The organism is Burkholderia sp. AU18528, assembly GCF_002223215.2.
GTDB lineage: Bacteria > Pseudomonadota > Gammaproteobacteria > Burkholderiales > Burkholderiaceae > Burkholderia > Burkholderia semiarida.
This window is the reverse complement of the sequence record NZ_NKFC02000002.1, coordinates 55746-113416: the sequence shown is the minus strand read 5'-3', so window position 1 is coordinate 113416 and position 57671 is coordinate 55746. Positions and strand designations below refer to the sequence as shown.

The window sequence follows — 57671 nt, the reverse complement described above, 5'->3', positions numbered from 1 at the left end:
CGACGAACGAGAAGCCCTTGCCGTCCGGGCGCGACAGGAAGCCGCGCTGGCCGGACGGCGCGAGCACGAGCGTCGCGTCGAGGCGGCCCGCGACCAGGTCCGCATACGCCTGGTTCTGGTCCTGGTACGCGACGACCGCGACGCCGGCCGGCTCCCAGTGCGCCTTCGCGAAGGTCTCCTGGATCGACGCCTGCAGCACGCCCACGCGCTTGCCCTTCAGCGATTCCGGCGTCGGCAGCAGGCCGCTGCCGGTACGCGCGATCAACTGGGTCGGCACGCGATAGATGATCGTCGTGAAGTCGATCGCCTGGCGCCGCTGCTCGGTCGCGTTCATCGCCGAGTTGATCGCGTCGAACTTGCGGCCCTTGAGCGCCGGAATCAGCCCGTCGAACGAAGTCTCGACCCATTTGCACGACAGCTTCGCCGTCTGGCAGACGGCATTGCCGACGTCGATGTCGAAGCCCTGCAGGTCGCCGTTCGGCGCTTTGGATTCGAACGGCGGGTATTGCGCTTCGAGGCCGAAGCGCAGCGTCGGCGCATCGGCGAGCGCCGCGCCGGCGCCGCTTGCGCACGCGAGTGCGAACGCGAGTTTGAGGGTAGCCGTGTGTTTCATTGTGATCTCCTGGGTCGGGTCGATGCGACGTCTCCGCCGCCGGTTGTCCTACAGCGAACGCAGCCGCCGCGCGCCTTCGACCAGCGTCGCGTCGTCCTTCGAAAAACTGAGCCGGATCACGCCGGCGTCAGTGCCGTCGGTATAGAACGCCGACAGCGGAATCGTCGCGACCCGCGCGTCGCGGATCAGGCGCAGCACGAAATCGCTGTCGCTTTCGTCCGAGAAGTGGCGAAAGCGCGCGAGCATGAAGAACGAGCCTTCGCTCGGCAGCAGCTCGAAACGCGACTCGGCCAGCTCGCGCGCGAGCAGGTCGCGCTTGGCCTGGTAGAACGCCGACAGGCCGAGGTAGCTGTCCGGCCGCGCGAGGATTTCCGCGAACGCGATCTGCATCGGCGTGTCGGCCGAGAACACCATGAACTGGTGCACCTTGCGGATCTCGTCCATCAGCTCGGCCGGCGCGACGCAATGGCCGACCCGCCAGCCGGTCACGTGGAACGACTTGCCGAACGACGACACGATCACGCTGCGCTCGGCCAGCTCGCGGTGGCGCGCGACGCTCTGGTGCCGCGCGCCGTCGAACACGACGTGTTCGTAGACTTCGTCGGACAGCACCACGATCCCCGTGTCGCGTGTGAGCTGCGCGAGCCGCTCCAGATCGTCGGCGGAGAACACGGTCGCGGTCGGGTTGTGCGGCGTGTTGACGATGATCATCCGCGTGCGCGGCGTGATGGCCGCGGCCACCTCGTCCCAGTTCACGCGGAAATGCTCGGGCGACAGCTTGATCGCGACCGGCGTCGCGCCCTGCAGCCGCACGATCGGCGCATAGCTGTCGAACGACGGCTCGAAATAGATCACCTCGTCGCCCGGATGCACGAGCGCGCTGATCGCCGCATAGAGCCCTTCGCTCGCGCTCGCGATCACCGTGATCTCGGTCGCCGGGTCGTAGCGCGCGCCGTACAGCGCCTCGGTCTTCTCGGCGAGCCGCTCGCGCAGCGCGATCACGCCGGCCATCGGCGCGTACTGGTTGTGACCGTCGCGCATCGCGCGCGCGACGCCTTCGACGAGCGCCGGATCGGGCGCGAAATTGGGCGCGCCCTGCGACAGGTTCAACGCGTCGTGTTGAGCAGCCAGTTGGCCGATCACCGTGAAGATCGTCGTCCCGACGTCGGGCAGTTTCGAACGGGGCGCGGTGGCGCTTCGCATGACTCCTCCTCCTGATGTCCTTCGGGCGGGCGGCGCCATGCGCGGCACCGCATCTGCCGCATGATTTAGCCCGAGCCAATATCGGCGGACAATCGAAAGTTCGTCATGGCGGCCATGCATTTTTCTCATGGCTCGCCGGGAAAAGCACGCAACGGCACGGCCGGCTCGACGGGCCGACATGCAAATCCGGCATTTTCCCTATGAAAGGCTAGGCGTCGGCCGCCGCGAGATACGCGAGCAGCACGGCCCGCAGTTCGCGGCGTTGCGCGGCGAAATCGAGCGCGGGCCCGAGCGTCAGCAGCGCCTGCGACAGCCCGCCGTAACAGATCGTCTGGGCCATCCGCGCGATCCCGTCGAGCCGTTCGGCCGGCGGCGGATCGGCCGCGTGCGCGAGCGCATCGCGCCACAGCGCGACATAGGCGTCGTAATGCCGGCGATACGCGGCCAGCGGCGACACCTGCCGCTCCAGCGCGAACAGCGCACCCCAGAGCGCCGTGTCGGCGGCGATCGCATCGACCTGGAGGTCGACCAGCGCGGCGGCGAGCGCCGCCCGCGGCGCGCCGCGCAGCCGCTGCGCCGTGTCGCGCAGCCGGTCGGCCAGCGCCAGCACGCGGCGGTGGATACAGAGCGCCGCGAGGCTCTGCTTGTCGCCGAAATACTCGTAGAAGGTGCCGATGCTGACGCCCGCGACGGCCGCGATCTCGCGGATCGTCGCCTTCGCGTAGCCGCGTTCGAGCAAAAGCTGAACGAACGCCTGTTGCAGCGCGTCGGAGCTCGCCTGCGCGCGCGACTGGCGCGGCCGGCGGCGCAACGCGGGCGCGGGTTGCGCCGCCGGCGAGCCGGGCGGCGCCGGAACCTGAACATGTCGCGGCGGCATATTTGCTACTCTGAATTCAGCAGGGAACACGTTTTACCGGCAGCCCGAACCCGCGCCGAAGCGCCTTGCGCGCGGCGCGACGCCGGCTGACCGCGAAGCACGAGACCGGAGACAACCGCGATGACCGACCCGACTCACGCCGTCACGAACCAGTTCGACGAACTCGTCGACTATAACCTCTTCGCGACGGATCTCGCGCTGCGCGACGCGCTCGTCCGGGCCGGCGCCGACTGGGCCGTGCCGCAGCTCGACGCGTACGGCGCGCGGCTCGGCAGCGCCGACACCGCGCAACTCGCCGACGAAGCGAACCGGCACACACCGGAGTTGAACGCGTTCGACCGGCGCGGCCGGCGCATCGATCGCGTCGACTTCCACCCCGCCTGGCACGCGCTGCTCGGCCAGTACCGCCACGAAGGCTTCGTGTCGCTCGCGTTCCGCGAGTCGCGCCGCGGCCGCTGGGCCGCGACGGCCGCCGGCTTCTACCTGCACGGCCAGATCGAGGCCGGCACGCTGTGCCCGGCGACGATGACGCAGGCCGCGATCCCCGTGCTGCAAAAGGAACCCGCGCTGTGGGACCTGCTGCGCGACAAGCTCTACAGCGACGACTACGATCCGCGCGACGTGCCGATCGCCGCCAAGCGGGCGATCTGGTTCGGCATGGGCATGACCGAGAAGCAGGGCGGCTCCGACGTGCGCGCGAACACGACGCTCGCCACGCCGGTCGGCGCGGGCGGGCGCGGCGGCGAATACCGGCTGCGCGGCCACAAGTGGTTCTTCTCCGCGCCGATGTGCGACGCGCACCTCGTCGTCGCGCGCACCGAAGCCGGCGGCCCGTCGTGCTTCTACGTGCCGCGCTGGCGGCCGGACGGCACGAAGAACGCGGTCGAGATCCAGCGGCTGAAGAACAAGGTCGGCAACCGCAGCAACTCGAGCAGCGAGATCGAGCTGAACGACGCGTGGGGAATCATGCTTGGCGACGAAGGCCGCGGCATTCCGACCATCATCGAGATGGCGACGTACACGCGGCTGAACTGCGTGCTCGGCAGCGCGGCGATGCTGCGCCAGGGCGTCGTGCAGGCGATCGCGTACACGCGCCAGCGTCACGCATTCGGCCGCGCGCTCGCCGAGCAGCCGCTGATGCGCACCGTGCTCGCCGATCTCGCGCTCGAAAGCGAGGCGGCACTGTCGCTCGCGATGCGGCTCGCCGATGCGTTCGAACGCGACGACTCGCCGCGCGAACGTGCATGGAAACGGATCGTCACGCCCGCCGCGAAATTCTGGGTCTGCAAGCGCGCGGTCGAGCTGACCGGCGAGGTGATGGAAGTGTTCGGCGGCAACGGCTACGTCGACGACGGCCCGATCGCGCGCCTCTTCCGCGAGGCGCCCGTCAATTCGATCTGGGAAGGCTCGGGCAACGTGATGTGCGTCGACGTGCTACGCGCGGTGTCGCGCGAGCCCGACGCGGCCGCCGCGCTGTTCGACGAACTGGCCGACCTCGGTGCGGGCGAACCGCGCATTCGCGCGGCGCTCGACGCGCTGCGCGCGATGCTCGCCGCCCCGGCCGACATGCTCGAAGCGTCGGGCCGCGTGTTCGCGCAACGGCTCGCGCTCGTCGCGCAGGCGTGCCTGCTGCGCCGCGATGCGCCGGCGGCTGTCGCCGACGCGTTCGTCGCGACGCGGCTCGCGGCGCCCGACTGGGGACGCATCGCGGGCGGCTTCGATCCGCATGCGACCGACGTCGCCGCGCTGCTGCAGCGCGCGTACCCGGCCTGACGCCGGCCCGTTCACCCGAATTCGCGTTCGTTCGCCCGCCCGGAGCCTCGATGAATCTCGTCGCCGCCCTCGACCGCGCCGCCCGTGCGACGCCCGACAAACCGTTCCTCGTCAGCGAATCCGCGACGATCACGTATGCGGCCGCGCGCGAGCGTTCGCACCGCGCGGCGGCCGTGCTGAGCGCGCTCGGCGTCGCGGCCGGCGACCGCGTCGCCGCGATGTGCTTCAACACGCCGGCCTTCGTCGACCTGATGTTCGGCGCATGGCGGCTCGGCGCGGCGTTCGTGCCGATCAACCACAAGCTGCAGGCGCCGGAAGTCGACTACGTGCTCGAACACAGCCGCAGCACCGCGCTGCTGTTCGACGTGGCGCTCGCGCCGGTGGTCGAGCGCGTCGTGCATCCGGCGCGGCGGCTCGTGACCGAGGGCGAGCTCGACGGCGTGCCGAACTTCGACACGATGTGCGCGACGATGGACGGCCTCGCGGGCATCGAGCCGGCCGACGGCGACATCGCGCAGATCCTCTACACGTCCGGCACGACTGGCCGCCCGAAGGGTTGCGTGCACAGTCATCGCACGGTGACGCTCGCGGCGATGCAGGCGGCGCTCGCGACCGGCATCGGCCGTGACGAACGCACGTTGACGGCGATGCCGATCTGGCATTCGTCGCCGCTGAACAACTGGTTCGGCGGCACGCTGTATGCGGGCGGCACCGTCGTGCTGCTGCGCGAATACCATCCGCTGCGCTTCCTGCAGACCGTCGAGCGCGAGCGCGTGACGCTGTATTTCGGCGCGCCGGTGTCGTATACGCTGCCGCTCGACACGATCGACGGCTTCGCGGCGTTCGACCTGTCGAGCGTGCGCGCGTGGCTGTACGGCGGCGGTCCGATCGGCGCCGCGCAGGCCGAACGGCTTGCCCGTGCGTATCGCAGTCACGCGTTCTTTCAGGTGTACGGAATGACGGAAGCGGGGCCCGCCGGCACGACGCTGTATCCGGACGAGCAGATCGCGAAGGCCGGCTCGATAGGCCGCCACGGCGGCCCGGGCGTCGACCTGAGGGTGGTGCGGATGGACGGCGTCGATGCGCGGCCGGGCGAGACCGGCGAGATCTGGTTGAAGGCCGACAGCATGATGCTCGGCTATCTCGACGACGCGGCCGCCACGCACGCCGCATTCGCGCCGGGCGGCTGGTATCGCACCGGCGACATCGCGCGGATCGATCAGGATCGCTATCTGTTCATCGTCGACCGGCTGAAGGACATGATCGTCACCGGCGGCGAGAACGTCTATTCGAAGGAAGTGGAGGACGTGCTCGGCGCGCATCCGGACATCGTTGAAGCGGCCGTCGTCGGCGTTCCGCATCCGGACTGGGGCGAGACGGTCGTCGCGCATGTGGTGATGCGGGCGAACGCAGCGCCCGATGCGGATGCGCTGCGCACGTTCTGCGGCGAGCGGCTCGCGGCGTACAAGATTCCGCGCGAGTTCGCGTTCGTGCAGGCGCTGCCGCGCACGCCGACGGGCAAGTTGCAGAAGTTCTTGCTGCGCGGGCGCAGGGACTGAGCATCCGCGATTGAGCTAGCGCATTCGCGCGCGCGGTCAATGCAACAGGCCGAACGGAACAAGTAATAGAAGTTAACAGCTCTGAATCATATTCGTCCGATTGATCGACGTTTCTTATCTGGAATAGCGTCTATAGGCAGCCATTCCATTTACTGAGACAGGGAAGCCGGATGAAAAACGAACCCAAAGCACCGACCCATCTTTTCGCCACCGTTGGCGCACTCACGGAACGCGGTGGACGCATCACCACCGCAACCAGTGGCCTGACCCTGGCTGGATTGGAAGTCGCCTGCGTCGGCGACGTAGTGGCCTATGACGACGGCAGCGAAGCCTCGATTATCGACGGCGCGGGAAACAACCATAGCGGAGGCAAGCCGTTCGCGCTGGTCGGCAGCCGGTTGAGCAACGGTGACCGCATTACCGAAACGCTGCGCACCTCATGGGGCATTCACGTGCGGGATGGGCAAAGCGTTGCGGGCCTGTTCGATCCGACCTATGTGCCTCCACCCGCGCCGCCCACCTACAGACTGGCGGTACGTGGCGCGACAACAGCGCGCGGCGGTGCATTGCGCGAGCCGTCCAGCACATGGGAAGTAGCGCCGCACTTGGGCAAAGCTGCCACGGTGGGCGACCTGATCCACTATCCGGACGGTTCAACCGCGCGCGTCACGACCGGTCTGGGTCTGGCCGACGGGCCCGGCTTCGCGCCGCTCGCATTCGTTGGCAGCGAACTCGATAACGGCGACACGATCACCGATAGTCCCGAGCGACAAGGCGTAGCGTCGTCCGTTGTATTCAGCGTCGTCACCTGCTCATCTATGCCCCGCTGAGGTAGCGCCGATGATCCGCTACTTTCTTGCTAAAGGCGACCGCGCCGGGGAGGCGGTGATTGTCGAAGGCCTCGACACCGTGACTTGTTCCAATCCGCCGCCGAGGGTTCATATCGCCACGCTCGATATGAAGACCTACTGTTCGGCCTGCAAGCGTGAAGGGTACATCGCACCGCAAGGGCCGCGTCGGCCCGGTACCGGCCCAAACGGCAAACAGTGGGCATTGAGCGGCGATATCAATGTCTGCGGATGCAACCCACCGCCGGTCTTCTACGCTGAGCGCGGCATGCGGATGACTTTTACTGCGGGAGAGGCAGCGACGCTGACTGGGCGCCAACCGGATGCAACCAAGCGGTCATTTGCTCGGTCGGCTGTCGTACACGACGAGCAATTCACCTTGCTCGATGGCTACCGCCGCCCGCTCGCGAGCATCCGCTACCGAATCGTTACCGACACCGGGCAGATTTTCACGGGCACCACGGACGCGGCCGGGCAAACGCATCGAATCGCCACCGATGCCTCGGCAACTCTGAAAATCTATACAACGGAACATTGAGGCAATGAAGAATTTCGATATGAATGACGGCGGAGAATGGTTCCTCGTGCACTCAGGTGCAGTCACCAATACCAATCCTGGGTCGATGGTGGAAGTAACGATCAATACCGAAAAAATATGTCATAACATGACAAACAAGGAATTTCGGGAAATGGTATTGAGTAAACGCGATCGGGCCGTTTCTCTCGTCGAAAAAAGAATCAAGGATTTGCAACGTTGGTCCAACGCTGACAAGGCACGCGTATTACAGTGGTTCGGTAGAACTGACGAAGGTACCCGCGCAACCCTATTAATAGGCCTGAACGCAATCGTCCGCGTACTAAAGACACTCACAGGATACAATTTCACGCGATGGGATAGCGAGCGATTCAAACATATTGGGTGCGTTCCAAATCCGAACAAATCAGGAGTCGCGGCCTCAGTGTGTTCGCCGGATACCGCAACTCATACGATTGCAATACATCCCGACTTTTGTACAATGCGAGATTTCTCATGGGAAAAAGATTCCGTAGTTTCCACTCTGATTCATGAGGTTAGTCATTTCAACGACACAATGGGAACCAAGGATCACAGATATTTCATGGAGGAGTGTCTGACGTTTGGAGCCGAAAATCCGAATCAAGCAATCAACAATGCCGACAGCATTGCAGGGTACGTCATTTACAATGCTTAAGTTTATTGTCTGTCTAAGCCTTCTCACCTCCAATCCGGCATTCGCATGCATCGCCAGCGAGAACTTCGACATCTATTTTTCGAGAGACAGCTCGTACATATCGAATTCGGAGATCGTTCGCATTGCAAAATGGGTAGCCGATCAAAAACTCAATTATGCAAATCACCTAACCAAGGAAACGACACTGATCAGCGGCCATGCCGAGGAAAGTGAACCGGCAGCACTGGCCCTTGCGCAATCGAGATTGCAAACCGCGTATGCGCTGTTGGAGCAACTCGGTTTTTTACGCGGGACCATCAACAAGAGTACCAGCGTCTATTCGCAGCGCGACGTGGACAATGGGCGGCGTGTGGAAATTTCCTTCCTGCCCGATTGCCCTAACAAGTGCTGCGACGGCAAGTAGCGTCACAATGCCGCCGATCACGGCGACGCGGTATGGACGTACGCATGCGGCGATCCTGCTGCACCGCGGCCTGCAAGATCCCTATGCCCTGCCGGCCGTGGGCCACCAAAGAAAAAGCCACCGGACCCAACGGCCCGGTGGCTTTTTCGCATGAGGCACGGGACGACGCGTTGCAACGCCGCCCGCGCGTCACATCACATCGAGCTGCTTACTTCCCGCCGATGCTCTTCAGCGGCTTCCAGTCGCCCTTCTCGACCTTGTACATCGTGATGCCGCCGTTCTTCAGGTCGCCCTTCGCGTCGTACGCGACGTGCGTCGACGTGACGCCGGCCATGTCGGTCTTCGCAAGCACCGGCAGGTACTTCGCCGGATCGGTCGAATCGGCCTTCTTCATCGCGTTCAGCATCGCCATCGCGCCGTCGTACGCGTACGGCGAGTAGGTCTGCACGTCTTCGCCGAAACGCTTCTTGTACTTGTCGGCGTAAGCCTTGCCGCCCGGCATTTCTTCCAGCGGCAGCCCGGCCAGCGACGCGATCGTGCCTTCGGCCGCGTTGCCCGCGATCTTCAGGAACGTCGGCGTCTTCACCATTTCGCCGCTCATCAGCGGGGCCGTGATGCCGAGCGCCTTCATCTGCTTGACCATCGGCGCTGCCTGCGAATCCGCGCCGCCGTAGTAGACGAGGTCCGGCTTCGCCGCCTTCAGCTTCGTCAGAATCGCCTTGAAGTCGACAGCCTTGTCGTTCGTGAATTCACGGTCGACGATCGTCGCGCCGCCGGCTTTCGCGGCCTTCTCGAACTGGTCGGCGAGACCCTGGCCGTAGGCCGTGCGGTCGTCGACGATCGCGATCTTCTTCATGCCGAGATCCTTCGATGCGAACGCGCCGGCCACCGAGCCCTGCTGCGTGTCGGACGTCATCATGCGGAAGGTCGTCTTGTAGCCTTGCTGCGTGTATTCCGGCGCCGTCGCCATCGCGATTTCCGGAATGCCCGCGTTCGCGTAGATGCGCGAGGCGGGAATCGTCGTGCCCGAGTTGAAGTGGCCGAGCATGCCCTTGATGCCGTCGTCGACCAGCTTCTGCGCGACCGTCGTGCCCGTGCGCGGGTCAGCCTGGTCGTCCTGCGTGCTCAGCACGAACTTCACCGGCTTGCCGCCGATCTTCGGGTTCGTCGCGTTGAAGTCTTCCAGCGCGAGCACGATCCCGTTCTGCATATCCTTGCCGTAGTGCGCCTGCGCGCCCGTCATCGGCCCTGCGTAACCGATCTTCACGTCATCCGCATGGGCCGTCCCCGCCAGCGACATGACCGCGACGAACGTCGCGCCTGCCACCTTTTTCATCGTGTGTTGCATAGCATCTCCTTGGTACCAGGGTAAATGAAGCAGCTTCGGGATCGCCTTGCCGCTTCCTTTGTTTGATCCGAACGGCAAGGATGATCAGCCGATCGTCATCAAATTCGCATTGCCGCCCGCCGCGGCCGTATTCACGCTCACCGAGCGCTCCGTCAGGAGCCGTTCGAGCGCGTAGTCTTCCGCATCGCCGTTCTCGAACGCGCCCGCCGACACGCCCTGCACCGACACGATCGGGCCCGGCCGCTGCGCGACGTCCTTCACGAGCGTCTGCAGCTCGTCGCTGTCGCCCTCGAACAGCACCGCGTCGAACGGCGCGTCGGCCTGCTTGCGCACGGCCGCGTGCGCCTTCAGCGACGCCGGCAGCGCGGCCGCCAGCGCCTCGCCCGCCGCGCCGGCGAACAGCGCGCGGTTGCCCGTCGCCAGCACCGCCGCGAACTGCGCACGCGCGCCGCCCGGCGTCGCCGCGACACACAGCACCGTGCCGCGCGGGCCGAGTGTATACGTGTTTCGCTCGCCCGTCGGCCCGCTCAGCACGGCGGTCGCGCCGGCCGGAACCTGTGCGAGGTAGCCGTCGCAGCGTGCGGCCAGCGCCGGCTCGCGCTGCTCGATCAGCCAGTCGCGCAGCGTCGCGAGCGCCGCCGCCGGGTTGCCGCGCGCATCGCTTTCGGTCGCGCCGTCCGCCACCAGCGACTGCGCGAGCGAGCGCGGCAGGCCCGACGGACGCGTCGCGAGCAGGCGCTGCAGGTACAGCGCGCCGCCGGCCTTCGGGCCCGTGCCCGACAGCCCTTCGCCGCCGAACGGCTGCACGCCGACCACCGCGCCGATCACGTTGCGGTTCACGTAGATGTTGCCCACGTGCGCATTCGAGATCACGTGCGCGATCGTCTCGTCGATCCGCGTGTGGATGCCGAGCGTCAGCCCGTAGCCCGTCGCGCGGATCTGCTCGAGCAACTTGTCGAGCTGGCTGCGGCGGTAGCGCACCACGTGCAGCACGGGGCCGAACACTTCACGCTTGAGCTCGTCGATGCTGCCGATCTCGATCAGCGTCGGCGGCACGAAGGTGCCGTGCGCGCACGCGTCCGGCATCGGCAGTTGCGTGACCGCGTGGCCCTTGTCCTTCATCGCCGCGACGTGCGCGTCGATCGTCTGCTTCGCTTCGGCGTCGATCACCGGGCCGACGTCGGTCGACAGGCGGTCGGGGTTGCCGAGCGACAGCTCGTGCATCGCGCCCTTGAGCATCGTCAGCGTGCGGTCCGCGACGTCGTCCTGCAGACACAGAACGCGCAGCGCCGAACACCGTTGACCGGCCGAGTCGAACGACGACTGCATCACGTCCGCGACGACCTGCTCCGCGAGCGCCGACGAGTCGACGATCATCGCGTTCTGACCGCCCGTCTCCGCGATCAGCGGAATCGGCTTGCCGTCCGGGTCGAGGCGCGCGGCGAGCGTCTTGTTGATCAGGCGCGCGACTTCGGTCGAGCCCGTGAACATCACCGCCCGCGTGCGCGGATCGGCGACCAGCGCCGCGCCGACGGTCTCGCCGGTGCCCGGCAGCAGTTGCACCGCGCCGGCCGGCACGCCGGCCTCGCGCAGCAGCCGCACGGCCTGCGCGGCGATCAGCGGCGTCTGTTCGGCCGGCTTCGCGAGCACCGTGTTGCCGGCGGCGAGCGCCGCGGCCACCTGGCCCATGAAGATCGCGAGCGGGAAGTTCCACGGGCTGATGCAGACCACGGGGCCGAGCGGACGGTGCGTGTCGTTCGAGAATTCGCCGCGGATCTGCGCCGCGTAGTAGCGCAGGAAGTCGACCGCTTCGCGGATCTCGGCGATCGCGTTCGGCAACGACTTGCCGGCTTCGCGCACGATCAGGCCCATCAGCGTGTGCATCTGCGCTTCGAGCAGGTCGGCCGCGCGCACCAGGCAATCGGCGCGCGCATCGACCGGCGTCGCCTGCCAGATCGGCGCGGCGGCCACCGCGTGCGCGAGCGCCGCGCTCACGTGTTCGGCCGTCGCTTCGCTGACCGTGCCGACCACGTCGCGCTGGTCGGCCGGGTTGCGCACGTCGCGCGCCGGTGCGTCGGCGAGCGCGTCGTCGGCGAGCATCGGCGCCGCGCGCCACGGGTGATGCGCGCTCGCGAGCAGCGCGGACGACAGCGACGCGAGACGGTGTTCGTTCGACAGGTCGAGGCCCATCGAATTGGGACGCTCGTCGCCGTACAGGTTGCGCGGCAGCGGGATCTTCGCGTGCGGCGCGCCGAGCGGCACGACCTTCGACGCTTCATCGACCGGGTCGGCGACCAGTTCCTTCACCGACACCGTTTTATCGGCGATGCGGTTCACGAACGACGTGTTCGCGCCGTTTTCCAGCAGGCGGCGCACCAGATACGCGAGCAGTGTCTCGTGCGTGCCGACCGGCGCGTACACGCGGCACGGGCGGTTCAGCTTGTCGCGGCCCGTGACTTCCTCGTACAGCGGCTCGCCCATCCCGTGCAGGCACTGGAATTCGTACTGGCCCGGGTAGTAGTTCTGGCCGGCCAGGTGATAGATCGCGGCCAGCGTGTACGCGTTGTGCGTCGCGAACTGCGGGTAGACCGCGTCGGGCGCCGCGAGCAGCTTCTTCGCGCACGCGAGGTACGACACGTCGGTGTAAATCTTGCGCGTATAGACCGGATAGCCTTCGAGGCCGTCGACCTGCGCGCGCTTGATTTCGGTATCCCAGTACGCGCCCTTCACGAGGCGGATCATCAGGCGGTGGCGGCTGCGGCGCGCGAGATCGATCAGGTAGTCGATCACGAACGGGCAGCGCTTCTGGTAGCCCTGCACGACGAAGCCGATGCCGTTCCAGCCCGCGAGCTCCGGATCGAAGCACAGCGCCTCGAGCAGGTCGAGCGACAGTTCGAGCCGGTCGGCTTCTTCCGCGTCGATGTTCAGGCCGATGTCGTAGCGGCGCGCGAGCAGCGCGAGCGCGCGCACGCGCGGCAGCAGCTCGCTCATCGTGCGGTCCTGCTGCGAGCGCGAGTAGCGCGCGTGCAGCGCCGACAGCTTGATCGAGATGCCCGGGCCTTCGTAGATGCCGCGGCCGCCGGCCGCCTTGCCGATCGCGTGGATCGCCTGTTCGTACGACGCGTAGTAGCGCTGCGCGTCCTCTTCGGTCGTCGCCGCTTCGCCGAGCATGTCGTACGAGTAGCGGAAGCCGCGCGCTTCGTACTTGCGGCTGTTCGCGAGCGCTTCGGAAATCGTCTCGCCGGTGACGAACTGCTCGCCCATCAGGCGCATCGCCATGTCGACGCCCTTGCGGATCAGCGGCTCGCCGCCGCGGCCGATCAGGCGCGTGAGCGCCGACGACAGCCCCGCTTCGCTGTTGGTCGTCACGAGCTTGCCGGTGATCATCAGCCCCCAGGTGGCCGCGTTCACGAACAGCGACGGCGCGTGGCCGACGTGCGAGCGCCAGTCGCCCTTGCTGATCTTGTCGCGGATCAGCGCGTCGCGCGTCGCGCGATCGGGAATGCGCAGCAGCGCTTCGGCGAGGCACATCAGCGCGACGCCTTCCTGGCTCGACAGCGAGAACTCGTGGATCAGCCCTTCGACGCCGCCGCCCGAGCTTTTCTCGCGCAGCGCCTCGACCAGCTTCGTCGCGAGCGTCTGCACGTCCGCCTGCAGGTTCGCGGGCAAGCGCGCCTGGCCGAGCAGGAACGGCACGCACTCCGGTTCCGGGCGGCGGTACGCGGCCGTGATCGCCGCGCGCAGCACCGATTGCGGCTGCACGTTCTGCGCGAACTCGAGGAACGGATGCGGCGAGTTGTCGTCGTCGCCGTCCGCGGACTGACCGTCAGCGAGCTCCGTCACGCCGCTGTGGCCCGACAGCTCGGGCGGCAACTGGCCGTGCTCGATCCGCTCCAGATACGCGAAGATCGCCTGCTTGATCAGCCAGTGGGGAGTGCGCTCGAGACGCGCGGCGGCGTCCTTGAGGCGCGAGCGAAGAAGGTCGTCGACCTTGACGCCGAGAGTCGTGCTTGCCATGGTGGGTTCGTGCGCCGGTGCGAGCCCGGCAGTGTGGTGTAAGAGGATGCGCGAAATCCTACGGCACGCAATAAAAAGGTGCAACCAAATAAAGAGATGGGTTGCACCCATAAGTTAGTCAATATAATCAGCCACTTATGCGGTTGCAACCTAGGGGTTGCCCGTGGTCCGGGGATCGGTGTTTTCCCTGATCGGGCCGGTTCGGCACGCGTGTGCAACCTTCGGCATGCGCGAAAGCGGCCGAAAGCAGGTTGCACTGGATGAGGTGACGTGCCGCGGCGCCCGCGTTGGGCCGGCGTTGGGCCGGCGTTGGGCCCGCGTTGGGCACGCGCTGGAGACGTTCGGGGCGGCGCCGCGCGGCCCACGCTTGGGGTATCGGACACCGCGTCGCGCGATGGTCGCGCGGCGCGTCGCTCAGATATCCAGCGGATCGACCTCGACGCTCCACCGCAGCACACCCTTCAGCGCGCGCAGCTCCGGCTGCCAGGCGCGCAGCGCATGCTGCAGCGCCGCCCGCGACGCGCTTTCGAGCAGCAGTTGCGCGCGATGGACGTTCGCGACCTTCACGATCGTCATCGGCACCGCGTCGTACACGGTCACGCGATCGGCGCCCGGCAGCCCCGGCAACGCAGCCGCGGCCTGCAGCAGGAACGCGAGCGCCGCATCGAGCGTGCGCCCTTCGGCGCGCAGCAGCGCCTGGTAGACGAACGGCGGCAGGTGCGCGTCGCGGCGCTCGCCGAGCGTCGAATTCGCGAAGCCCACGTAGTCCTGCCGCCCGAGCGCGTGGTACAGCGCGTGACGCGGGTAGCGCGTCTGCACCATCACTTCGCCCGGCAGCCCGGCGCGCCCCGCGCGGCCGCTCACCTGCATCAGTTGCGCGAACAGCCGCTCGCTCGCGCGGAAGTCGTGCGAGAACAGCGCGGTATCGGCGTTGAGCACGCCGACGAGCGACACGCGCTGGAAGTCGTGCCCCTTCGCGATCATCTGCGTGCCGACCAGGATGTCGACCTCGCCCGCGTGCACGTCGGAAAAAAGCGCCTGCGCGCTGCCCTTGCGGCGCGTGCTGTCCGCGTCGATCCGCAGGATCCGCGCGCCCGGCACGGCTTCGGCGAGCGTCTCCTCGATGCGCTGCGTGCCGCGCCCGAGCGGCGCGATGTCGACGTTCCCGCACTCGGGGCACGACCGCGGAATGCGCGCTTCCCAGCCGCAGTGATGGCAGCGCAGCGCGTGCTCGGGCTTGTGCAGCACGACGTACGCGCTGCAGCGCGGGCAGCCGGCCACCCAGCCGCATGCATCGCACGCGAGCTGCGGCGCGTAACCGCGCCGGTTCAGGAACACGAGGCTCTGTTCGCCGCGTTCGAGCCGCGCCTTCAGCGCCGCGACGAGCGGCCCCGACAGCCCGCCCATCGACGCACGCCCGCGCCGCCGCTCCTCTTCGAGATCGATCAGCCGCACGGTCGGCAGCGTCGCGTCGGCCACCGCGCGGCGCGACAGCGTGAGCCGCGTGTAGCGCCCCTGCTCGGCCTGCCACCAGCTTTCGAGCGATGGCGTGGCCGAGCCGAGCACGACGGTGATGCCGAGGTGCTTCGCGCGCCACACGGCCAGGTCGCGCGCCGAATAGCGCAGCCCTTCCTGCTGCTTGTACGCGGGCTCGTGTTCCTCGTCGACGACGATCAGCGCGAGCGTCGGCATCGACGCGAGCACCGCGAGGCGCGTGCCGAGCACGATCCGCGCGCGGCCCGTGTGCGCGGCGAGCCAGTTGCGCGCCCGCTCGCCTTCGGCGAGCCCGCTGTGCAGCGTGACGATCGCGTCGTCGGCGAGCGCGCCCGCGAAGCGCGCGCGAAACGCGGCCTCGAATTGCGGCGTCAGGTTGATTTCGGGCACGAGCACGAGCGCCTGCGCGTCCGGCCGCGCGTCGAGCAGCGACGCGAGCGCGTGCAGGTAGACCTCGGTCTTGCCGCTGCCCGTCACGCCGTGCAGCAGGAACGGCGCGAAGCCCTGCGCCGCGCGGATCGCGTCGAGCGCCTCGGCCTGCTGGTCCGTCAACGCCGGCGGCACAGCCCGTCCACTGCTTGTCGACAGGTTATCCACAGGGTTGACCACAGGCGCATCGGCCCAGCCGATCTCCTCGACGTCGACCCAGCCGCGCGCCGCCCAGTCGTCGAGCGTCGCGGCCGCCTTCGGATGCAGCGCGCGCGCGTCGGGCAGCGTCAGCGAGCCGGCGTCGACGAGCGCCTGCGCGAGCCGGCGCAGCGCGGCGCCGCGCGCGGGCAACGCGTCGGGCAGCGCCGCGCGGCCGGCTTCGGTCGGCCGGTAGCGCACTTCCGGCGCGAGCAGCCGCCCCCAGCGCCCGGCGTCGCGCAGCGCCTGCGGCAGCGCCGGCAACGCGACCTCGCCACGCCCGCGCTGATAGTAATCGGCGGCGAACGACACGAGCGCGAGCCAGTCCGCCGACAGCGGCGGCAGGTCGGCACAGATCGCATCGACCGCGCGCAGCCGCGATGGCGGCACATCGGTGTGAGTGGTGACTTCGCAGACGAGCCCGACGGCCTGCCGCTTGCCGAACGGCACCTGCACCAGCGTGCCGGGCACGGGCGCGGGCTGCACGTCGCAGCGGTAGTCGAACAGGGTGGCGAGCGGATGGTCGAGCGCCACGCGCAGGTAGGTGCCGCTCATCGACACGCTCCCGCAGCGGCGACACGCAGGGGACGGACGACGTGCACCCGCGCCCGCATCGCGACGGCGAACTTAAAGTAAAACTTCAGATTCGGCGCTAAGTTTTGGATTCGCATTAGGAATCGCCGTATACCCTGCCCAGCCTGTGGATAACTTTGTTGAGAACTCGCCGCTCAACAGCCGCAACGCGCGCAGGGCCGTGCTTTTCGCTGTTTTCCGCCGCTTCCGGCCGTGTCCCGCGAAGCCTTATTCCATAAGGCTGCTATTCAAATTACCCAACCATAGCGAGACAAATTGACCGATACGGGGCTCTACCGCGCTGCAACGTGGAAAATGTGTATAAGTCAAGTCTTGACAAGCATCGAATCGGCAACGGGAGCGGGGTTGCGTCCTGTTTAGTTTCAAAAACGAAACACCGTCATCCCGCAACGCAGCATGGCGGCGCTTGCGTTCAGCCCGCCGCTCGGCTACGGATCGCGCGGCTGTGGGTATGCACTTCGTCGACGAGTTCGGCGACGTGATCGGGCGACGTGAATTGCGAGATGCCGTGCCCCAGGTTGAACACGTGGCCCGGATGGTTGCCGTAGCTGTCGAGCACCGCGCGCGCCTGTTCGCGCACCGCGGCCGGCGGCGCGAACAGGATCGTCGGGTCGAGGTTGCCCTGCAGCGCCACGCGCCCCGCGACGCGCTCGCGCGCGGCGCCGAGGTTGACCGTCCAGTCGAGCCCGACCGCGTCCACGCCGGTCGCCGCGATCTCCTCGAGCCACAACCCGCCGCCCTTCGTGAACGTGATCACCGGCACGCGCTCGCCATCGTGCTCGCGCTTGAGCTGCGACACCACGCGGCGGATATAGTCGAGCGAGAAGCGCTGGTACGCGCCGTCGGCCAGCGCGCCGCCCCACGTATCGAAGATCATCACGGCCTGCGCGCCCGCTTCGATCTGCGCGTTCAGGTACGCGGCCACCGCCTGCGCGTTCACGTCGAGGATTCGGTGCATCAGGTCCGGGCGCGAATACGCCATCGACTTCACCGTGCGGAAATCGTCCGAGCCGCCGCCTTCGACCATGTAGCACGCGAGCGTCCACGGGCTGCCCGAGAAGCCGATCAGCGGCACGCGCTGGCGGCCCTGGCCGTCGGTGAGCGCGCGGCGGATCTCGCGCACGGCGCCCGTCACGTAGCCGAGCGTCTCGTCGATGTCCGGCACCGCGAGCTTCGCGACGTCGGCCTCGGTGCGCACCGGATGCGCGAACTTCGGTCCTTCGCCGGCCTGGAAGTCGAGGCCGAGGCCCATCGCGTCGGGAATCGTCAGGATGTCCGAGAACAGGATCGCGGCGTCGAGCGGGAAGCGCTCGAGCGGCTGCAGCGTCACCTCGGTCGCGTAGTCGGGGTTTTTGGCCAGCCCGAGAAAGCTGCCGGCACGCGCGCGCGTCGCGTTGTATTCAGGCAGGTAGCGGCCGGCCTGGCGCATCAGCCAGATCGGCGTGTAGTCGGTCGGCTCGCGCAGAAGCGCACGCAGGAAGGTGTCGTTGAGCAGGTTATGGGCCACGGTAGGAGCGACGATGCGAAGGCAAAGCGGCATTTTACCGGACAGCCGCGGTCGGACCGCGCAGGCCGATGCAATGGCGGCCATATGACGCGCGCGATGGCTCCGTTATGATCGGACGCTCATATCGAACCGAACGAAGGAGGAGACCGATGAAGACATTCGCCACGCTGGCCGCGGCCGCGTTGCTGTGCTGCACCGCCGCACACGCGCAAACTGCCGCCGGCGCCGCCACGAGCGCGCCGGGCGCCGGCTCGCGGCTCGACGAGGTGCTGGCGCGCGGCACGCTGCGCGTGTGCACGACGGGCGACTACAAGCCGTATTCGTACTACCGCGCGGACGGCCGCTTCGAGGGCATCGACATCGACATGGCCGAATCGCTCGCGAAATCGCTCGGCGTGAAGGCGGATTACGTGAAGACGAGCTGGCCGAACCTCACCCAAGACTTCGTCGCGAAGTGCGACATCGCGGTGGGCGGCGTGTCGACCACGCTCGAGCGCCAGAAGCGCGTGTTCTTCACGCAGCCGTACGTGGTCGACGGCAAGACGCCGATCGTGCGCTGCGCGGATGCCGACAAGTACCAGAGCGTCGCGCAGATCGACCGGCCCGAGACGCGCGTGATCGTGAATCCGGGCGGCACCAACGAGCGCTTCGCGAAGCAGTTCTTCACGCACGCGAACCTGACCGTCTATCCGGACAACGTGACGATCTTCAAGCAGATCCTCGCGGGCAAGGCCGACGTGATGGTGACGGATGCGTCGGAGACGCTGCTGCAGCAAAAGCTGAATCCGGGCCTCTGCTCGGTGCATCCGGACAAGCCGTTCCAGTTCGGCGAGAAGGCGTACATGGTGCCGCGCGGCGACGTCGTGTTCCAGCAATACGTCGACCAGTGGCTGCATCTCGCGCTGTCCACCGGTGAATATCAGGCGCTGTCGGACAAGTGGCTGAAGTAAGCGCGCGTGCAAGCGGCGGCCGATGACGGGCACCGCCCGCTGCGGCCGCCAAGTGCGAAAATCCCGCCTGCGTCGGCCGCCGGCATGCGTTGCCGTTACACCTTCGCGTCGCGCCGCGGCGCCCATGAACGGCGCGCGACCCGCCAAATTGGCCGAATGGCCGACTTCCACGCGTCTCGATCACGTTTCAAAATCTTTCTGACGAATGAATCGTCATGCGCGGTATCGATCGTGCCGTGCACTTTCTCGCGTGAAAATCGGCAATTCATCGCGCCCGATACGCGTGAAAAACGCATCGCGCGCATACCTCGAAAACGCGGCGGAAAATATGGGTAAAAATGACCTTTTTCAGGAGCCCGAAAACAGCAAAAACTCCCGGAAAGCCTTATCTGGCGGGCGTTACAACCTGAAACACTTTGTTACCGCGAGGGGTCGTTAATTCGCCCACAATGGGCCTCAACGGTTTCAACACGGATGCGGTCTCGTGTGCCAAGTGTGAGCGGACGCGAAGCGCTGCGAGCCAGTCGGTCACGTACCGAAGCCCTTCCGAGGGGCATCCCTGTTGGAGTCGTTTCCGGCCCCCGCCGGATCCGGTTTCATCTTTGGTCTCCTCGCGCTAACCCCGTAGCGTGTGGTTTTTAGCGGGCTAATAAGCCCGCTTTTTTTCGTCCATCGAAAACGTAGCGACCTGCACCGGGCGACCCGCAGGCCGCCCCGCTTTTCCCGCATTTTCCCGCACCGCCCCGCTTCAAGCCGTCTTCTGCACGTCGAGCTTCAGCTCCTCGATCATCCGCTCGCGCATCACGAATTTCTGCACCTTGCCCGTCACCGTCATCGGCAGTTCGTCGACGAAGCGGATATAGCGCGGAATCTTGTAGTGCGCGATCTGGCCTTGGCAGAAGGCACGCACGTCGTCCTCGGTCATCTGCTCGTCGGCGCGCAGCACGATCCACGCGCACAGCTCCTCGCCGTACTTCGCGTCGGGCACGCCGAATACCTGCGCGCTCTGGATCTTCGGATGTCGAAACAGGAATTCCTCAATCTCGCGTGGATAGACGTTCTCGCCGCCGCGAATCACCATGTCCTTCAGACGGCCGACGATGTTGCAGTAGCCGTCCGCATCGAGCGTCGCGAGGTCGCCCGTGTGCATCCAGCCGTCGACCAGCACCTCGCGCGTCTTCGCGTCGTCGTCCCAATAGCCGAGCATCACCGAATAGCCCTTCGTGCACAGCTCGCCCGTCGCGCCGACCGGCACGATGTCGCCGGCCGCATCGACGATCTTCACTTCGAGATGCGGCTGGATGCGGCCGACCGTCGTCGTGCGCTTTTCGAGCGGATCGTCGGTCGAGCTCTGGAACGACACCGGGCTCGTCTCCGTCATTCCGTACGCGATCGTGATCTCCGACAGATGCATCTGCGACACGACGCGCTTCATCGTCTCGATCGGGCACGGCGAGCCGGCCATGATCCCGGTGCGCAGCGTCGACAGGTCGAATTTGGCGAATTCCGGATGGTCGAGCTCCGCGATGAACATCGTCGGCACGCCGTGCAGCGCGGTGCAGCGTTCCTCGGCCACCGCCGCGAGCGTCGCGACCGGGTCGAACGCCTCGCCGGGGAATACCATCGCGGCGCCCGTCGACACGCAGGCGAGCACGGCCAGCACCATCCCGAAGCAGTGATAGAGCGGCACCGGGATGCAGAGCGAATCCTGTTCGGTGAAACGCATCGCCATCGCGATCGAGCGCGCATTGTTGACGACGTTGCGGTGCGTGAGCGTCGCGCCCTTCGGGCTGCCGGTCGTGCCGCTCGTGAACTGGATGTTGATCGGATCGCTGGCCGAGAGCGTTGCGCCGAGCGCGTCGAGCAGCGCGGGATCGACGGCCTGGCGGCCGCGCGCCATCACGTCCGCGAAGCGGAACATGCCGGCCGGCGCCACGTCGCCCATCGACACGATCGTGCGCAGGCTCGGCACGCGCGCCGCGTGCAGGTCGCCCGGCGTCGCGGTCGCGAGCTCCGGCGCGAGGGTCTGCAGCATCTCGACGTACGCGGAGCGCTTGAAGCGCTCGGCCGCGATCACGGCCTTGCAGCCGACCTTGTTCAGCGCGTATTCGAGTTCCGACAGCCGGTAGGCCGGGTTGATGTTGACGAGCACCGCGCCGATCCGCGCGGTCGCGAACTGCGTGAGCAGCCATTCGCTGCGGTTCGGCGACCAGATGCCGACGCAGTCGCCCTTCACGATCCCGAGCGCGGCGAGCCCCGCTGCCAGCACGTCGACCTCGCTCGCGAACGCGCGCCAGGTCCAGCGCACCTGCTGCTCGCGGAACACGACGGCCGGACGGTCGGGAAAGCGGCCAGCCGTGTCGAGCAGGAACCGGCCGATCGTCGCGTCGGATAGCGGCACGTCGGTCGCGCCGCGCACGTACGACAAGCCGTTCTCGGGCGCGATCAGCGCCCCCTTGCCAAGGTCTGCTGCCATCGATGTCTCCGTCCGTTCTTGTCTGATCGGCCCGCGCGCGCCTGCTGCGCGCGCCTTCGCCGCAACGATCGCGACGGCGGGCCTCACCGCGGATGATGCCGCGCTCCGCTGACGATACTCTGACATCGAATCGCGACGGGCGGGTGAAATAGCACGACCGGACGGAATGATCGGACCCGCAAAACTCCGACGAAATGCGGACGAAGCGCGGACGGAACGCGGGCGAAAAAAAAGCAGCCCGAAGGCTGCTTTCTTTCGCGGGATACGCGGCGCGGCTCAGTGCCGGCTGCGAATCTTCGCCAGACGCTGGATCGCCTCGAGCTGCGCCATCGCGGTCGCGAGCTCGGATTGCGCTTTCGCGAGGTCGAGATCCGACTTCGCGTTCTGCAGCGTTTCCTCGGCACGCTTGCGCGCTTCCTCGGCTTTCGCCGCGTCGAGGTCCTTGCCGCGAATCGCGGTATCGGCGAGCACCGTCACGGCGCCCGGCTGCACTTCGAGAATGCCGCCCGCGACGAACACGAATTCGTCGTTGCCGCCCTCGACTTCGATGCGCACCGCACCCGGACGAATCCGGGTGATCAGCGGCGTGTGACCCGGCAGAATACCCAGCTCACCCGTTTCGCCCGGCAGCGCGACGAATTTCGCCTCGCCCGAGAAGATCTGCTCTTCCGCGCTGACGACGTCTACTTTGATGGTTGCCATATCGACTCCTGTCGATCGGAGCAGGCACTTGCGCGCCTGCGCCGATCCCATGCACGGCGGATTGAGCGTATTGCGGTCGGCGCGACCGGCCGGGATTATCAGTCCGACTGTTAATCCCGACTAGCACGCGCCGTGCGACTCACTCGAACCCTTACGAGATCTTCTTGGCCTTTTCGAAGGCTTCGTCGATCGTGCCGACCATGTAGAACGCCTGTTCCGGCAGGTGGTCGCACTCGCCGTCGACGATCATCTTGAAGCCGCGGATCGTTTCCTTCAGCGGCACGTACTTGCCCGGCGAGCCCGTGAACACTTCAGCGACGTGGAACGGCTGCGACAGGAAACGCTGGATCTTACGCGCACGTGCGACCGACAGCTTGTCTTCCGGCGACAGTTCGTCCATGCCCAGAATCGCGATGATGTCGCGCAGTTCCTTGTAGCGCTGCAGCGTCTGCTGAACGCGACGGGTGATCGAGTAGTGCTCTTCACCGATCACGTTCGGGTCGATCTGGCGCGACGTCGAGTCGAGCGGGTCGACCGCCGGGTAGATACCCAGCGAAGCGATGTCACGCGACAGAACGACGGTTGCGTCCAGGTGGCCGAAGGTCGTGGCCGGCGACGGGTCGGTCAAGTCGTCCGCAGGGACGTACACGGCCTGAACCGACGTAATCGAGCCCTTCTTGGTCGACGTGATGCGCTCTTGCAGCTTGCCCATTTCTTCAGCCAGCGTCGGCTGATAGCCCACTGCCGACGGCATACGGCCGAGCAGTGCCGACACTTCGGTACCGGCCAGCGTGAAACGGTAGATGTTGTCGACGAAGAACAGCACGTCGAGGCCTTCGTCACGGAAGTGCTCGGCCATCGTCAGGCCGGTCAGCGCGACGCGCAGACGGTTGCCCGGCGGCTCGTTCATCTGGCCGTACACCAGCGCGACCTTGTCGAGAACGTTCGAGTCCTTCATTTCGTGGTAGAAGTCGTTCCCTTCACGGGTACGCTCGCCCACGCCCGCGAACACGGAGTAACCGCCGTGTTCCTTCGCGATGTTGTTGATGAGCTCCATCATGTTGACGGTCTTGCCCACGCCTGCACCACCGAACAGGCCAACCTTGCCGCCCTTCGCGAACGGGCAGATCAGGTCGATGACCTTGATACCCGTTTCGAGCAGTTCGGTCGACGGCGACAGTTCGTCGAACGCCGGTGCCTTCTGGTGGATCGAACGCGTCGTTTCGCTTTCGATCGGGCCGGCTTCGTCGATCGGACGGCCGAGCACGTCCATGATACGACCGAGGGTCGGCTTGCCGACCGGCACCGAGATCGGCTTCGCCGTGTTCTTCACGGTCAGGCCGCGGCGCAGGCCATCGGATGCACCCAGACAAATGGTACGGACCACGCCGTCACCCAGCTGCTGCTGGACTTCGAGCGTCAGTTCCGAGCCATCGAGAATGAGCGCGTCGTAGATCTTCGGCATGCTGTCGCGCGGGAATTCCACGTCGATAACGGCGCCGATGCACTGTACGATCTTGCCTTCTACCAAAGCAGCAGTACTCATCGCTTTTCCTTTAAATACCTGATTCTTTACTCGCGCAAAGGCGCAGTTGTCGTCCCGGGCGCGCGCTTAAACAGCGGCTGCGCCGCCGACGATCTCCGACAGTTCTTTCGTGATCGCGGCCTGACGGCTCTTGTTGTATACGAGCTGCAGTTCGCTGATCACCGTCTTCGCGTTGTCGGACGCGGCCTTCATCGCGACCATGCGCGCCGATTGCTCGGACGCCATGTTTTCCGCGACGGCCTGGTACACCAGCGCCTCGACGTAACGCACGAGCAGTTCGTCGACGACTGCCTGCGCGTCCGGCTCGTAGATGTAATCCCACGACGTCGCCGGCGTACCGTCATCGGCTTCGAAGTGTTCCGACGACAGCGGCAGCAGCTGCTCGATCACGGCTTCCTGCTTCATCGTGTTGACGAAGCGCGTGTAAGCGATATAAACCGCCGACAGCTTGCCTTCCGAGTACAGATCGAGCTGCGTCTTCACGGCGCCGATCAGCTTGTCCAGGTGCGGGGTGTCGCCGAGGTGCACGACCTGCGACATCACCTTCGCGCCGAAGCGGTTCAGGAACCCGAGGCCCTTGCCGCCGATCGCGGTGGCTTCGACCTTCTGGCCCTTCTCTTCCAGCTCCTTGAACTTCTGCACCGTCGCACGCAGCACGTTGGTGTTCAGACCACCGCACAGACCCTTGTCCGTCGTGACGAGGATGATGCCGGCCGTCTGCGCGCCGTCGTTCGCCACCATGAACGGGTGGCGGTACTCCGGGTTCGCACGGCTCATGTGCGCGGCGATGGCACGGACCTTGTCCGCATACGGACGAGCGGCGCGCATGCGTTCCTGCGCGCGACGCATCTTCGATGCAGCAACCATCTCCATCGCCTTCGTGATCTTGCGCGTGTTCTGCACGCTCTTGATCTTGCCGCGAATTTCCTTCATTCCAGCCATAGCTTGCTCCTTTGCGCCCCGAGTTAGCGCTTTAGCGCTTTACTCGGGGCTCATGCATCGCTCACCGAAGCGGCGCGGGCGCATCAGCACCCGCGCGGCCTCCGTGTGTCACTCGCGGATCAATAGGCACCGGACTTCTTGAAGGATTCGATCGCCGCGCGCAGCGCGCCTTCGTCGTCCTTCGAGAGATCCTTGGTGTCTTCGATACGCTTGATGAGGTCAGCGTGGCTGGTCTTCAGGTTGTCGCGCAGGCCCTTCTCGAACGACAGCACTTGCTTGACGTCGAGATCGTCGAGGTAGCCGTTGTTCGCGGCGTACAGCGACACGGCCAGTTCCCAGACCTGCAGCGGCTGGTACTGCGGCTGCTTCAGCAGTTCCGTCACGCGGCGGCCGCGCTCGAGCTGCTTGCGGGTCGCTTCGTCGAGGTCCGATGCGAACTGCGCGAATGCAGCCAGTTCACGGTACTGCGCGAGGTCGGTACGGATACCGCCCGACAGCTTCTTCACGACCTTCGTCTGAGCGGCGCCGCCGACGCGCGACACCGACACGCCGGCGTTGATTGCCGGGCGGATGCCTGCGTTGAACAGGTCGGTTTCCAGGAAGATCTGGCCGTCGGTAATCGAGATCACGTTCGTCGGAACGAACGCGGTCACGTCGCCTGCCTGCGTTTCGATGACCGGCAGTGCCGTCAGCGAGCCGCTCTTGCCCTTCACTTCGCCGTTCGTGAACTTCTCGACGTACTCTTCCGACACGCGAGCCGCACGCTCGAGCAGACGCGAGTGCAGATAGAACACGTCGCCCGGGTACGCTTCACGGCCCGGCGGGCGGCGCAGCAGCAGCGAGATCTGACGGTATGCCCAGGCCTGCTTGGTCAAGTCGTCATAGATGATCAGCGCGTCTTGGCCGCGGTCGCGGAAGTATTCGCCCATCGTGCAGCCGGCGTACGGTGCCAGGTACTGCATCGCGGCCGAATCCGACGCCGAAGCGGCGACGACGATCGTGTATTCCAGCGCGCCCGTTTCCTCGAGCTTGCGCACCACGTTCATGATCGACGAAGCCTTCTGGCCGATCGCGACGTAGATACAGATCAGGTCCTTGCCCTTCTGGTTGATGATCGCGTCGAGCGCCACCGCGGTCTTGCCGCACTGACGGTCGCCGATGATCAGCTCACGCTGGCCACGGCCGATCGGCACCATCGCGTCGATCGACTTGATGCCCGTCTGCACCGGCTGCGACACCGACTTGCGCCAGATCACGCCCGGGGCGATCTTTTCGATCGCGTCGGTCAGCTTCGCGTTGACCGGGCCCTTGCCGTCGATCGGGTTGCCGAGCGCGTCGACCACGCGGCCGACGAGTTCCGGGCCGACCGGGACTTCGAGAATGCGGCCCGTCGTCTTGACGATGTCGCCTTCCGAGATGTGTTCGTATTCGCCGAGAATCACCGCGCCGACCGAGTCGCGCTCGAGGTTCAGCGCGAGACCGAACGTGTTGCCCGGAAACTCGAGCATTTCGCCCTGCATCACGTCCGACAGGCCGTGGATACGCACGATACCGTCGGTCACGGAGATCACGGTGCCCTGGTTGCGAACGTCTGCGCTCGCTTCAAGGCCCTGGATCCGGCTCTTGATCAGCTCGCTGATCTCAGAGGGATTGAGTTGCATTATTCGCTCCTGATAGTCAATTCTGTTGCGTGCCGGCGTGGCGCTCAGGCGGTCAAGGCAGCCTGCATCGATGCGAGGCGCGCGCGAACCGAGGTGTCGAGCACTTCGTCGCCGACCGTCACGCGCACGCCGCCGATCAGCGACGAATCGACTTCGACCGTCGGTTTCAGCTTGCGCTTGAACTTGCGTTCGAGGCCCGAGACGAGACTGTCGAGATCCGCGCCGTTCAGCGGGAACGCGCTCACGATCTCGGCGTCGGCTGCGCCTTCACGTTCGTTCTTGAGCGCCTCGAACTGCTCGGCAATTTCCGGCAGCAGCGCGATGCGATGATTGTCGACCAGCATCTGCACGAAGTTCTTCGCTTCGGCGCCGGCCGCGAGCGGCGACTTCACCGCAGCAAGCAGCAGCTCGGCTACTTGCGTGCGCGTCACCTTCGGGCTCGACGCGACCGACAGCACTTCCGGCAGACGCGCAACCTGGGCCAGCTCTTGCACGAGCGTGGACCAGGCGGCGATGTCACCGCCCTCGGCCACGCGGAACAGCGCTTCTGCGTAAGGGCGGGCGATGGTTGCAAGTTCGGCCATGATCAGAGCTCGGCTTTCAGTTGATTCAGCAGTTGGGCGTGGGCCGTTTGATCGACTTCGCGCTTCAGGATCTGCTCGGCGCCCTTCACGGCCAGCGCGGCGACTTCGCCACGCAGCGCTTCGCGCGCCTTCACGATTTGCTGTTCTGCTTCCGCCTTCGCCTGGGCGACGATGCGGGCGGCTTCAGCCTGGGCGTTGGCCTTGATTTCCTCGGCGACCGCCTGCGCACGCTTCTCAGCGTCGGCGATGCGCTGCTGGCCGTCGTTGCGGGCCTGCGCGAGTTCCTGGTCCACGCGCTTGTGCGCTGCGTCGAGTTCCGCCTTGCCCTTCTCCGCGGCGGCGAGGCCGTCGGCGATCTTCTTCGAACGTTCGTCGAGGGCGTTGATCAACGGCGGCCACACGAATTTCATCGTGAACCACGCGAGGACCAGGAACACGACCATTTGCGCAAACAGAGTTGCGTTGAGATTCACGGTGTTTCCTTATCTGCTATTCCGGAAAAATGAAACGGTAAGGCGCTCATCGAGTTGCATTCGATCAGCGCCCCAAGTCTCCGTTCCGCCCTGCGCCGGCTCACGCCGGACGCATATTTCCGAGGAACCTTAGCCTGCGAGCTTCGACAGGAGCGGGTTCGCGAACGCGAACAGCATTGCGACACCCACGCCGATCAGGAATGCAGCGTCGATCAGACCAGCCAGCAGGAACATCTTCGTTTGCAGCGGGTTGATGAGTTCCGGCTGACGTGCGCAGGCTTCGATGTACTTGCCACCCATCAGCGCGATACCGATACAGGCGCCGATTGCACCCAGGCCGATGATGATGCCGATACCGATGGCGGTCAGACCCTGGATGTTGGCGATGTAAGCTTGCATGATCACTCCTTTGTGAAAAGACTTGGAACTGAGATTTAAAAAACTAAAACGAAGACTCTTTGTTGCACGCCGCGCTTAGTGCTTGTCGTGCGCCTGGCCGAGATACACCAGCGTCAGCATCATGAAAATGAATGCCTGCAACAGAACAATCAGGATGTGGAAGATTGCCCAGACGCTACCCGCGATCACGTGACCAACGAAGCCGAGGAACGTTGCGTCGCCACCGAAGCTCCACATGCTGCCGAGCAGGGCGATCAACAGGAACAACAGCTCACCCGCGTACATGTTGCCGAACAGCCGCATACCGAGGGAGACGGTCTTTGCGAGATATTCGACGATGTTGAGCGCGAGGTTAGGGATCCACAGCAGCGGGTGGGCGCCGAACGGGGCCGACAGCAGCTCATGCACAAAGCCGCCCGCGCCCTTGATCTTGATGCTGTAGTAGATCATCAGGACGAACACGCCGAGCGCGATGCCGAGCGTGCCGTTCAGGTCGGCCGTCGGGACGATGCGATGGTGGGAAATCACGTCCGACAGACCGAGCAGGCCGATCACGCGGCCCGGCAGGTCGACCGGGAGGAAGTCGAGGGAGTTCATCAGCGCGACCCACACGAACACCGTGAGGGCGAGCGGCGCGATGAAGGTGCGATTGCCGTGGACGATGGCCTTCGATTGATCCTCGACCATTTCGACGAGCATCTCGATCGCGCACTGGAAGCGGCCCGGCACGCCCGAGGTCGCCTTGCGGGCGGCCAGACGCAGCAGGACGATCGTCACGATGCCGCATACGATCGACCAGAACAGCGTGTCGAGATTCCAGACGTGGATATCGAAAATCGACGTCTGATGCGAGGTGGAGAAATTCTGCAAGTGGTGCGCAATGTACTCGGACGGATCCGGACCGCGCGTGCCTTCGCTAGCTGCCATATCGTTAATGCCACCCAAATTGTCGAAAATCGTTTTGCCCCGTTCCGCAACACGCTATTGCGGGAACGGGCCGGTGCGGTTCGTTGTCGAAACCGCACGCTGCTTGTTCCTTACCGCCAGGCCAGCGCGATCCAGTACGTCTTCAGCACGACGAGGTACGTGACGAGGAACGGCACCCAGTGCACGCCGGCCCAGCCGAACGCCACCGCGGTGAACATCCCGATCGTCAGAGCGAGTTTCAGGGCTTCGCCCATCACCCAGCTCATCACGGTGGCCGAGCCACCTGCCTTCAGTCGTGCCACGAATACCGCACTGGGTACCCAGCCGATCGCTCCGCCCAGAAACGCGGATTGCGCAGCGGCGCCCGGCGACTTCGAAAACAGCCACCACGCCAGCGTTGCAACCAGGGACAGGACCACTTGCGCGAATACCACCTTGTAGGGAGTCACGCGCGAGGGCTTGCTCACGTTCGGGCCGAACAGCCTTTCGGCCTCTGCCCGCGTCAGCGGAACGATGTTGTTATCTTGCTGCTCGACATCCCAGTCATCGTCGGGTTCACGCCACTCGCCGGCCGCCGAAGCGGTGCGTTGCGTGCGCTGATCATCGTGCCTGTCGTCCGGCGCCTGACCCGCCATCGCAATCTTCCGCTGAAATCCCTGAACCCGACCCCAAGCTTTCTGAAAGCTTTCAGGGGTGCCTAGCTAACAAATCCGGGCGATTGTAAGCGATAGTTGCAAGTGATTCAAGGCTTTAGACGCGACAAAAACCTGCATAAAACGACGCCTCATGATGTGAAAAAACATGCGATTCGGCGACGTACGATGACAGTTGTAAGGTCGGTTTTCCGCACCGGTATTTCTTGCGCGAAAAAGTCAGGTGACGGGGGAAACGGCGGGAAACGATACCCGATACGGGCCAGGACGAAGCGGCGCGATTGCCGTCGGGAATTCGCTGCAACGCAGCCGGCGGAAACGATTCGCCCCGATGCTCGGGAACAAGCAAGACGCCGCGGCCCAACCATCGCGCCCGCGCGCGAAATTCGACAGGATGTTCACGCAGCGATTCATCCGGTCAGTTGTCGCGCCGCCACAGATGTTCGACTGTGGATGGCGGCACTTATCAACAACCATCGATCAGCGTGAATGCCGTGCGCCCAACCCGTCGCTCGAACGGCTTCCCCGCGCCGCCGCGTTCAACCGTGCACGAGCAGCCACGCGCCGAGCGCCGCGCTCACCAGCGCGAACGGAATCGACACGAGGTGGAACGGCAGCCACATGCGCGGCTCCTTCGCGAGACGCACCGCGATCAGGTTCGCGAGCGAACCGATCGCGAACCCGAAGCCGCCGACCGATACGCCGAATGCAAGCGCGCGCCAGTCGTGCGTGAACTCCGACAGCAGGATCGCGGCCGGTACGTTGCTGATCACCTGTGACAGCACGGCGCCGGCCGCATAGACGCGCAGCGGCGAATCGAGTTGCGCGTGCGCGATCGCGTCGTGCACGACGGGCAGCGCGGCCGCGCTGCGCAACACGACGAACATCAGCACGAAGATCAGCAGCAGAAGCCAGTCGATCTTCAGGACTGCGTCGCGTTTGACGGCAAGCAGCACGACGGCGACGCCGACGAGGCCCGGCAGCGGATGATGCGCATCAGCGAGCAGCACGAACGCGGCGAACAGCACGGCCGCGATCAGCGCTTGCATGCGCTGGACGGGAAGCGCAACGGCGTCGCCGGACAGGTCGAGCGGCTTCGCGCGGAACATCAATGCGGTCAGCGCGAGCAGCAGCGCCATCAGCGCGAGGGCGAGCGGGCCGAGCGTGACCACGAAACGGCCGAACGACACGCCGCTCAATTGCCACAGGAAAAGATTCTGCGGATTGCCGAGCGGTGTCGCGACGGACCCCGCGTTGACAGCCAGCGCGACGACGATCACGAGCCGCCGGAACGGCAGCGGCGTCAGCGCGCGCAGCGATACCATCAACGGCACGACGACGAACAGCGCGACGTCGTTGGTGAGCCACATCGACAGCACCGCAGCGAAGCCGACGAGCAGCATCGCGAGCCCGCGTTCGGAATGCACGTGATGCACGATGCGATGCGCGAGCCACATCAGGCAGCCGGACAGCTCGAGCGCCTTGGTCAGCATCAGCAGGCCCGCGAGTGTCGCGACCGTCTGCCAGTCGACACGATCCGCGAGCACCGAAAATGGTTGCGGACGCACCCATTGCAGCACGATCAGGCCAAGCGCAAGCACCGACAGTACCGGTTCCTGCGCAAGCCAGCCGAGCCACCGGCGCGGCGCCGGTGCACCCTTTTGCGTCATGGGTTGCCCGTTACTCTTCGGTCGCGACGTTGCCGCGCAGACGCGCGAGAATGCCTTCGAGCGCGTCGAGGTTGCCGAAGTCGATCAGCACCTGCCCTCGCCCGCGGCGGCCGAGCTTGATCTTCACCGTCGACGCGAGCAGGTCGGACAACTCCTCTTCGAGGCGACGCGTATCGCGGCCGCCATCGTCCTTCGCACGCGCCTTCACGGCCGGGGCTTCCTTCGTCGTGTGCGCGACGAGCTTCTCGGTCTCGCGCACCGACATGCGCTTGTTGACCACCTGATGCGCGAGCGTGATCTGCGTGGCCGCGTCGACGGCCAGCAGCGCGCGTGCGTGCCCCATGTCGAGATCGCCGGCCAGCAGCATCGTCTGCACCGGCGACGCGAGGTTCAGCAGGCGCAGCAGGTTCGATACCGCGCTGCGCGAACGGCCGACCGATTCGGCCGCCTGTTCGTGCGTGAAGCCGAACTCGTCGAGCAGACGCTGGATGCCGTGCGCTTCTTCGAGCGGATTCAGGTCCTCGCGCTGGATGTTCTCGATCAGCGCCATCGCCGCGGCAGCCTGATCGGATACGTCCTTCACGAGCACCGGCACTTCGTCGAGGCCGGCCAGGCGCGCCGCGCGGAAACGCCGCTCGCCCGCGATGATCTCGTATTTGTCTGATGAAATAGGCCGTACCAGGATCGGCTGCATGACGCCCTGGGCGCGAATGCTTGCCGCCAGCTCCTGCAGGCTGCCCTCGTCCATCCGCGTGCGCGGCTGGTACTTGCCGGCTTGCAGCTTGCCGAGCGCGAGCGTGTTCGGTGCCCCTTCGATCTTCACCGCTTCGGTGATATCGGCACTGCCGCCGAGCAGCGCTTCGAGGCCACGTCCCAAGCCCTTCTTCTTTGGTACCGCGTTCATGTCTTTCTTCCTCGCTTCGCTCATGTCCGGATCACGACACCTCGAACGCGCGCACGCGCTCGATCATCTCGGCACCGAATTGGAGATACGCCTGCGCACCGCGCGAGCTGCGGTCGAACACGACGCCCGGCAACCCGTAACTCGGCGCTTCCGCCAGGCGCACGTTGCGCGGAATCACCACGTCGAACACCTTGTCGCCGAAGTGCGCTTTCAGTTGATCGGAGACTTGCTGCTGCAGCGTGATGCGCGGATCGAACATCACGCGCAGCAAGCCGATGATCTTCAGGTCGCGGTTCATGTTCGCGTGAACCTGCTTGATCGTGTTGACGAGGTCCGACAACCCTTCCAGTGCGAAGTACTCGCACTGCATCGGGATCACGACGCCATGCGCCGCGCACAGGCCGTTCAGCGTCAACAGCGACAGCGTCGGCGGGCAATCGATCAGGACGAAATCGTAGTCGTCGGCGACGCGCTCGAGCGCGGCCTTCAGGCGGCGCTCGCGGTTGTCGATGCTGATCAGTTCGATCTCGGCGCCGGACAGCTCGCGGTTTGCGGGGAGCACGTCATAGGTGACGCCTTCCGGACGCACGCGCGCGTCGGTCACCGACACGCCGTCGACCAGCACTTCGTACACGGTCGCTTCGCAGGCGGCCTTGTCGATCCCGCTGCCCATCGTCGCGTTGCCCTGCGGGTCGAGATCGATCAACAGGACGCGTTGCTCCTGCGCTGCAAGGCTTGCGGCGAGATTGACCGATGTCGTCGTCTTGCCGACGCCCCCCTTCTGGTTCGCAACGCAGAAGATCTTTGCCATCGTTGGTGTGTTCCCTTTACCTTCAAACAAACGGCGCGCTACCGCGCGCCTTCAATTCGCGTCGTCGACGGCCACTTCGAACAAATGCCGCTCCGCATCGAGCATCGGTACCGCCAGCCGGATCGTCTGCTTGACGCGGCTGCCTTCCGGCAACCGCGCAATCTCGTCGTCCGGGTGAACGCCCTTCATCGCCCAGATCGATCCGCCCGGCGCGACCAGATGACGAGCAAGTTTAACGAAGTCGGACAGATCCGCGAAAGCGCGGGATACGATCATGTCGAATTTTTCCGGCACTTCGACCCCCGGCCGCAGCGATTCGACGCGGCCGGTCACGACCGACAGGTTCGCGAGCTTCAGCTCCGCGCGCATCTGCGTCTGGAAGGCCGACTTCTTCTGCACGATATCGTTCAGCGTGACCTGCCAGCCCGGCTCGACGATCGCCAGCACGATACCGGGCAGCCCGCCACCCGAGCCGACGTCGAGCACACGCGCCGACGCACGGCCACGCAGATGCGGGACGATGGAAAGCGAGTCGAGGATATGCTGGATCAGCATCTGCTTCGGGTCGCGGATCGCGGTCAGGTTGTAGACCGCATTCCACTTGCCGAGCAGCGCGACATAGTCGAGTAGCTGGTTGCGCTGCGTATCCGTCAGCGCGAGGTCCAGTGCCGTCGTGCCTTCGACGAGCATCTGTTCCAGTACGTCCCGGTTAACCGCCGGCGCGCGACGCGCCGTCATCGTTGTGTCGGGACGGTGCCGTCCCCCTGCTCCGCGGCCTCTGCGGCCATGCCGTTACGGCGGCCCAGGCCGCGACGCTTCAGGTGCACCATCAGCAGCGAGATTGCTGCCGGCGTGACGCCCGAGATACGCGACGCCTGCCCGATCGTTTCCGGCCGGAACTCGTTGAGCTTCTGGCTGACCTCGAACGACAAACCACGGACCTCGCGATAATCGATACCGTCCGGCAGGCGTGTGTTCTCGTTCGCGTCGTTGCGTTCGATCTCGGATGCCTGGCGCTCGATATAGCCCTGATACTTGATGCCGATCTCGACCTGTTCCTTGATCTGCTCGAGCAGCACCGGGTCGTCCGTCAGCGGCTCCGCGGGGCCACACTCTCCGCCCTTCAGCCCGCACACACCGTCGTAGCTGATACCCGGGCGACGCAGCAGCTCCGCGAGGCTGTATTCGTGGTCGATTGCCTTGCCGAGCAACGCCGTCGCTTCTTCCGCCGGCAGCGTCTTCGGCGTGACCCACGTCGACTTCAGGCGTTCGGTTTCACGTGAAACAGCGTCGCGTTTCCGGCTGAAAGCGTCCCAGCGGACGTCGTCGACCAGCCCCAGCTCGCGGCCAATCTCGGTCAGGCGCATGTCGGCATTGTCTTCACGCAGGCTCAGGCGGTATTCGGCCCGGCTCGTGAACATCCGGTACGGCTCGGCCACGCCGCGCGTGACGAGATCGTCGACCAGCACACCCAGATAGGCCTGGTCGCGACGCGGGCACCACGCATCCTTCTCCTGCACGTAGCGGCCCGCATTGAGGCCGGCCAGCAAGCCCTGCGCAGCCGCTTCTTCGTAGCCGGTCGTACCGTTGATCTGGCCCGCAAAGAACAGCCCGTTGATCGCCTTCGTCTCGAGCGACGCCTTCAGCGCGCGAGGATCGAAGTAGTCGTATTCGATCGCGTAACCGGGGCGCAGGATATGCGCGTTTTCCAGGCCGCGCATCGAATGCACGAGCTCGAGCTGGACGTCGAACGGCAGGCTCGTCGAGATTCCGTTCGGATAGAACTCGTTGGTCGTCAGCCCTTCCGGCTCCAGGAAGATCTGGTGAGATTCCTTCGACGCGAACCGGTGGATCTTGTCTTCGATCGACGGGCAATAGCGCGGGCCCACGCCTTCGATCACGCCTGTATACATGGGCGACCGGTCGAGACCGCCGCGAATGATGTCGTGCGTGCGCTCGTTCGTATGCGTGACCCAGCACGGCAACTGCCGCGGATGCTGCTCCGCGCGGCCCAGGAATGAGAACACGGGGATCGGATCGAGGTCGCCCGGCTGCTCGTCGAGCTTCGAGAAGTCGATCGTGCGGCCGTCGATACGCGGCGGCGTACCGGTCTTCAAGCGGCCCTGCGGCAGCTTCAGTTCCTTCAGGCGCGACGACAGCGACACGGCCGCCGGATCGCCCGCGCGACCGCCCGTGTAGTTGTTCAGCCCGACGTGGATCTTGCCGTCGAGGAACGTGCCAGCCGTCAGCACGACCGCGCGCGCGCGGAAACGGATGCCGATCTGCGTGACGGCGCCGACCACGCGGTCGCCTTCGACCATCAGGTCGTCGACGGCCTGCTGGAACAGCCACAGGTTCGGTTGATTTTCGAGCCGGTGGCGGATCGCGGCCTTGTACAGGATGCGGTCGGCCTGCGCACGCGTCGCGCGCACGGCCGGGCCCTTCGATGAATTGAGGATCCGGAACTGAATACCGCTTTCGTCCGTCGCGGCGGCCATCGCGCCGCCCAGCGCGTCGACTTCCTTGACCAGATGGCCCTTGCCAATGCCGCCGATCGACGGATTGCAGCTCATCTGCCCGAGCGTTTCGATGTTGTGGGTCAGCAGCAGGGTCTTCGCGCCCATGCGGGCGGACGCCAGCGCGGCTTCCGTGCCGGCATGACCGCCACCGACGACGATGACGTCAAATTCTGTGGGAAAAAGCATGGTGGATTCCGTACGCAGAGCTGCGCACGAACCTATCAGAGAAATGTATGGGCCGAATTATAGCGGGTTCGCTTTTCCCCCGAAGGCCGTCCGAATGGTAGGGTCTGTGCATTTCGGCGATTTTTTCGCTGGGGGCGGGCGAATTTGTCGTGGCGGGCCTGCTTCGGCGGTGTGACGCGTGGTTCGACACACGTTGTCGTGCATGTGCAGAAGTCCGCCGGTTCGTCTGATCCGCGTCCGTGGCGAGCACACAGTATTTCTCTCGGTTACCTCGGGACTTATCCCTCACACCCCCGAACGACCGATGCATCGACACCCAGGCCAACCTCACAAACAAAAACGGCGTGTTTCACGTGAAACACGCCGCCCGTTTCCCCCACCGCATCAGCAATCAAGCCGTCTTCTTCGTCAACCCGAGATAAGTCTCGATCACCCGCGGATTCTGCGCAAGCTCGGCAGCCGCCCCTTCCAACGCGAACTCGCCCGTCTCCAGCACATAGCCGTAGTCGGAGATCTGCAACGCCGCCCGTGCGTTCTGCTCGATCAGTAGCGTCGCCACGCCGGTGCCGCGCAACGCGCTGATGATATGAAAGATCTCCTTCACGATCAGCGGCGCCAACCCGAGGCTCGGTTCGTCGAGCATCAGCAGGTCGGGCTTGCCCATCAGCGCACGACCGACCGCCAGCATCTGCCGCTCGCCGCCGGACAGCGTGCCGGCCGCCTGCCTGCGGCGCTCCTTCAGCCGCGGGAATAGCGCGAACACGTGGTCGAGCTGATCGAGGAAGTTCGCTTCGCCCGCCTGCTTGCGCCGGTACGCGCCGAGCACGAGGTTGTCCTCGACCGTCATCGTGCTGAACAGCTCGCGCTTTTCCGGGACGAGGCACATCCCGCGCGCGACGCGCTGCTCGACCGGCAAGGCGCCGACCTCGTTGCCGCGATATACGACCGCTCCCGACGCGTGCCCCGTTACCGGCAGTGCCCCCATGATCGCGTTCAGCAGCGTCGATTTACCGGCGCCATTCGGGCCGATCACGCTGACGATTTGCCCCGCTCCGACCTTGATCGCGGCACCGTGCAGCGCTTCCACCTTCCCGTACCGCACCGCCAGCCCGCGTACTTCGAGAATCGGCATCGTCGTGTCCGTCATCACTCCACCCCGCCCAGATACGCTTCGAGCACGGCCGGGTCCTGCTGCACATCCTGCGGCAGCCCTTCCGCGATCCGCGTGCCGAATTCCATCACCACCAGCCGGTCGGTGAGGTTCATCACGAAATCCATGTCATGTTCCACGAGCAACACGCTCATGCCCTCGGCCTTCAGCCGCCGCAGCAGGTCGGCGAGTTGCTGCTTCTCCTGGTAACGCAGGCCCGCGGCCGGCTCGTCGAGTAGCAGCAGCGTCGGATCGCAGCACAGCGCCCGCGCGATTTCGAGAATCCGCTGCTGGCCGAGCGCGAGGCTGCCCGCTTCGTCGTACATATGCTTCTCGAGCCCGACGCGGCGGATCTGGCGCGCGGCTTCGGCCAGCAACTGCGCTTCCTCATGCGCATTGAGCCGAGCAATGCTGCGCCACACGCCCGTATGACCCCGCAGATGGGCACCGATCGCGACGTTCTCGAGCACCGTCATCGCCGGCAGCAGCTTCACATGCTGGAACGTGCGACCGATGCCGCGGCGGACGATCTGACGCGACGTCAGCCCGTCGATACGCTCGCCGCGGAACGTGATCGCGCCGCCGGTCGGCTTCAGCACGCCGGTCACGAGGTTGAACGTGGTCGACTTGCCCGCGCCGTTCGGGCCGATCAGCCCGATGATCTGCCCCGCTTTCACGTCGAAACTGACGTCGTTGACGGCCACGAGCCCGCCGAACTGCTTGCGTGCGTTGTCGACCACGAGCAGCGGCTCGCCGGCCACCGGCTTGGCGCGCTGCGGCAGCGGGTCGGCCTGCGCCGGCACGTGCGCGCGCGGCCCGCGTGGGAACAGTCTCGCGACGAACGGCCATACGCCCTGGCGCGCGTACTGCAGCAGCAGCACCATCAGCACGCCGAACACGATGATCTCGAAGTTGCCTTCCGAGCCGAGCAGCTTCGGCAGCAGCGTCTGCAAATAATCCTGCAGCACGGTCAGGATCGCCGCGCCGAGCACCGCGCCCCACACGTGCGACACACCGCCGACCACGGCCATGAACAGGAATTCGATCCCGTGGTTCAGGCCGAACGGCGTCGGGTTCACCGCGCGCTGCAGGTGCGCATACAGGAAGCCGGACACGGCCGCGAGCACAGCCGCGTAGACGAAGATCACGACGCGCATCCACGCGGTATTCACGCCCATCGCCTCGGCCATCACGCCGCCGCCGCGCAGCGCGCGGATCGCGCGGCCGGGCCGGCTGTTGAGCAGGTTCTGCACCGACACGATCGCGGCCAGCACCACGGCCCAGATCAGGAAATACAGGCTGCGCCCGCTTTCGAGCACGATGCCGAACAGGTTCAGCGCTGGAATCCCGTTGATCCCGTCGTACTTGCCGAGCAGTTCGAGGTTGCCGAACAGGTAGAACAGCGCGAGCCCCCACGCGATCGTGCCGAGCGGCAGGAAATGCCCGGACAGCCGCATCGTCACGGCGCCTAGCACGAGCGCCACGAGCGCCGTCAGCACCACGCCGACGATCAGCGCGAGCCACGGTGACACGCCGTACCGCGTCGTCAGGAACGCGGTCGCATATGCGCCGATGCCCACGAACGCGGCCTGCCCGAAGCTCGTCATCCCGCCGACGCCCGTCAGCAGCACGAGCCCGATCGCGACGATCGCATACAGGCCGATGTAGTTCAGCAGCGTGATCCAGTACTCGGGCACCTGCAGCGCGCCGGGCAGCACCGGCAGCGCGAACAGCACCACGAGAAACAGCCAGAAGGCCTTGTTGCGTACCATCGTCTTCATCGCGTCACTCCTCTTCCTCTTCCGCATGCGGCGTCACGAAGCTGCGCCACAGCAGCACCGGAATGATCAGCGTGAACACGATCACCTCCTTGTACGCGCTCGCCCAGAACGACGAATACGATTCGAGCACGCCGACGAGCAGCGAGCCGGCGGCCGCGAGCGGATAGCTGACGAGCCCGCCGATGATCGCGCCGACGAAGCCCTTCAGGCCGATCAGGAAGCCCGAGTCGTAGTAGATCGTCGTCAACGGGCCGACGAGGATCCCGGACAGCACGCCGAGCCCCGCCGCGAACGTGAATGCGAGCCGCCCGGCTTCGGTGGTGCCGATGCCGACGAGCCGCGCACCGAGCCGGTTCACCGACGTCGCACGCAGCGCCTTGCCGGCGATCGTGCGGCCGAAGTACACGTAGAGCGCGCCGATCAGCACGAGCGCCGTGACGACGACCAGGATGCTCTGCACCGACACCGTCAGGCTGCCGATCGCGAGCGACGCGTCCGAGAACCCGTTGGTGCGCGAGCCTTCCGCGCCGAACATCACGAGGCCGAGGCCGACCATCGCGAAATGGACGGCCACCGACACGATCAGCAGCAGCAGCGTCGTGCCTTCGGCGATCGGCTGGTACACGAGCCGGTAGACGAACGGCCCCATCGGCACGACGATCGCGAGCGTCAGCGCGATCTGCGCGAGCATCGGCATCGGCTGCGCGGCAAAGCTGCGCGTGATCGCGAACACCGCAAGCGGCAGCAGCACGTAGCGGCTGCCGAGCGTCGCGAGCGTACGGCCGAGCTGATGGCGGCGTTCGCGATGCCGGATCAGGCCGCCGGCCTCGAGCAGGAAGCATGCGATGCCCATCACGAACAGCAGCCAGCAGGTCGCGGGGAATTTCTGCGCCTGCAACGCGGCCAGCGTCAGCGCACCGTAGGCGACGAATTCGCCCTGGGGAATGAAGATCACCCGCGTGACGGAAAATACCAGCACGAGCGCCAGCGACAACAATGCATAAATGGCGCCGGTCGTGATGCCGTCTTGCGCGAGGATCGCCGCAATCGAGAGATCCATACGTTTCGTGTATCGAGAGAATGCTGCGGAGAAACGAAAGGCGGAAACGGCCGGGGCGCGCGCGACACGATCGGCACGTCGCGCGCCACGCGGCGGGCCCCGGGGTTCCAGGCGGCACGGGTGCGAGCCGTCAGGCGCGTCACCCTGCCGACGGCATGCGCGGCGCCGTTCGTGCCGCGCATGCCGGTTTCACGTGATGCTTACTCGGCCTGCAGCTTCCACTTGCCGTCGACGATCTGCACCATCACGCGCGCACGCGTGTCGAAGCCATTGTGGTCGGTCGCCGTCATGTTGATCACGCCGTGCGAGACGGGCAGATCCTTCACGCTTTCGATCGATGCGCGCAGCGCTTCGCGGAACGCCTCGGTGCCCGGCTGGCCCTTCTTCAGCGCTTCCGGAATCGCCCGCTGCAGCAGCAGGCCCGCGTCCCAAGCATGGCCGCCGAACGTCGACAGCGAACCCGCACCGTACGCCTTCTCGTACGCGGCCTTGTAGCCGAGCGCCGGCTTCTTCACCGGATTCGAATCGGGCAGCTGGTCGGTTACGAGCACGGGGCCGGCCGGCAGGATCTCGCCTTCGCAATCCTTGCCGCACACGCGCAGGAAATCGTTGTTCGCGACGCCGTGCGTCTGGTACACCTTGCCCTTGTAGCCGCGCTCCTTCAGCGTCTTGGCCGGCAGCGCCGCCGGCGTGCCGGAGCCGGCAATCAGCACCGCATCCGGGTTCGCGCCCAGCAGCTTCAGCACCTGCCCCATCACCGACGCGTCGGTCCGGTTGTAGCGCTCGTTCGACACGAGCTTCAGCCCGTTCTTCGCGGCTGCCGCGTCGAACGTCTTGTACCAGCTGTCGCCGTACGCATCGGCGAAACCGATGAAGCCGACCGTCTTCACGCCGTGCTTCGCCATGTAGCCGGCGATCGCGTCGGCCATCAGCTGGTCGTTCTGCGGCACCTTGAACATCCACGCGCGCTTCGCGTCCATCGGCGCGATGATCTGCGCGCTCGCCGCGAGCGAGATCGTCGGCGTCTTGCCCTGCGACACGGGGTCGAGCATCGCGAGCGAGTTCGGCGTGACCGACGAACCGATGATCGCGTCGACGTGATCCTCGTCGATCAGCTTGCGCACGTTCTGCACCGCGCGGCTCGTGTCGGACGCGTCGTCGAGCACGATGTACTGCACGCTCTTGCCCGCGATTTCCTTCGGCAGCAGCGCGATCGTGTTCTTTTCCGGAATCCCGAGCGAGGCGGCCGGGCCGGTGGCCGACAGCGTCACGCCGATCTTCACCTGCGCCGACGCCGTGGCCGCCGCACACACGAGGCCCGCGGCAAGCAGGGCCTCCATCCATCGATTCATCTTCATTTACGTTGTCTCCAAACGCTGCTCGAAAAAACCACGGTTGCTCGGGCGGCTCCCGGTCCCCAAACAAGTTAATATCTTAATTATCTCGCCCATCCGCGCCCATGCTCGTTTTCCCGCGAAACGCCGCACCCATGCGCCGCATGCCGATCGAAACGGCCGTTCGACCGTCACGATGCGCAGCAGCGGTGTCGTCAGGATGAAGAAGGCGAAGAAATGAGAAAGCGTGCGGAAGCTGGTTGCGCGCGCATCGATGGTCGGCACGCGCGGCGAGCGATACAACATCGGGAAGCCGGCCGCTCATGCGAATGCGAATGCGAATACGGATGCAGAGACGGATGCGAGTGCAACGACCCGCACGGGCGCCGGGACGCGCATACAGGCCGCGGAGCGGCTCGGAAATGCCGCGATGCCCCGTCGCGCACCCGATGATGAACGAACGGCGCCCGCCGCCTCTGCTGCCCCGATCCACCGTGCTGCGCTGCTCATCCAACCGTACTCCCTGTTCTGCATTGTGCTTGTAGGAGAACTGCCGACCGATTTTCCCGACCGCACGGTCGGCGAAAGCCGAGTGTAACGGACGCCTTTCGCGCACGCCAACCGGGTAAGCCCGAAGCGCCTGTGCAGGATTGCGCATCGTCGGCGAACGGATCGCGGGAAACGGAAAAAACGGGGAATGCGGCGAAGCGCGGAAAAGACGCGGTGCGAACGCAAACGCGGGAAGCGGCCGTCACGCCGGCCGATGCACCATCGATGGAATCCGTGCACGCAAATGAAAAAGCGCTGTTGGATTCCGTCCAACAGCGCTTTAGGGTCCGGGCACTTTGTGCCTCGATTGTCTCCTCGTTCTCCACCTGCAAATTCGTTTCGCGGTGCATCAGAACTAGGTTGAATCTTAAAGAGGCTTAAGCACCACGACAACTTAGCATTTACCCCTATGGTGCATCGCCGCACGAAAATGGGGCACCAGCGGGCCGCGCGGTGCAGGCCCCAGCCGCCGCGCCGCCCTTCCCGGGCGGGCCGGATGGTGCTGCGCATCAACGCGCGGCGACGCGCACGGCATGCTCACGACGTCGCCCTGAGCGGCTTGATCCGCGCGACCATCTCGCCGACGATGCCGCGCCGGAACGCGAGCACGCATGCGATGAAGATCAGTCCGGTGACGATCGTCGCCGATTCGCCGAGCGAATGGAACCACGCGACGCCCGTCGTCGACGCGAGCCATTCGCCGATGTCGCCGAGCCGGTCTTCCAGCGCGACGATCAGCGCGGCGCCGAGCAGCGGCCCGAACAGCGTGCCCATCCCGCCGACGAGCGTCATCAGCACGACGAGGCCCGACATCGTCCAGTACGCGTCCGACAGCGTCTCGAAGCCGAGCACCAGCACCTTCAGCGAACCGGCCAGCCCCGCGAGCGCGGCCGACAGGATGAACGCGAGCAGCTTGAAGCGGTCGGTGTCGTAGCCGAGCGAGATCGCACGCGCTTCGTTCTCCTTGATGGCGACGAGCACCTGGCCGAACGGCGAATGGACGACCCGCACGATGAACGCGCATGCGGCCACGACCACCGCCAGCACGACGTAGTACAGCGCGACGTCGTTCGACAGGTCGAGCAGCCCGAACAGGCGGCCGCGCGGCACGCCCTGCAGGCCGTCCTCGCCGTGCGTGAACGGCGCCTGCAGATAGATGAAGTAGACCATCTGCGCGAACGCGAGCGTGATCATCGCGAAGTAGATGCCCTGCCGGCGGATCGCGAACAGCCCGACGACGAGCCCGAGCAGCGTCGCGGCGACGGTGCCGACCAGCACGCCGAGCTCCGGCGTGAAACCGAGCGTCTGCATCGAATAGCCGGTCGCATAGCCGGCTGTCGCGAGAAACATCGCATGGCCGAACGACAGCAGCCCCGTATAGCCGATCAGCAGGTTGAACGCGGCCGCGAACAGCGCGAACGCGAGCACCTTCATCACGAACACGGGATACGCGCCGATGAACGGCGCGGCGAGCAGCGCGGCGAGCAGCACGCCGTAGAGCACTTTTCTCTGCATCATTTTTCCTTGCCGAAGAGGCCCGCCGGGCGGAACAGCAGCACGATCGCCATGATCACGAACACGACGGTGGCCGATGCTTCGGGATAGAACACGCGCGTGAAGCCCTCGATCACGCCGAGCAGCAGGCCCGTGACGATCGAGCCGAGGATCGAGCCCATCCCGCCGATCACGACCACCGCGAACACGGTGATGATCATCGGCTGGCCCATCAGCGGCGACACCTGGATCACCGGCGCGGCCAGCACGCCCGCGAACGCCGCGAGCGCGACGCCGAAGCCGTAGGTGAGCGTGATCATCATCGGCACGTTCACGCCGAACGCCTCGACGAGCTTCGGGTTCTCGGTGCCCGCGCGCAAGTACGCGCCGAGCCGCGTCTTCTCGATCACGAACCACGTCGCGAGGCACACCGCAAGCGACGCGACGACCACCCAGGCGCGATAGTTCGGCAGGAACATGAAGCCGAGATTGGTCGCGCCGGACAGCTGCGACGGCACGTCGTACGGCTGACCCGACGATCCGTAGATCGACCGGAACACGCCTTCGACGACCAGCGTGAGCCCGAACGTGAGCAGCAGCCCGTACAGGTGATCGAGCTTGTACAGCCAGCGCAGCATCGAGCGCTCGATCGCGATCCCGAACACGCCGACGATCAGCGGTGCCAGCACGAGCATCGCCCAGTACGGCAGCGCGAGATACGACAGGCCCATCCACGCGAGCATCGCGCCCAGCATGAACAGCGCGCCGTGCGCGAAGTTGATCACGTTGAGCAGCCCGAAGATCACCGCGAGCCCGAGGCTCAGGATCGCGTAGAACGAGCCGTTGACGAGCCCGAGCAGCAACTGGCTCAGCATCGCCGGCAACGGAATGCCAAAGATTTCCATCGACTTAGCCGTCAGAATGAGTTTCGTTGCGTACGCAACTTTCATGCAGCGCGCATGCGGGCGGCGCAGCGGGCACGTCGCCGCAGCCGCCACCGTGCGACGCGCCCGTGCGCGCCGCTACGCGATGCCTACTTCCACAACGCGCAGCGCGTCTCCTGCTTGGTGCCGAACGCCTGTTCGCCCGGAATCGTCGCGAGCACCTTGTAGTAGTCCCACGGCTCCTTCGATTCCGACGGCTTCTTCACTTCCATCAGGTACATGTCGTGGATCATGCTGCCGTCCTGGCGGATGTAGCCCTTCGCGTAGAAGTCACTGATCTTGATCTTCTTCAGCTCGGCCATCACCTTGTCGGAATCGGTCGTGCCGGCGGCCTGCACGGCCTTCAGGTAGGTCGTCACCGACGAATAGTCGGCCGCCTGCAGGCTCGACGGCATCTTCTTCATCTTGCCGAAGTAGCGCTGCGCCCACTGGCGCGATGCCGCGTCGCGGTTCCAGTACCAGCTGTCGGTCAGCACGAGGCCCTGCGTCGTTTCGAGGCCGAGGCTGTGCACGTCGTCGATGAACATCAGCAGCGCGGCGAGCTTCATCGTCTTCATGATGCCGAATTCCTTCGCGGCCTTGATCGAGTTGATCGTGTCGCCGCCCGCGTTCGCGAGGCCGAGGATCTGCGCCTTCGACGATTGCGCCTGCAGCAGGAACGACGAGAAATCCGACGCGGACAGCGGGTGGCGCACCGCGCCGAGCACCTGGCCGCCGTTCGCCTTCACGACGTCCGACGTGTTCTTCTCGAGCGCCTTGCCGAACGCGTAGTCGGCCGTCAGGAAGAACCACGTCTTGCCGCCCTGCTTCACCACCGCCGAGCCGGTGCCTTTCGCGAGCGCCATCGTGTCGTACGCGTAGTGGACCGTGTACGGCGTGCACTGCTCGTTGGTCAGCGTGTCGGCACCCGCGCCGATGTTGATGTAGACCTTCTTCTTCTCGGCCGCGACCTGGTTCATCGACAGCGCGGTGGCCGAGTTCGTGCCGCCGACCAGCAGGTCGAGCCCGCCGCGGTCCATCCATTCGCGCGCCTTCGACGCGGCGATGTCGGCCTTGTTCTGGTGATCGGCATAGACGACCTCGATCGGCTTGCCGAGCACCTTGCCGCCGAAGTCCGCGACCGCCATGCGGATCGCCTCGAGACCGCCCTGCCCGTCGATATCCGCGTAAAGCCCCGACATGTCGGTGATGAAGCCGATCTTCACGGTATCCGCCGCGTGGGCGGCGCCGGCGGTGAACGCGGCGCTCGCGAGCGCGAGACAGGCCTGTGCGAGGGTCTTCATTTTCATTGACGTCTCCTGTTGTTCTGATGCGTTGTGGTTGTTCGAGGGCCGCCACGGCCAGCGGCAAGGGAAACGGGGGGCGTCATACTCCGAGCAGGTCGTGCAGGGTCGGCATCTTGCTTTCCAGTTCGGCTGCGCGGAAATGCTCGACGATGCTGCCGTGCTCCATCACGTAGAAGCGGTCGGCGAGCGGCGCGGCGAAGCGGAAATTCTGTTCGACCATCACGATCGTGTAGCCGCGCGCCTTCAGCGCGACGATCATTCGCGCGAGCGCCTGCACGATCACCGGCGCGAGGCCTTCGGAAATCTCGTCGAGCAGCAGCAGGTTCGCGCCGGTGCGCAGGATCCGCGCGACCGCGAGCATCTGCTGCTCGCCGCCCGACAGCCGCGTGCCCTGGCTCTGCCGGCGCGACGCGAGGTTCGGGAACATCGCGTAGATCTCGTCGAGCGACATCGCATGCTCGCGCGGCCCGATCAGCGGCGGCAGCATCAGGTTCTCCTCGCACGACAGGCTCGAGAAGATCCCGCGCTCCTCCGGGCAGTAGCCGATGCCGTAATGCGCGATGCGATGCGTCGCGAGGCCGATCGTCTCGTGGCCGGCGACCTTGATCGACCCGCTGCGGCGGCCCGTGAGGCCCATGATCGCGCGCAGCGTCGTCGTGCGGCCCGCGCCGTTGCGACCGAGCAGCGTGACGACCTCGCCGCGATGCACGGTCAGGTCGACGCCATGCAGGATGTGGGATTCCCCGTACCAGGCCTCCAGGCCCGTGATCTCCAGCGCAGGCGTACCGCTCTCGACGCCGCTCAATTCGCGTTCCTCCCGTTCGCTGTGCTTCATGCGTGCGCCCCCGCGAGCGCCGCGTCGGCGCTGCCCATGTAGGCTTCGATGACGAGCGGGTTCTTCGACACTTCCGCATACGAGCCTTCGGCCAGCACCTCGCCGCGTTGCAGGACGGTGATCGTGTCGGAGATCCCCGCGATCACGTTCATGTTGTGCTCGACCATCAGGATCGTGCGGCCGCTCGCGACCTTCTTGATCAGCGCGGTCACGCGGTCGACGTCCTCGTGGCCCATGCCCTGCGTGGGCTCGTCGAGCAGCATCAGCTCGGGCTCCATCGCGAGCGTCGTCGCGATCTCGAGCGCGCGCTTGCGGCCGTACGCGAGCTCGACGGTCGGCACGTGCGCGAAATCGGTGAGGCCGACCTGCGTGAGCAGATCCATCGCGCGATCGTCGAGCCGCTTCAGCGTGCGTTCGCTGCGCCAGAAATGGAATTCGGTGCCGAGCGCGCGCTGCAGTCCGATGCGCACGTTCTGCAACGCGGTCAGGTGCGGGAACACGGCCGAGATCTGGAACGAGCGGATGATGCCGCGCCGCGCGACCTGCGCGGGCCGCTCGTCGGTGATGTCGATGCCGTTGAAGACGATCTGGCCGGCCGTCGGCGTCAGGAATTTGGTGAGGAGGTTGAAACAGGTGGTCTTGCCCGCGCCGTTCGGCCCGATCAATGCATGGATCGCACCGCGCCGCACACGCAGGTTGACGCCGTTCACGGCGGTGAAGCCCCTGAATTCCTTCGTCAGTCCGCGTGTTTCCAGAATCGTGTCGCCGAGAATCATGTTCCCTTCCGTACGAAGTCAGGCGAAGCACCGGGAAGCCTGGCGCAAGCGGCCGCGAACAGGTCAGCGGATCAGCCGGCTGCCCCCGGGCGCCGTGGTACGCCTCGAGGGTGGTCTCCCGCGCCGACGCGTATGCACATTGCGCAACATTGTCGCGCCGTTGGTGCAGTGCAATCATCGGGATTTGCACTTATAGGGATGGCCACCCTGTCGGATGCGACCGCGCGCGAATTTCACCGTGCTTTTTTGACACGTGCATCATCACCGGTTGAACTGCTGCAGGACATGGTACGCACGCGCCGAAAAAAAGCCGCGCGACGACGCGCGGCTCGCACGGATCTTGCGCACCGGCAGCTTGTTTCGCATCGCGAATCAGCGGGCGTTCGCGCAACCGCCCGCTCGTGCGCATGTCAGCGGGCCTTCATGCCGCCGTCACCGCGGCCTCGGTTCGCACCGACGTCGTTTCGCGCGCCGCACGGCGGTCGGCGCGGATCATGTCGCTCGCGCGCTCGGCGATCATCAGCGTCGGCGAATTGGTGTTGCCCGACGTGATGAACGGCATCACCGACGCATCGACGATCCGCAGCCCGGCGATGCCGCGCACGCGCAGCCGGCTGTCGACCACCGCCCGCTCGTCGTCGGCGCGCCCCATCCGGCACGTGCCGACCGGGTGGAAGATCGTCGTGCCGACGACGCCGGCCGCATCGACCAGTTCGGCCTCGGTCCGGTACTGCGTGCCCGGCAGGATTTCCTCGGGGCGATAGCGCGCGAGCGCCGGCGCGGACGCGATGCGGCGCGTGAGGCGCAACGCGTTCGCGGCGACGTGCCGATCGTGATCGGTCGACAGATAGTTCGGCGCGATCGCCGGTGCGCTGCGCGGATCGGCGCTCGTCACGTGCACGCTGCCGCGCGAGCTCGGCCGCAAGTGGCACACCGACGCCGTGAAGGCGTTGAACCCGTGCAGCGGTTCGCCGAAGCGTTCGAGCGACAGCGGCTGCACGTGGTACTGGAGATCGGGGCGCGTGAGCGCGGGATCGTCCGGATCCGATTTCGCGAACGCGCCCAGTTGCGACGGCGCCATCGACATCGGCCCGCGCTGCAGCAGCGCATATTCGGCGCCGATCATCAGCTTGCCCCACCAGCGCGCGGAGAGTGTATTGAGCGTACGCACGCCGTCGACCCGAAACGCCATCCGCAATTGCAGGTGATCCTGCAGGTTTTCGCCGACGCCCGGCAGATCGTGCACGACGTCGATGCCGAGCGCCTGCAGCCGCCGGCCGTCGCCGATACCCGACAGTTCGAGCAGTTGCGGCGAATTCACCGCGCCCGACGTCAGCAGCACTTCCGCGCTCGCCCGCGCGACGTAATCGGTGCCGCCGCCGTGGTATTCGACGCCGACCGCGCGCCGCCCGTCGAAAATCACGCGCTGCGCGTGCGCGCCGGTGATCACGGTCAGGTTCGGGCGCGCCATCGCGGGCCGCAGGAACGCCTTCGACGTATTCCAGCGCACGCCGCGCTTCTGGTTCACCTCGAAATAGCCGACCCCGGCATTGTCGCCGCGGTTGAAATCGTCGGTGGCGGGAATGCCCGTCTGCTGCGCGGCCTGCGCGAACGATTCGAGGATTTCCCAGCGCAGCCGCTGCTTCTCGACGCGCCAGTAGCCGCCCGCGCCGTGCGCGTCGCTCGCGCCCGCATGGTGATCCTCGCTGCGCTTGAAGATCGGCAGCACGCTGTCCCACGACCAGCCGGCGTCGCCCGTTTCCTGCGCCCAGTTGTCGTAGTCCTCGCGCTGGCCGCGCATGTAGATCATCCCGTTGATCGACGAGCAGCCGCCGAGCACGCGGCCGCGCGGATACGACAGCGCACGGCCGTTGAGCGCCGCTTCGGGCTGGGTCTTGTACAGCCAGTCGGTGCGCGGGTTGCCGATGCAATACAGATAGCCGACCGGGATATGAATCCAGTGATAGTCGTCCTTGCCGCCCGCTTCGAGCAGCAGCACGCGGATGTCGGGATCCTCGGTCAGGCGGTTCGCGAGCACGCAGCCCGCGGTGCCCGCGCCGACGATCACGTAGTCGAATTCGCCCTCGAGCGTGCGTGGTGTACTCACGGTGTTGTCTCCTTCGTTCTTGTGTGCCGCGCGTGTGTTCCCGCACGTCATTTTCAGCATAGTGCGTCGGGGCCGACGCGACCGATGAAGCGTACTCCCGCCGCCGTCCGCCGATCCAATGAGTTATGCTGAACTGCGTTATAAGCCGCGCTCATATCACGACGATGGATCTCACCCTGCTCCGCGCGTTCGCGACGGTCGCGCGCGAAGGCAACCTGACGCGCGCCGCCGCACAGCTGCATCTGACACAGCCGGCCGTCAGCCTGCAAATCAAGCATCTGCAGGAAACGCTGGGCGTCGTGCTGTTCACGCGTACGTCGCGCGGGCTCGCGCTCACCCGCGACGGCCAGACGCTGCTGCCGCATGCGGAACGCGCGCTAGCCGCGGCCGCCGACGTGCAGCGCGCCGCTGCCGCGCTGCGTCACGAGGTGCGCGGCCGGCTGCGGATCGGCACGATCCTCGATCCGGCGTTCCTGCGGCTCGGCGGCTTCCTGCGCGCGCTGGTCGAGACCCATCCGCAGATCGAGACCGCGCTGCGGCACGGGATGTCGGGCTGGGTGCTCGAACAGGTGCGCGCGCAGGCGCTCGACGTCGGCTACTACATCGGCCGGCCCGACGAGGACGCGCCGCGCGACAACGCGCTGTTCCACACCGTCACGCTCACGCATTTCCAGTACCGCGTGCTCGCGCCGGCTGGCTGGAAGGAGCGCGTGCAGCGCGCGCACGACTGGCGCGCGCTCGCCGCGCTGCCGTGGATCTGGACGCCGCCCGCGTCCGCGCACCACCGGCTGCTGTCGCGGCTGTTCGCGGCGGCCGGCGCGCAGCCGGTCAAGGTGGCCGAGGTCGACCAGGAGCAGTCGATGCTCGACCTCGTGAAATCGGGGATCGGGTTGACGCTCGCACGCGATTCGACCGCGCTGGCCGAGGCGCACGCGCATGCGCTGACGATCGTCGAACGCGTGACGGTGCCGACCGAACTGACGTTCGTGACGCTCGCCGAGCGGCGCGACGAACCGGCGATCGCGGCCGCGCTGCGGTTGATCGAAGCGCAGTGGGCGATATGAGCGACGCTCATCGTGCGTGATCGGGCTGGCGGGTGAAAAGATCGCGCGGATAGATCGACCGGCGGTTCAACTTTCGTTCCGGTCCAATTGAAGCGAGTGAAAGACGTTTGTAATCTCGTTGATTCGTCTATCGAACACGGGAAATCCAGACATGACCGGTCCGCTCGCCGATCACGCGCGATCGCAAAGCTTCGCGGTATGCGATGCGTTGCGACGCCATCGCCGCACGCTCGCTGAAAACCTGCCTCCCCATACCAGCATTCGCACGCATCAACGCAACGGCTGGTTGATCGGCGACGATTCCTTCAGTGGCGATTTCGATCTCGATCCGCATCTTGCGAGCGAGCTTCTGCACGCGCTCGTCACATCGGGCCAGTGTTCCGCGTCCGACTGGGTGCATGACGTCGCGGACAGCGGGCATACCGGCGATCCAGGAACGCTCGCCCGGCTTTACGAAGAAGGCCGCAACAACCTGGTGGGGCCGGGAAGCATCGTCGGAAACCTCAACACCGGGCTCGGTGCGGCCCATGCTGCGCATGCGCTGTCCCTGAAACGCAACATCGACGCGGGCGCGCAGACGTTGCTCCGCCGCGCTGCACCAAGCGTGAAGATCAACCATTCCGTCACGCTCTATGACGCCAACACCACGGGAAAGGGAAAACCCCGTCCGAAGCTGCGGATACGCAACCTGCCGATCCAGAGCGTCCAGCCGGCGCTCGGGCCGCATGCGAAGCACAATCCGCGCACGCAAACCACGACTGCCGCGCTCAAGGCGGCGGATCTCAAACAGCTCACGCCCAGGATTTCGCCACTCAGGCACCTGTACGCCGGCAGCCTGATCGGCAGCGGTGTTCTGACGTTTGCGCCGAGTCTGGCACTCGACATGGCGGCGAGTATCAGCCGGGATACGCAGGGCGCGTTGAGATTCGACAGTCGTGCGTTCATGCTCGCGTCTGCGCGGAGTCAAAGCGGGAATCTACTCGGGTTTGGTTTTTCGACGGCAACGTCCGCTATTCTCCTCTGGGCCGGCGCCAGTGCGCTCCCGGTCATTCTGTTCTCGTTCGGAGTCGGATTCGGCATACAAGTGCTCTGGAACGCCTCCATCGGCCCCGACCTTGCAGAATCGCAAGCCCGACGCCTGCTGGATAACTGACATGATGTTTCCCGATCTCGAGCGCGCCCGCCCGCTTCTTCGCCATGCGCCGATTTACCTCGGCCTCGTCAACTTCATACTCGTCGGCCTCTGCCTGAGCGTCATCGCGAAAGCTAACGGCATCGCGTTCAAGCTTATAAGTGGGCCTATGCTGGCGATCCTTGTCGCGGGACCGGCTGCCGGATACCACATCAAATACCGTTCCACGCTGTCCGTACGCTCGCTGGCGGCGATCATGATTTATATCGTTGGCGGATTCGGTCTCCTGATGGGTACCGCTTTGTTGAGTGCGTGGTCGCTCATCGAAAAACCGGCGTCCAGCATGCCGTACCTGCTTTTCGTGTTTCTTTATCACGCAACCATATTGACCGCACTCGCGTTGCCGTTTGCCCTCAAACTCCGCGAACTGAAGCGCCATCCCGATCGCCGTTTCAGGAATAACCAATACCTCGCCGATACCCGCACGTTCACGATCGATCCCAACTGCGGAAAGACCGTTCCCACTAACAGGCTCGCGCCAGCGACCATCGCCCTGACCGTCACCCTGCCGATTGCGTTGAATACCTACATCGGCAAAAACAGCAGCGCGCTTCTGATCGCGACATCGCTGTACGCGCTGTTATTTTCTTACGTCGCCGCCGTCTTCATCGGGCCGAAACTGGCCTACCTGTATGAGTTGTACCGATATGAGCGCCAAACCGGCCGACGCTTCATCAACCAGGAATACGAGAAAGTACAGGCGCTCCGCCGCACCTTCCTCCTGTGCCGCTTGTTGGCGAAATTGGCATCGTTTCGGCGCGCGCACTGATGATGTTTCCCGACCTCGAGCGCGCGCGGCCGCTTCTCTGCCATGCCCCGCTTTGCCTCGGCCCTTGCAGCGTCATGATCGTCGGCTTCTGCCTGTACGCCATCGCGAAGGCAAACGGCATCGCGTTCCAGATCATGAGCTGGCCCATGCTTGCGATTCTTGTCGCAGGGATGGCTGCCGGATACCAGATCAAGTATCGCTCCACGCTGTCCGTACGTTTTCTGGCGGCGTTCACAGTCTATATCGTTGCCGTATTCGGTCTTCTGATGGGTACCGCTATGTTGAGCGTGTGGTCATTCATCGAAAAACCAGCATCCACCAAGCCGTACCTACTTTTCGTCTTCCTCTATCACGCGGCCGTGCTGGCCTCGCTCGCGTTTCCGTTTGCCCTCAAGCTCCGCGAACTCAAGCGCCATCCCGGTCGCCGTTTCAGAAATAACGAATACCTCGCTGATATCCGTTCGTTCACGATCGATCCCAATTGCGGCAAGACCGTTCCCACCAACAGGCTCGCACCGGCGACCATCGCCTTGACCGTCAACCTGCCGATTGCGCTGAATACCTACATCGGCGAAAGCAGCGGCGCGATTCTGATCGTGACATCGCTGTACACGCTGACATTTTCTTACGTCACTGCCGTCTCCATCGGGCCGAGAGTGGCCTACCTGTACGAGTTATACCGGTACGAACGCCAAACCGGCCGACGCTTCATCAATCAGGAATACGAGAAAGTTCAAGCGCTCCGCCGCACCTTCCTGCTGTTCCGCCTGTCGGCGAAACTGGCATCGCTTCGGCGCGCGCGCTGATCCCTGCGAGCCCCGCATTGCGCCCCTACCCTCCGCAGCAGTCGGCTCGCCGCCCGCTCGTCACGCCACCTACCCAGGCTTTTTGCTAGATTGTGCGTTCGCACACCGCGAGACCCCGATTGAAGGAGACCCGCATGGCCCGCAACATCGAGATCAAAGCCCACGCCCGCGAATTCGACCGGCTGCGCGAACAGGCGGCGAAGCTCGCGACCGAAGCGCCGCTCTTCTACCGCCAGCAGGATTTCTTCTACGACGTGCCGCGCGGCCGGCTGAAGCTGCGCCGCTTCGAGGACGGCACGCCGGCCGAGCTGATCTTCTACCAGCGCGACGACCGCGACGGCCCGAAAGCGTCGTACTACACGCGCAGCCCGGTGACGAACCCCGACGCGATGCATGCGCTGCTCGCCACCGCGCTGACCACGCGCGGGATCGTGACGAAGGAGCGGCACGTGTACCTCGCGGGCCGTACGCGCATTCACCTCGACCGCGTCGACGGCCTCGGCGATTTCATCGAGCTGGAGGTCGTGCTCGGCCCGGACGACGACGAAGCCGGCGGCGAGGCCGAGGCGCATGACGTGTTCGCGAAGCTCGGCGTCGCGCAGGAGGACCTCGTCGCGGTCGCTTATGTCGACCTGCTGAACGCCGACGCGCAATCCGAAGCGGCCTGATCCGGCCCCACGAGCGGCGGGGCCGCGCGCCCTGCCGTCAGCGTCGGCGCGCCGTCACGCGGCCCCCGGCGCCAGGTGCGCCAGCGGCAGCGCACCGTTGCGCTTGAAGGTCGTCAGCACGATGTTCGAGCGCACGCTGTCGACGCCCGGCACCCGCATCAGCTTCTTCATCACGAACTGCGACAGCGCGTTGAGATCGGGCGCGACGATCCGCAGCAGGTAGTCGGCATCGCCCACCACCGCGTGGCATTCGAGCACTTCGGGCAGCACGTCGATCTGCTGCTGGAACTGCTCGATGATCGAATCGCCGTGATGCTTGAGCTTCAGGCTCGTGAACGCGGTCACACCGAGCCCGAGCTTTTCGGGGCGCAGCATCACGCGGTAGCCTTCGATCACGCCGGCCGCCTCGAGCCGCTGCAGCCGTCGCCCGATCTGCGACGGCGACAGCGGCACCTCCTCGCCCAGCTGCTGATGCGTCGCGCGACCGAAGCGCTGCAGCACGTCCAGCAGCGCGAGATCGAAGTGATCGAGTTCCACCATGAGTGTTCTCCGCATTGATTCGTGATTTGATGCGCGATTATCGCATCATCATGCCAATCTTCGCCAACTATGCGCCCAATCCGCGCGCATCCCGCTCTACACTTGCATGGTTCCCAACCACAGCGTGCAGAGCCTGATCATGTCCACCGTCGTCACCGCGAAACTGCAAGAGCAGTTCGACGCGGGCCTCGAAACCCGTGCCGATTTCACCATCGACCAGTCACTGCAGCGCTACGGCCAGGTCGACCACGCGGTGTGGAAGCAGCTCTATGCGCGCCAGTCGGCGCTGCTGCGCGGCCGTGCGTGCGACGCGTTCGTCGCCGGGCTCGGCAAGATCGCGCTGCCGGCCGATCGTGTGCCGTCGTTTGCCGACGTGAACCGCCAGCTGAAGCCCGCGACCGGCTGGGAAATCGTCGCGGTGCCGGGCCTCGTGCCCGACCGCGTGTTCTTCGCGCACCTCGCGAACCGGCGCTTCCCGGTCACCTGGTGGATGCGCCGTCCCGACCAGCTCGACTACCTGCAGGAACCCGACTGCTTCCACGACCTGTTCGGCCACGTGCCGCTGCTGATCGAGCCGGTGTTCGCCGACTACATGCAGGCGTATGGCCGCGTCGCGCTCGCGGTCGCCGACGACGAAGCAGCGCTCGCGCGGCTCGCGCGGCTCTACTGGTATACGGTGGAATTCGGGCTGATTCGCGACCCGCGCGGGACGAACGGCCTGTCGATCTACGGCGCCGGCATCGTGTCGAGCAAGGGCGAAAGCCTGTACAGCCTCGAAAGCGCGGCGCCGAACCGGCTCGGGTTCGACCTCGAGCGCGTGATGCGCACGAAGTACCGCATCGACACGTTCCAGAAGACCTACTTCGTGATCGACGATTTCGCGCAGTTGTTCGCGCTCGCCGACGTCGACGGCCGCGCGCTGGCCGACCGGCTCGCGGCGCTGCCCGAATTCGCGGCCGGCGCGGTGCTCGAAACCGACCGCGTGCTGCATCGCGGCACGGGCGAAGGCTGGCCCGACGACGCCGACGCGTGACGCGCCGGGCGCCCGCGCGAACCGCCGCCCGCCCGTCGTCCTTCGCGCAACTATGAAACAATGAACGATGCCGGCTGCGCCGCGCGGCGCAGCCGCGCGCGGGCGCCGTTACCGAACGAGAGGTGCAAGATGATCCACAAGCTCACATCCGAAGAACGCAAGACGCGGCTCGAAGGCCTGCCGCTCTGGACGGCCGTGGCGGGCCGCGACGCAATCCAGCGCCGCCTGCGCTTCGCCGATTTCAACGAGGCATTCGGCTTCATGACGCGTGTCGCGATCAAGGCGCAGGAGATGAACCACCATCCGGAATGGTTCAACGTGTACAACCGCGTCGACGTCACGCTGTCGACCCACGACGCAGACGGCCTGACCGAACGCGACATCGAGCTCGCGCGGTTCATCGACGGCGCCGCCGCGCACGCGCAACCGGGCGCGTGAGTCCAGCCTGCACCGCCGCGCATCGTTCGTTGCGCGGCGCGTCAACTTTTCATTTCGCTGAACGTTTTCTAGGATGTACTCAGCGAAAGCCTTCAGCTTTCCAAGCCATCCTTAAGGCGCACGTAAGTCTCGTACGCTTTCCGCGCCTTGGGGTCCAAACCTTCCAGTTGCAGCGCGCTTTCGCGCTGTACAATCAGCAGCGCATACGGCTTGGAAAGCGCGCTAGCCTCTTCGCAGAGTTTGAGTTCGTCGCCGCTCGACGGCGAGCGGGCGCGCCAGAAATTGATCGCGGCTTCGAGGTCGTGGATCGAAATATCGGACATGATTGGATTTAATCGTTCGCTGGCCGCCATGCTTGATGTCAGGCGATGCGGCGCCCCTGTGGAAACGGCTTCGTGCTGTCCGCGTGCCTGAACCGCCAACCCATTGTACTTGAGCGAACTTCATGCGACTCCTTCTGATCGAAGACGACCGCCCCATCGCACGCGGTATCCAGAGCAGCCTCGAGCAGGCTGGCTTCACCGTCGACATGGTGCATGACGGCATTTTTGCCGAACAGGCGCTGGCACAGAATCGCCACGAACTCGTGATCCTCGACCTCGGCCTGCCGGGCATCGACGGGATGACGCTGCTCACGCGCTTTCGCCAGACCAACCGCCACACGCCCGTGATCGTGCTGACCGCGCGCGACGAGCTGAACGACCGGATCCAGGGCCTGAACTCGGGCGCCGACGACTACATGCTCAAGCCGTTCGAGCCGGCCGAGCTCGAAGCGCGCATCCGCGCGGTGATGCGCCGCAGCGGCCCGCACAGCGACATGCCGCGTCCGGAAGTGTCGCTCGGCGGCGTCCGCCTGTCGGGTGTCGACCGCCGCATCTTCAACGACGACAAGCCGCTCGAACTGTCGCCGCGCGAATTCGCGGTGCTGGAAATGCTGCTGCTGCGTCACGGCCGCGTCGTCAGCAAGGCCCAGTTGCAGGATCACCTCACGCACTTCGGCGGCGATCTCGGCGACACCGCGATCGAAGTCTACGTGCACCGCGTCCGCAAGAAACTCGAGCAGTGCCGGGTCGAAATCGTCACGGTGCGCGGCTTCGGCTACCTGCTGCAGGAAATCCGCCAGACCGCGAGCGTCTGAGCGACGCCGCGCGCCGGCCGGCCGCGTGCGGACGGCTCCGCATCGCCGCCCGGCGCACGACCGCGCCGCTCTCCGTGAGCGGCGCTTATCCATTTGCCCGTCGAAATGTCTTCTGATCCGGCTGTGACCACCAGCCTGCGCCGCTCGCTGCTCCGGCGCCTCGCCGCCCCGCTGTCGATGCTCGCGCTGATGAGCGGCCTGATCGCCTACTGGCTCGCGTGGCAATACACGCAGCACGTGATCGACCGCTCGCTCGCCGATCTCGCGACCGCCATCTCCAAACAGATCCAGATCGCCGGCCCGGACGCGCCGTTCACGGTGCCGCCGCTCGCGCAGGCGATGTTCTCCGATCCCGCCGAAGCGCTGATCTACCGGATCAGCGACGGCGAGCAGGAACTCGCCGGCGACCCGAAGCTGCCGCTGCAGGGCATCAACGTGCGCCGCATGCATCACGCGTACGTGTTCGAGGCCGAGTACGACAACCGCGCGGTGCGGGTCGCGCAGGTGCGCGTCGACGACGTCGAGGGCGGCAAGCCGATGGTCGTCGAAGTCGCTCAGCCGGTACGGCACCGCTACCGGATCGCGGCCGAATTCCTCGTCGCGATCATGATGCCGTTGCTGCTGCTGCTGCTCGCGGGCTGGGGCATCGTATGGCGCGTCGTGAACCAGCAGCTGGGCCCGCTCACGCACCTCGCCGATTCGCTGAACCGGCAGACCCACACGTCGCTGGAGCCCGTGGACGAAACCGACGTGCCGCTGGAGATCCGGCCGCTGACGAGCGCGATGAACGCGCTGCTCGGCCGGCTGAAGACCGCGCTCGACGCGCAGCGCAAGTTCATCGCCGATGCCGCGCACCAGCTGCGCACGCCGCTCACCGCGGTGAAGCTGCATGCCGAGCAGGCGGCCGTCGCGCGCGACCCGCAGCAGACCTTCGCCGCGGTGCGCGAGCTGCGCGCGGCCGCCGACCGCGCGGTGCGGCTGTCCAACCAGCTGCTGTCGCTCGCGCGTGCCGAGCCGGGCGAACAGGCCGCCCGCTTCGTCGATGTCGATCTCGCGGCGATGGCGTTCGAGACGGGTGCCGAATGGGTGCCGCGCGCGCTCGCATCGCATGTCGACCTCGGTTTCCAGCGCAGCGACGACCCGGGCGACGACGAGAAGCTGAACGTGCGCGGCAACCCCGTTCTGTTGCGCGAGGTAATCGCGAACCTGCTCGACAACGCGCTGAAGTAC

Annotated in this window: 51 protein-coding genes (2 of these 51 cut by a window edge); 16 read left to right on the top strand and 35 right to left on the bottom strand. The window is 65.7% G+C overall.

Annotated features, from left to right (window positions below):
• From CFB52_RS00655 to CFB52_RS00645, 3 genes are all read right to left on the bottom strand, one after another.
• Nucleotides 1–613, bottom strand: partial view of an ABC transporter substrate-binding protein gene (locus CFB52_RS00655; RefSeq protein ID WP_099315923.1) — the 5' portion only. It extends 176 nt beyond the left edge of the window; only the first 613 of its 789 coding nucleotides appear in the window; it begins with the start codon at nt 611–613; its stop codon lies beyond the left edge, outside the window.
• 48 nt (nt 614–661) lie between these two features.
• Entirely contained in the window at nt 662–1816 is a 1155-nt protein-coding gene (locus CFB52_RS00650; RefSeq protein ID WP_099315922.1) for a pyridoxal phosphate-dependent aminotransferase, read from the bottom strand.
• Nucleotides 1817–2024: 208 nt separating this feature from the next.
• Complete coding sequence (locus tag CFB52_RS00645) at nt 2025–2693, bottom strand: TetR/AcrR family transcriptional regulator (protein ID WP_099315921.1); 669 nt, start codon at nt 2691–2693, stop codon at nt 2025–2027.
• 120 nt (nt 2694–2813) lie between these two features.
• Here CFB52_RS00645 and CFB52_RS00640 point away from each other — a divergent pair, with 120 nt between their 5' ends.
• The 6 genes from CFB52_RS00640 to CFB52_RS00615 all read left to right on the top strand — a co-directional run bounded on the left by CFB52_RS00640 (nt 2814) and on the right by CFB52_RS00615 (nt 8487).
• Nucleotides 2814–4466, top strand: coding sequence for an acyl-CoA dehydrogenase family protein (locus CFB52_RS00640; protein WP_099315920.1), 1653 nt, complete (start codon nt 2814–2816; stop codon nt 4464–4466).
• 50 nt (nt 4467–4516) lie between these two features.
• The gene (locus CFB52_RS00635) at nt 4517–6025 is read left to right on the top strand and encodes a class I adenylate-forming enzyme family protein (protein WP_099315919.1); all 1509 of its coding nucleotides are present in this window, start codon (nt 4517–4519) and stop codon (nt 6023–6025) included.
• A gap of 170 nt (nt 6026–6195) precedes the next feature.
• Nucleotides 6196–6855: a PAAR domain-containing protein gene (locus CFB52_RS00630; protein WP_089464432.1), complete on the top strand. Its 660-nt coding sequence runs from the start codon at nt 6196–6198 to the stop codon at nt 6853–6855.
• 10 nt (nt 6856–6865) lie between these two features.
• Entirely contained in the window at nt 6866–7411 is a 546-nt protein-coding gene (locus CFB52_RS00625; protein ID WP_089464431.1) for a hypothetical protein, read from the top strand.
• Nucleotides 7412–7415: 4 nt separating this feature from the next.
• Nucleotides 7416–8084 (top strand): M35 family metallo-endopeptidase, encoded by a 669-nt coding sequence (locus tag CFB52_RS00620; protein ID WP_089464430.1) that lies wholly within the window; start codon nt 7416–7418, stop codon nt 8082–8084.
• Nucleotides 8077–8487 (top strand): hypothetical protein, encoded by a 411-nt coding sequence (locus CFB52_RS00615; protein ID WP_089464429.1) that lies wholly within the window; start codon nt 8077–8079, stop codon nt 8485–8487. Before CFB52_RS00620 ends, CFB52_RS00615 begins: the two co-directional genes overlap by 8 nt.
• A gap of 208 nt (nt 8488–8695) precedes the next feature.
• Here the strand turns inward: CFB52_RS00615 and CFB52_RS00610 are convergent, their stop codons facing one another.
• From CFB52_RS00610 to hemE, 4 genes are all read right to left on the bottom strand, one after another.
• Nucleotides 8696–9835 (bottom strand): branched-chain amino acid ABC transporter substrate-binding protein, encoded by a 1140-nt coding sequence (locus tag CFB52_RS00610; protein ID WP_089464428.1) that lies wholly within the window; start codon nt 9833–9835, stop codon nt 8696–8698.
• A gap of 84 nt (nt 9836–9919) precedes the next feature.
• The gene (gene putA / locus CFB52_RS00605; protein ID WP_060310235.1) at nt 9920–13852 is read right to left on the bottom strand and encodes a trifunctional transcriptional regulator/proline dehydrogenase/L-glutamate gamma-semialdehyde dehydrogenase; all 3933 of its coding nucleotides are present in this window, start codon (nt 13850–13852) and stop codon (nt 9920–9922) included.
• Between the two features lie 414 nt (nt 13853–14266).
• Entirely contained in the window at nt 14267–16528 is a 2262-nt protein-coding gene (locus CFB52_RS00595) for a primosomal protein N' (RefSeq protein WP_059580519.1), read from the bottom strand.
• Nucleotides 16529–16979: 451 nt separating this feature from the next.
• Nucleotides 16980–18074, bottom strand: a complete 1095-nt coding sequence (gene hemE / locus CFB52_RS00590; RefSeq protein ID WP_059580517.1) for a uroporphyrinogen decarboxylase — start codon at nt 18072–18074, stop codon at nt 16980–16982.
• Between the two features lie 149 nt (nt 18075–18223).
• Here hemE and CFB52_RS00585 point away from each other — a divergent pair, with 149 nt between their 5' ends.
• Nucleotides 18224–19024, top strand: coding sequence for a transporter substrate-binding domain-containing protein (locus tag CFB52_RS00585; protein ID WP_060966445.1), 801 nt, complete (start codon nt 18224–18226; stop codon nt 19022–19024).
• Between the two features lie 748 nt (nt 19025–19772).
• On the opposite strand, the gene CFB52_RS00570 is transcribed toward CFB52_RS00585, so the two are convergent.
• The 26 genes from CFB52_RS00570 to CFB52_RS00440 all read right to left on the bottom strand — a co-directional run bounded on the left by CFB52_RS00570 (nt 19773) and on the right by CFB52_RS00440 (nt 48793).
• Nucleotides 19773–21500: an AMP-binding protein gene (locus tag CFB52_RS00570; protein WP_099315987.1), complete on the bottom strand. Its 1728-nt coding sequence runs from the start codon at nt 21498–21500 to the stop codon at nt 19773–19775.
• Nucleotides 21501–21776: 276 nt separating this feature from the next.
• Nucleotides 21777–22202, bottom strand: coding sequence for a F0F1 ATP synthase subunit epsilon (locus CFB52_RS00565; protein ID WP_006477288.1), 426 nt, complete (start codon nt 22200–22202; stop codon nt 21777–21779).
• Between the two features lie 151 nt (nt 22203–22353).
• Nucleotides 22354–23748 carry a F0F1 ATP synthase subunit beta gene (gene atpD, locus CFB52_RS00560; protein ID WP_011350527.1) on the bottom strand — a complete coding sequence of 465 codons (1395 nt, stop codon included), beginning with the start codon at nt 23746–23748 and terminating at the stop codon, nt 22354–22356.
• A gap of 66 nt (nt 23749–23814) precedes the next feature.
• Nucleotides 23815–24690, bottom strand: a complete 876-nt coding sequence (gene atpG, locus CFB52_RS00555) for a F0F1 ATP synthase subunit gamma (protein ID WP_034209645.1) — start codon at nt 24688–24690, stop codon at nt 23815–23817.
• A 119-nt stretch (nt 24691–24809) separates the two neighbouring features.
• On the bottom strand, nt 24810–26351 hold the full coding sequence (gene atpA / locus CFB52_RS00550) for a F0F1 ATP synthase subunit alpha (protein ID WP_040142775.1): 1542 nt from the start codon (nt 26349–26351) through the stop codon (nt 24810–24812).
• Nucleotides 26352–26395: 44 nt separating this feature from the next.
• Nucleotides 26396–26935 carry a F0F1 ATP synthase subunit delta gene (locus tag CFB52_RS00545; protein ID WP_034188172.1) on the bottom strand — a complete coding sequence of 180 codons (540 nt, stop codon included), beginning with the start codon at nt 26933–26935 and terminating at the stop codon, nt 26396–26398.
• 2 nt (nt 26936–26937) lie between these two features.
• A complete protein-coding gene (locus tag CFB52_RS00540; protein ID WP_006477283.1) occupies nt 26938–27408 on the bottom strand; it encodes a F0F1 ATP synthase subunit B in 471 nt (156 codons plus the stop codon).
• A gap of 129 nt (nt 27409–27537) precedes the next feature.
• On the bottom strand, nt 27538–27807 hold the full coding sequence (gene atpE, locus CFB52_RS00535; RefSeq protein WP_006482730.1) for a F0F1 ATP synthase subunit C: 270 nt from the start codon (nt 27805–27807) through the stop codon (nt 27538–27540).
• Nucleotides 27808–27882: 75 nt separating this feature from the next.
• Entirely contained in the window at nt 27883–28734 is an 852-nt protein-coding gene (gene atpB / locus CFB52_RS00530; RefSeq protein WP_012492242.1) for a F0F1 ATP synthase subunit A, read from the bottom strand.
• Between the two features lie 110 nt (nt 28735–28844).
• Nucleotides 28845–29369: an ATP synthase subunit I gene (locus tag CFB52_RS00525; protein ID WP_099315917.1), complete on the bottom strand. Its 525-nt coding sequence runs from the start codon at nt 29367–29369 to the stop codon at nt 28845–28847.
• Between the two features lie 557 nt (nt 29370–29926).
• A complete protein-coding gene (locus CFB52_RS00515) occupies nt 29927–31057 on the bottom strand; it encodes an SLC13 family permease (protein WP_099315916.1) in 1131 nt (376 codons plus the stop codon).
• Between the two features lie 10 nt (nt 31058–31067).
• Entirely contained in the window at nt 31068–31961 is an 894-nt protein-coding gene (locus CFB52_RS00510; RefSeq protein ID WP_006482728.1) for a ParB/RepB/Spo0J family partition protein, read from the bottom strand.
• Nucleotides 31962–31992: 31 nt separating this feature from the next.
• Complete coding sequence (locus tag CFB52_RS00505; protein WP_059580499.1) at nt 31993–32772, bottom strand: ParA family protein; 780 nt, start codon at nt 32770–32772, stop codon at nt 31993–31995.
• A gap of 51 nt (nt 32773–32823) precedes the next feature.
• Nucleotides 32824–33510 carry a 16S rRNA (guanine(527)-N(7))-methyltransferase RsmG gene (gene rsmG, locus CFB52_RS00500; RefSeq protein ID WP_099315915.1) on the bottom strand — a complete coding sequence of 229 codons (687 nt, stop codon included), beginning with the start codon at nt 33508–33510 and terminating at the stop codon, nt 32824–32826.
• On the bottom strand, nt 33507–35477 hold the full coding sequence (gene mnmG, locus CFB52_RS00495; protein ID WP_099315914.1) for a tRNA uridine-5-carboxymethylaminomethyl(34) synthesis enzyme MnmG: 1971 nt from the start codon (nt 35475–35477) through the stop codon (nt 33507–33509). The genes rsmG and mnmG overlap by 4 nt, the downstream gene beginning before the upstream one ends.
• Nucleotides 35478–35868: 391 nt before the next feature.
• A complete protein-coding gene (locus CFB52_RS00490) occupies nt 35869–36624 on the bottom strand; it encodes an ABC transporter ATP-binding protein (RefSeq protein ID WP_099315913.1) in 756 nt (251 codons plus the stop codon).
• Entirely contained in the window at nt 36624–38408 is a 1785-nt protein-coding gene (locus CFB52_RS00485) for an ATP-binding cassette domain-containing protein (protein ID WP_099315912.1), read from the bottom strand. Before CFB52_RS00485 ends, CFB52_RS00490 begins: the two co-directional genes overlap by 1 nt.
• A gap of 4 nt (nt 38409–38412) precedes the next feature.
• Nucleotides 38413–39468, bottom strand: coding sequence for a branched-chain amino acid ABC transporter permease (locus CFB52_RS00480; RefSeq protein WP_060966452.1), 1056 nt, complete (start codon nt 39466–39468; stop codon nt 38413–38415).
• 200 nt (nt 39469–39668) lie between these two features.
• Complete coding sequence (locus CFB52_RS00475) at nt 39669–40826, bottom strand: ABC transporter substrate-binding protein (protein ID WP_059580480.1); 1158 nt, start codon at nt 40824–40826, stop codon at nt 39669–39671.
• Entirely contained in the window at nt 40827–41108 is a 282-nt protein-coding gene (locus CFB52_RS34505) for a hypothetical protein (protein WP_059580478.1), read from the bottom strand.
• Between the two features lie 780 nt (nt 41109–41888).
• Nucleotides 41889–42866, bottom strand: a complete 978-nt coding sequence (locus CFB52_RS00465) for a branched-chain amino acid ABC transporter permease (protein ID WP_059580695.1) — start codon at nt 42864–42866, stop codon at nt 41889–41891.
• Entirely contained in the window at nt 42866–43750 is an 885-nt protein-coding gene (locus CFB52_RS00460; RefSeq protein WP_059580692.1) for a branched-chain amino acid ABC transporter permease, read from the bottom strand. Before CFB52_RS00460 ends, CFB52_RS00465 begins: the two co-directional genes overlap by 1 nt.
• A gap of 128 nt (nt 43751–43878) precedes the next feature.
• Nucleotides 43879–45078 (bottom strand): ABC transporter substrate-binding protein, encoded by a 1200-nt coding sequence (locus tag CFB52_RS00455; protein WP_059580476.1) that lies wholly within the window; start codon nt 45076–45078, stop codon nt 43879–43881.
• Between the two features lie 76 nt (nt 45079–45154).
• Nucleotides 45155–45910: an ABC transporter ATP-binding protein gene (locus CFB52_RS00450; RefSeq protein ID WP_059580474.1), complete on the bottom strand. Its 756-nt coding sequence runs from the start codon at nt 45908–45910 to the stop codon at nt 45155–45157.
• A complete protein-coding gene (locus CFB52_RS00445; protein WP_006477266.1) occupies nt 45907–46686 on the bottom strand; it encodes an ABC transporter ATP-binding protein in 780 nt (259 codons plus the stop codon). The genes CFB52_RS00450 and CFB52_RS00445 overlap by 4 nt, the downstream gene beginning before the upstream one ends.
• Before the next feature lie 421 nt (nt 46687–47107).
• On the bottom strand, nt 47108–48793 hold the full coding sequence (locus tag CFB52_RS00440) for a GMC family oxidoreductase (protein WP_089464482.1): 1686 nt from the start codon (nt 48791–48793) through the stop codon (nt 47108–47110).
• 164 nt (nt 48794–48957) lie between these two features.
• Between CFB52_RS00440 and CFB52_RS00435 the strand changes: the two genes are divergently transcribed.
• From CFB52_RS00435 to CFB52_RS00415, 5 genes are all read left to right on the top strand, one after another.
• Complete coding sequence (locus tag CFB52_RS00435; RefSeq protein WP_059580472.1) at nt 48958–49857, top strand: LysR family transcriptional regulator; 900 nt, start codon at nt 48958–48960, stop codon at nt 49855–49857.
• Nucleotides 49858–50008: 151 nt separating this feature from the next.
• Nucleotides 50009–51010, top strand: coding sequence for a hypothetical protein (locus CFB52_RS00430; protein WP_059580468.1), 1002 nt, complete (start codon nt 50009–50011; stop codon nt 51008–51010).
• Between the two features lies 1 nt (nt 51011).
• Nucleotides 51012–51818, top strand: coding sequence for a hypothetical protein (locus CFB52_RS00425; RefSeq protein WP_059580467.1), 807 nt, complete (start codon nt 51012–51014; stop codon nt 51816–51818).
• A complete protein-coding gene (locus CFB52_RS00420; RefSeq protein ID WP_059580465.1) occupies nt 51818–52624 on the top strand; it encodes a hypothetical protein in 807 nt (268 codons plus the stop codon). Before CFB52_RS00425 ends, CFB52_RS00420 begins: the two co-directional genes overlap by 1 nt.
• A gap of 134 nt (nt 52625–52758) precedes the next feature.
• Nucleotides 52759–53292 (top strand): class IV adenylate cyclase, encoded by a 534-nt coding sequence (locus CFB52_RS00415; RefSeq protein WP_059580462.1) that lies wholly within the window; start codon nt 52759–52761, stop codon nt 53290–53292.
• Nucleotides 53293–53346: 54 nt separating this feature from the next.
• Here the strand turns inward: CFB52_RS00415 and CFB52_RS00410 are convergent, their stop codons facing one another.
• A complete protein-coding gene (locus CFB52_RS00410) occupies nt 53347–53832 on the bottom strand; it encodes an Lrp/AsnC family transcriptional regulator (RefSeq protein WP_060310246.1) in 486 nt (161 codons plus the stop codon).
• A 106-nt stretch (nt 53833–53938) separates the two neighbouring features.
• On the opposite strand from CFB52_RS00410, the gene phhA reads away from it, so the two are divergent.
• Nucleotides 53939–54865: a phenylalanine 4-monooxygenase gene (gene phhA, locus CFB52_RS00405; protein ID WP_099315909.1), complete on the top strand. Its 927-nt coding sequence runs from the start codon at nt 53939–53941 to the stop codon at nt 54863–54865.
• 60 nt (nt 54866–54925) lie between these two features.
• Entirely contained in the window at nt 54926–55303 is a 378-nt protein-coding gene (locus tag CFB52_RS00400; RefSeq protein WP_256939962.1) for a 4a-hydroxytetrahydrobiopterin dehydratase, read from the top strand.
• Nucleotides 55304–55395: 92 nt separating this feature from the next.
• On the opposite strand, the gene CFB52_RS00395 is transcribed toward CFB52_RS00400, so the two are convergent.
• Nucleotides 55396–55626 carry a DUF3717 domain-containing protein gene (locus tag CFB52_RS00395; RefSeq protein WP_006401493.1) on the bottom strand — a complete coding sequence of 77 codons (231 nt, stop codon included), beginning with the start codon at nt 55624–55626 and terminating at the stop codon, nt 55396–55398.
• A 122-nt stretch (nt 55627–55748) separates the two neighbouring features.
• Here CFB52_RS00395 and CFB52_RS00390 point away from each other — a divergent pair, with 122 nt between their 5' ends.
• Both CFB52_RS00390 and CFB52_RS00385 read left to right on the top strand, forming a co-directional pair.
• Nucleotides 55749–56441, top strand: a complete 693-nt coding sequence (locus CFB52_RS00390) for a response regulator transcription factor (protein ID WP_006401494.1) — start codon at nt 55749–55751, stop codon at nt 56439–56441.
• 105 nt (nt 56442–56546) lie between these two features.
• Nucleotides 56547–57671 carry the 5' portion of a sensor histidine kinase gene (locus CFB52_RS00385; protein ID WP_059580457.1) on the top strand. Its footprint extends 360 nt past the window's final position, so the window shows 1125 of its 1485 coding nt (coding positions 1–1125); the start codon lies at nt 56547–56549; its stop codon lies beyond the right edge, outside the window.

Bases quoted from the DNA above. Each gene is read 5' to 3' on its own strand.
- CFB52_RS00650 (WP_099315922.1), bottom strand. From the start codon at position 1,816: ATGCGAAGCGCCACCGCGCCCCGTTCGAAACTGCCCGACGTCGGGACG.
- CFB52_RS00645 (WP_099315921.1), bottom strand. From the start codon at position 2,693: ATGCCGCCGCGACATGTTCAGGTTCCGGCGCCGCCCGGCTCGCCGGCG.
- CFB52_RS00640 (WP_099315920.1), top strand. From the start codon at position 2,814: ATGACCGACCCGACTCACGCCGTCACGAACCAGTTCGACGAACTCGTC.
- CFB52_RS00635 (WP_099315919.1), top strand. From the start codon at position 4,517: ATGAATCTCGTCGCCGCCCTCGACCGCGCCGCCCGTGCGACGCCCGAC.
- CFB52_RS00630 (WP_089464432.1), top strand. From the start codon at position 6,196: ATGAAAAACGAACCCAAAGCACCGACCCATCTTTTCGCCACCGTTGGC.
- CFB52_RS00625 (WP_089464431.1), top strand. From the start codon at position 6,866: ATGATCCGCTACTTTCTTGCTAAAGGCGACCGCGCCGGGGAGGCGGTG.
- CFB52_RS00620 (WP_089464430.1), top strand. From the start codon at position 7,416: ATGAAGAATTTCGATATGAATGACGGCGGAGAATGGTTCCTCGTGCAC.
- CFB52_RS00615 (WP_089464429.1), top strand. From the start codon at position 8,077: ATGCTTAAGTTTATTGTCTGTCTAAGCCTTCTCACCTCCAATCCGGCA.
- CFB52_RS00610 (WP_089464428.1), bottom strand. From the start codon at position 9,835: ATGCAACACACGATGAAAAAGGTGGCAGGCGCGACGTTCGTCGCGGTC.
- putA (WP_060310235.1), bottom strand. From the start codon at position 13,852: ATGGCAAGCACGACTCTCGGCGTCAAGGTCGACGACCTTCTTCGCTCG.
- CFB52_RS00595 (WP_059580519.1), bottom strand. From the start codon at position 16,528: ATGAGCGGCACCTACCTGCGCGTGGCGCTCGACCATCCGCTCGCCACC.
- CFB52_RS00585 (WP_060966445.1), top strand. From the start codon at position 18,224: ATGAAGACATTCGCCACGCTGGCCGCGGCCGCGTTGCTGTGCTGCACC.
- CFB52_RS00570 (WP_099315987.1), bottom strand. From the start codon at position 21,500: ATGGCAGCAGACCTTGGCAAGGGGGCGCTGATCGCGCCCGAGAACGGC.
- CFB52_RS00565 (WP_006477288.1), bottom strand. From the start codon at position 22,202: ATGGCAACCATCAAAGTAGACGTCGTCAGCGCGGAAGAGCAGATCTTC.
- atpD (WP_011350527.1), bottom strand. From the start codon at position 23,748: ATGAGTACTGCTGCTTTGGTAGAAGGCAAGATCGTACAGTGCATCGGC.
- atpG (WP_034209645.1), bottom strand. From the start codon at position 24,690: ATGGCTGGAATGAAGGAAATTCGCGGCAAGATCAAGAGCGTGCAGAAC.
- atpA (WP_040142775.1), bottom strand. From the start codon at position 26,351: ATGCAACTCAATCCCTCTGAGATCAGCGAGCTGATCAAGAGCCGGATC.
- CFB52_RS00545 (WP_034188172.1), bottom strand. From the start codon at position 26,935: ATGGCCGAACTTGCAACCATCGCCCGCCCTTACGCAGAAGCGCTGTTC.
- atpE (WP_006482730.1), bottom strand. From the start codon at position 27,807: ATGCAAGCTTACATCGCCAACATCCAGGGTCTGACCGCCATCGGTATC.
- atpB (WP_012492242.1), bottom strand. From the start codon at position 28,734: ATGGCAGCTAGCGAAGGCACGCGCGGTCCGGATCCGTCCGAGTACATT.
- CFB52_RS00525 (WP_099315917.1), bottom strand. From the start codon at position 29,369: ATGGCGGGTCAGGCGCCGGACGACAGGCACGATGATCAGCGCACGCAA.
- CFB52_RS00515 (WP_099315916.1), bottom strand. From the start codon at position 31,057: ATGACGCAAAAGGGTGCACCGGCGCCGCGCCGGTGGCTCGGCTGGCTT.
- CFB52_RS00510 (WP_006482728.1), bottom strand. From the start codon at position 31,961: ATGAACGCGGTACCAAAGAAGAAGGGCTTGGGACGTGGCCTCGAAGCG.
- CFB52_RS00505 (WP_059580499.1), bottom strand. From the start codon at position 32,772: ATGGCAAAGATCTTCTGCGTTGCGAACCAGAAGGGGGGCGTCGGCAAG.
- rsmG (WP_099315915.1), bottom strand. From the start codon at position 33,510: ATGACGGCGCGTCGCGCGCCGGCGGTTAACCGGGACGTACTGGAACAG.
- mnmG (WP_099315914.1), bottom strand. From the start codon at position 35,477: ATGCTTTTTCCCACAGAATTTGACGTCATCGTCGTCGGTGGCGGTCAT.
- CFB52_RS00490 (WP_099315913.1), bottom strand. From the start codon at position 36,624: ATGACGGACACGACGATGCCGATTCTCGAAGTACGCGGGCTGGCGGTG.
- CFB52_RS00485 (WP_099315912.1), bottom strand. From the start codon at position 38,408: ATGAAGACGATGGTACGCAACAAGGCCTTCTGGCTGTTTCTCGTGGTG.
- CFB52_RS00480 (WP_060966452.1), bottom strand. From the start codon at position 39,468: ATGGATCTCTCGATTGCGGCGATCCTCGCGCAAGACGGCATCACGACC.
- CFB52_RS00475 (WP_059580480.1), bottom strand. From the start codon at position 40,826: ATGAAGATGAATCGATGGATGGAGGCCCTGCTTGCCGCGGGCCTCGTG.
- CFB52_RS34505 (WP_059580478.1), bottom strand. From the start codon at position 41,108: ATGTTGTATCGCTCGCCGCGCGTGCCGACCATCGATGCGCGCGCAACC.
- CFB52_RS00465 (WP_059580695.1), bottom strand. From the start codon at position 42,866: ATGCAGAGAAAAGTGCTCTACGGCGTGCTGCTCGCCGCGCTGCTCGCC.
- CFB52_RS00460 (WP_059580692.1), bottom strand. From the start codon at position 43,750: ATGGAAATCTTTGGCATTCCGTTGCCGGCGATGCTGAGCCAGTTGCTG.
- CFB52_RS00455 (WP_059580476.1), bottom strand. From the start codon at position 45,078: ATGAAAATGAAGACCCTCGCACAGGCCTGTCTCGCGCTCGCGAGCGCC.
- CFB52_RS00450 (WP_059580474.1), bottom strand. From the start codon at position 45,910: ATGAAGCACAGCGAACGGGAGGAACGCGAATTGAGCGGCGTCGAGAGC.
- CFB52_RS00445 (WP_006477266.1), bottom strand. From the start codon at position 46,686: ATGATTCTCGGCGACACGATTCTGGAAACACGCGGACTGACGAAGGAA.
- CFB52_RS00435 (WP_059580472.1), top strand. From the start codon at position 48,958: ATGGATCTCACCCTGCTCCGCGCGTTCGCGACGGTCGCGCGCGAAGGC.
- CFB52_RS00430 (WP_059580468.1), top strand. From the start codon at position 50,009: ATGACCGGTCCGCTCGCCGATCACGCGCGATCGCAAAGCTTCGCGGTA.
- CFB52_RS00425 (WP_059580467.1), top strand. From the start codon at position 51,012: ATGATGTTTCCCGATCTCGAGCGCGCCCGCCCGCTTCTTCGCCATGCG.
- CFB52_RS00420 (WP_059580465.1), top strand. From the start codon at position 51,818: ATGATGTTTCCCGACCTCGAGCGCGCGCGGCCGCTTCTCTGCCATGCC.
- CFB52_RS00415 (WP_059580462.1), top strand. From the start codon at position 52,759: ATGGCCCGCAACATCGAGATCAAAGCCCACGCCCGCGAATTCGACCGG.
- CFB52_RS00410 (WP_060310246.1), bottom strand. From the start codon at position 53,832: ATGGTGGAACTCGATCACTTCGATCTCGCGCTGCTGGACGTGCTGCAG.
- phhA (WP_099315909.1), top strand. From the start codon at position 53,939: ATGGTTCCCAACCACAGCGTGCAGAGCCTGATCATGTCCACCGTCGTC.
- CFB52_RS00400 (WP_256939962.1), top strand. From the start codon at position 54,926: ATGAACGATGCCGGCTGCGCCGCGCGGCGCAGCCGCGCGCGGGCGCCG.
- CFB52_RS00395 (WP_006401493.1), bottom strand. From the start codon at position 55,626: ATGTCCGATATTTCGATCCACGACCTCGAAGCCGCGATCAATTTCTGG.
- CFB52_RS00390 (WP_006401494.1), top strand. From the start codon at position 55,749: ATGCGACTCCTTCTGATCGAAGACGACCGCCCCATCGCACGCGGTATC.